Source organism: Neomicrococcus aestuarii (assembly GCF_014201135.1).
Classification (GTDB): Bacteria; Actinomycetota; Actinomycetes; order Actinomycetales; family Micrococcaceae; genus Neomicrococcus; species Neomicrococcus aestuarii.
This window is the reverse complement of the sequence record NZ_JACHDR010000001.1, coordinates 1,153,428-1,211,098: the sequence shown is the minus strand read 5'-3', so window position 1 is coordinate 1,211,098 and position 57,671 is coordinate 1,153,428. Positions and strand designations below refer to the sequence as shown.

Annotated in this window: 42 protein-coding genes, 3 tRNA genes and 3 rRNA genes (2 of these 48 cut by a window edge); 34 read left to right on the top strand and 14 right to left on the bottom strand. The window is 59.0% G+C overall.

Annotation, left to right across the window (positions count from 1 at the left end; all coding sequences use genetic code 11):
* The 3 genes from HD598_RS05360 to HD598_RS05350 all read right to left on the bottom strand — a co-directional run.
* On the bottom strand, positions 1 to 2,209 hold the 5' portion of the coding sequence (locus tag HD598_RS05360) for an ExeM/NucH family extracellular endonuclease (RefSeq protein WP_311538964.1). Its footprint begins 332 nt before the window's first position; only the first 2,209 of its 2,541 coding nucleotides appear in the window; it begins with the start codon at positions 2,207 to 2,209; its stop codon lies beyond the left edge, outside the window.
* Positions 2,210 to 2,449: 240 nt separating this feature from the next.
* Entirely contained in the window at positions 2,450 to 3,259 is an 810-nt protein-coding gene (locus HD598_RS05355) for a VOC family protein (protein WP_183664323.1), read from the bottom strand.
* A gap of 122 nt (positions 3,260 to 3,381) precedes the next feature.
* Positions 3,382 to 3,469 (bottom strand) — tRNA-Ser (locus tag HD598_RS05350).
* A 113-nt stretch (positions 3,470 to 3,582) separates the two neighbouring features.
* Here HD598_RS05350 and HD598_RS05345 point away from each other — a divergent pair.
* From HD598_RS05345 to HD598_RS05320, 6 genes are all read left to right on the top strand, one after another.
* The gene (locus HD598_RS05345) at positions 3,583 to 4,563 is read left to right on the top strand and encodes an NAD(P)H-quinone oxidoreductase (RefSeq protein ID WP_183666620.1); all 981 of its coding nucleotides are present in this window, start codon (positions 3,583 to 3,585) and stop codon (positions 4,561 to 4,563) included.
* A gap of 132 nt (positions 4,564 to 4,695) precedes the next feature.
* A complete protein-coding gene (locus HD598_RS05340) occupies positions 4,696 to 6,939 on the top strand; it encodes a carbon starvation CstA family protein (protein ID WP_311538963.1) in 2,244 nt (747 codons plus the stop codon).
* Positions 6,940 to 7,004: 65 nt separating this feature from the next.
* Positions 7,005 to 7,226: a YbdD/YjiX family protein gene (locus HD598_RS05335; protein WP_183664321.1), complete on the top strand. Its 222-nt coding sequence runs from the start codon at positions 7,005 to 7,007 to the stop codon at positions 7,224 to 7,226.
* Positions 7,227 to 7,367: 141 nt separating this feature from the next.
* A complete protein-coding gene (locus HD598_RS05330) occupies positions 7,368 to 7,865 on the top strand; it encodes a hypothetical protein (protein ID WP_183664319.1) in 498 nt (165 codons plus the stop codon).
* 7 nt (positions 7,866 to 7,872) lie between these two features.
* Complete coding sequence (locus HD598_RS05325) at positions 7,873 to 8,718, top strand: aldo/keto reductase (protein WP_071894153.1); 846 nt, start codon at positions 7,873 to 7,875, stop codon at positions 8,716 to 8,718.
* Between the two features lie 93 nt (positions 8,719 to 8,811).
* Positions 8,812 to 9,066 carry a hypothetical protein gene (locus HD598_RS05320; RefSeq protein WP_071894152.1) on the top strand — a complete coding sequence of 85 codons (255 nt, stop codon included), beginning with the start codon at positions 8,812 to 8,814 and terminating at the stop codon, positions 9,064 to 9,066.
* A 90-nt stretch (positions 9,067 to 9,156) separates the two neighbouring features.
* On the opposite strand, the gene HD598_RS05315 is transcribed toward HD598_RS05320, so the two are convergent.
* Positions 9,157 to 9,232: transfer RNA gene (locus HD598_RS05315), tRNA-Thr, on the bottom strand.
* Positions 9,233 to 9,363: 131 nt separating this feature from the next.
* Between HD598_RS05315 and HD598_RS05310 the strand changes: the two genes are divergently transcribed.
* On the top strand, positions 9,364 to 10,302 hold the full coding sequence (locus HD598_RS05310) for an HNH endonuclease (protein ID WP_311538962.1): 939 nt from the start codon (positions 9,364 to 9,366) through the stop codon (positions 10,300 to 10,302).
* A 31-nt stretch (positions 10,303 to 10,333) separates the two neighbouring features.
* Here the strand turns inward: HD598_RS05310 and HD598_RS05305 are convergent, their stop codons facing one another.
* The 3 genes from HD598_RS05305 to tmk are packed head-to-tail and all read right to left on the bottom strand — an operon-like array spanning position 10,334 to position 13,703.
* On the bottom strand, positions 10,334 to 11,899 hold the full coding sequence (locus HD598_RS05305) for an alpha/beta hydrolase (protein ID WP_183664317.1): 1,566 nt from the start codon (positions 11,897 to 11,899) through the stop codon (positions 10,334 to 10,336).
* Positions 11,896 to 13,065, bottom strand: coding sequence for a DNA polymerase III subunit delta' (locus HD598_RS05300; RefSeq protein WP_183664315.1), 1,170 nt, complete (start codon positions 13,063 to 13,065; stop codon positions 11,896 to 11,898). Before HD598_RS05300 ends, HD598_RS05305 begins: the two co-directional genes overlap by 4 nt.
* Positions 13,062 to 13,703: a dTMP kinase gene (gene tmk, locus HD598_RS05295; RefSeq protein WP_183666614.1), complete on the bottom strand. Its 642-nt coding sequence runs from the start codon at positions 13,701 to 13,703 to the stop codon at positions 13,062 to 13,064. Before tmk ends, HD598_RS05300 begins: the two co-directional genes overlap by 4 nt.
* 177 nt (positions 13,704 to 13,880) lie before the next feature.
* On the opposite strand from tmk, the gene HD598_RS05290 reads away from it, so the two are divergent.
* Entirely contained in the window at positions 13,881 to 15,017 is a 1,137-nt protein-coding gene (locus HD598_RS05290; RefSeq protein ID WP_183664313.1) for a trans-sulfuration enzyme family protein, read from the top strand.
* 41 nt (positions 15,018 to 15,058) lie between these two features.
* Entirely contained in the window at positions 15,059 to 15,358 is a 300-nt protein-coding gene (locus HD598_RS05285) for a DUF2516 family protein (protein WP_071894148.1), read from the top strand.
* Positions 15,359 to 15,371: 13 nt separating this feature from the next.
* On the opposite strand, the gene HD598_RS05280 is transcribed toward HD598_RS05285, so the two are convergent.
* A complete protein-coding gene (locus HD598_RS05280) occupies positions 15,372 to 16,199 on the bottom strand; it encodes a class I SAM-dependent methyltransferase (RefSeq protein WP_183664311.1) in 828 nt (275 codons plus the stop codon).
* 14 nt (positions 16,200 to 16,213) lie between these two features.
* On the opposite strand from HD598_RS05280, the gene HD598_RS05275 reads away from it, so the two are divergent.
* Positions 16,214 to 16,957: a phosphoglyceromutase gene (locus HD598_RS05275; RefSeq protein WP_183664309.1), complete on the top strand. Its 744-nt coding sequence runs from the start codon at positions 16,214 to 16,216 to the stop codon at positions 16,955 to 16,957.
* A 258-nt stretch (positions 16,958 to 17,215) separates the two neighbouring features.
* Here the strand turns inward: HD598_RS05275 and phoU are convergent, their stop codons facing one another.
* On the bottom strand, positions 17,216 to 17,887 hold the full coding sequence (gene phoU, locus HD598_RS05270) for a phosphate signaling complex protein PhoU (protein WP_183664307.1): 672 nt from the start codon (positions 17,885 to 17,887) through the stop codon (positions 17,216 to 17,218).
* A gap of 187 nt (positions 17,888 to 18,074) precedes the next feature.
* On the opposite strand from phoU, the gene HD598_RS05265 reads away from it, so the two are divergent.
* The 3 genes from HD598_RS05265 to HD598_RS05255 are packed head-to-tail and all read left to right on the top strand — an operon-like array spanning position 18,075 to position 20,557.
* Positions 18,075 to 19,265: a sensor histidine kinase gene (locus tag HD598_RS05265; RefSeq protein ID WP_311539051.1), complete on the top strand. Its 1,191-nt coding sequence runs from the start codon at positions 18,075 to 18,077 to the stop codon at positions 19,263 to 19,265.
* Entirely contained in the window at positions 19,262 to 19,942 is a 681-nt protein-coding gene (locus HD598_RS05260; RefSeq protein WP_183664305.1) for a response regulator transcription factor, read from the top strand. Before HD598_RS05265 ends, HD598_RS05260 begins: the two co-directional genes overlap by 4 nt.
* Before the next feature lie 54 nt (positions 19,943 to 19,996).
* Positions 19,997 to 20,557, top strand: coding sequence for a cysteine hydrolase family protein (locus HD598_RS05255; protein ID WP_183664303.1), 561 nt, complete (start codon positions 19,997 to 19,999; stop codon positions 20,555 to 20,557).
* A gap of 88 nt (positions 20,558 to 20,645) precedes the next feature.
* Here the strand turns inward: HD598_RS05255 and HD598_RS05250 are convergent, their stop codons facing one another.
* Positions 20,646 to 21,194, bottom strand: a complete 549-nt coding sequence (locus HD598_RS05250; RefSeq protein ID WP_183664301.1) for a hypothetical protein — start codon at positions 21,192 to 21,194, stop codon at positions 20,646 to 20,648.
* Between the two features lie 234 nt (positions 21,195 to 21,428).
* On the opposite strand from HD598_RS05250, the gene HD598_RS05245 reads away from it, so the two are divergent.
* The 7 genes from HD598_RS05245 (at position 21,429) to HD598_RS05215 (ending at position 29,289) form a co-directional block, all read left to right on the top strand.
* Complete coding sequence (locus HD598_RS05245; protein ID WP_071894141.1) at positions 21,429 to 21,929, top strand: CarD family transcriptional regulator; 501 nt, start codon at positions 21,429 to 21,431, stop codon at positions 21,927 to 21,929.
* Positions 21,930 to 22,074: 145 nt separating this feature from the next.
* Complete coding sequence (ispD, locus tag HD598_RS05240; protein ID WP_311538961.1) at positions 22,075 to 22,821, top strand: 2-C-methyl-D-erythritol 4-phosphate cytidylyltransferase; 747 nt, start codon at positions 22,075 to 22,077, stop codon at positions 22,819 to 22,821.
* Positions 22,818 to 23,330, top strand: a complete 513-nt coding sequence (gene ispF, locus HD598_RS05235) for a 2-C-methyl-D-erythritol 2,4-cyclodiphosphate synthase (RefSeq protein ID WP_071894140.1) — start codon at positions 22,818 to 22,820, stop codon at positions 23,328 to 23,330. Before ispD ends, ispF begins: the two co-directional genes overlap by 4 nt.
* A gap of 44 nt (positions 23,331 to 23,374) precedes the next feature.
* Positions 23,375 to 24,832, top strand: coding sequence for a cysteine--tRNA ligase (cysS, locus tag HD598_RS05230; RefSeq protein WP_183664299.1), 1,458 nt, complete (start codon positions 23,375 to 23,377; stop codon positions 24,830 to 24,832).
* A 92-nt stretch (positions 24,833 to 24,924) separates the two neighbouring features.
* Positions 24,925 to 25,899 (top strand): 23S rRNA (guanosine(2251)-2'-O)-methyltransferase RlmB, encoded by a 975-nt coding sequence (gene rlmB / locus HD598_RS05225; protein ID WP_183664296.1) that lies wholly within the window; start codon positions 24,925 to 24,927, stop codon positions 25,897 to 25,899.
* Positions 25,900 to 25,901: 2 nt separating this feature from the next.
* Positions 25,902 to 28,139 (top strand): glycogen debranching protein GlgX, encoded by a 2,238-nt coding sequence (gene glgX, locus HD598_RS05220; RefSeq protein WP_311538960.1) that lies wholly within the window; start codon positions 25,902 to 25,904, stop codon positions 28,137 to 28,139.
* Between the two features lie 88 nt (positions 28,140 to 28,227).
* On the top strand, positions 28,228 to 29,289 hold the full coding sequence (locus tag HD598_RS05215; protein ID WP_183642155.1) for a 2,3-butanediol dehydrogenase: 1,062 nt from the start codon (positions 28,228 to 28,230) through the stop codon (positions 29,287 to 29,289).
* Positions 29,290 to 29,385: 96 nt separating this feature from the next.
* Here HD598_RS05215 and glgP read toward each other — a convergent pair whose 3' ends face one another.
* Entirely contained in the window at positions 29,386 to 31,995 is a 2,610-nt protein-coding gene (gene glgP, locus HD598_RS05210; protein ID WP_183664294.1) for an alpha-glucan family phosphorylase, read from the bottom strand.
* 136 nt (positions 31,996 to 32,131) lie between these two features.
* On the opposite strand from glgP, the gene HD598_RS05205 reads away from it, so the two are divergent.
* Positions 32,132 to 32,692 carry a DUF6328 family protein gene (locus tag HD598_RS05205; RefSeq protein WP_183664292.1) on the top strand — a complete coding sequence of 187 codons (561 nt, stop codon included), beginning with the start codon at positions 32,132 to 32,134 and terminating at the stop codon, positions 32,690 to 32,692.
* Positions 32,693 to 32,725: 33 nt separating this feature from the next.
* Here HD598_RS05205 and HD598_RS05200 read toward each other — a convergent pair whose 3' ends face one another.
* Positions 32,726 to 33,622 carry an SDR family oxidoreductase gene (locus HD598_RS05200; RefSeq protein ID WP_183664290.1) on the bottom strand — a complete coding sequence of 299 codons (897 nt, stop codon included), beginning with the start codon at positions 33,620 to 33,622 and terminating at the stop codon, positions 32,726 to 32,728.
* A gap of 153 nt (positions 33,623 to 33,775) precedes the next feature.
* On the opposite strand from HD598_RS05200, the gene HD598_RS05195 reads away from it, so the two are divergent.
* The 9 genes from HD598_RS05195 to HD598_RS05155 all read left to right on the top strand — a co-directional run bounded on the left by HD598_RS05195 (position 33,776) and on the right by HD598_RS05155 (position 49,896).
* Positions 33,776 to 35,947 (top strand): alpha-1,4-glucan--maltose-1-phosphate maltosyltransferase, encoded by a 2,172-nt coding sequence (locus HD598_RS05195; protein WP_071894133.1) that lies wholly within the window; start codon positions 33,776 to 33,778, stop codon positions 35,945 to 35,947.
* A complete protein-coding gene (gene treS / locus HD598_RS05190) occupies positions 35,940 to 37,733 on the top strand; it encodes a maltose alpha-D-glucosyltransferase (protein WP_232317953.1) in 1,794 nt (597 codons plus the stop codon). The genes HD598_RS05195 and treS overlap by 8 nt, the downstream gene beginning before the upstream one ends.
* A 4-nt stretch (positions 37,734 to 37,737) precedes the next feature.
* Positions 37,738 to 41,574 (top strand): 1,4-alpha-glucan branching protein GlgB, encoded by a 3,837-nt coding sequence (gene glgB / locus HD598_RS05185; protein WP_183664289.1) that lies wholly within the window; start codon positions 37,738 to 37,740, stop codon positions 41,572 to 41,574.
* Between the two features lie 553 nt (positions 41,575 to 42,127).
* Positions 42,128 to 43,651 (top strand): 16S ribosomal RNA (locus HD598_RS05180).
* Between the two features lie 512 nt (positions 43,652 to 44,163).
* A 23S ribosomal RNA gene (locus HD598_RS05175) occupies positions 44,164 to 47,265 on the top strand.
* A 235-nt stretch (positions 47,266 to 47,500) separates the two neighbouring features.
* A 5S ribosomal RNA gene (gene rrf, locus HD598_RS05170) occupies positions 47,501 to 47,617 on the top strand.
* Together the 16S, 23S and 5S rRNA genes form the textbook arrangement of a ribosomal RNA operon.
* A 115-nt stretch (positions 47,618 to 47,732) precedes the next feature.
* A complete protein-coding gene (locus HD598_RS05165) occupies positions 47,733 to 48,227 on the top strand; it encodes an SRPBCC family protein (protein WP_183664287.1) in 495 nt (164 codons plus the stop codon).
* A gap of 8 nt (positions 48,228 to 48,235) precedes the next feature.
* Positions 48,236 to 49,639 (top strand): FAD-binding oxidoreductase, encoded by a 1,404-nt coding sequence (locus tag HD598_RS05160; protein WP_409366198.1) that lies wholly within the window; start codon positions 48,236 to 48,238, stop codon positions 49,637 to 49,639.
* 180 nt (positions 49,640 to 49,819) lie between these two features.
* Positions 49,820 to 49,896 (top strand) — tRNA-Pro (locus HD598_RS05155).
* Between the two features lie 108 nt (positions 49,897 to 50,004).
* Here the strand turns inward: HD598_RS05155 and HD598_RS05150 are convergent.
* On the bottom strand, positions 50,005 to 50,799 hold the full coding sequence (locus HD598_RS05150) for an IclR family transcriptional regulator (protein WP_183664284.1): 795 nt from the start codon (positions 50,797 to 50,799) through the stop codon (positions 50,005 to 50,007).
* Between the two features lie 222 nt (positions 50,800 to 51,021).
* On the opposite strand from HD598_RS05150, the gene HD598_RS05145 reads away from it, so the two are divergent.
* The 3 genes from HD598_RS05145 to HD598_RS13460 all read left to right on the top strand — a co-directional run bounded on the left by HD598_RS05145 (position 51,022) and on the right by HD598_RS13460 (position 53,699).
* A complete protein-coding gene (locus HD598_RS05145; protein ID WP_232317952.1) occupies positions 51,022 to 51,819 on the top strand; it encodes an isochorismatase family protein in 798 nt (265 codons plus the stop codon).
* Between the two features lie 161 nt (positions 51,820 to 51,980).
* Entirely contained in the window at positions 51,981 to 53,336 is a 1,356-nt protein-coding gene (locus HD598_RS05140; RefSeq protein ID WP_183664282.1) for an MFS transporter, read from the top strand.
* Between the two features lie 60 nt (positions 53,337 to 53,396).
* Positions 53,397 to 53,699 carry a rhodanese-like domain-containing protein gene (locus HD598_RS13460; protein ID WP_260170497.1) on the top strand — a complete coding sequence of 101 codons (303 nt, stop codon included), beginning with the start codon at positions 53,397 to 53,399 and terminating at the stop codon, positions 53,697 to 53,699.
* A gap of 120 nt (positions 53,700 to 53,819) precedes the next feature.
* Here HD598_RS13460 and HD598_RS05130 read toward each other — a convergent pair whose 3' ends face one another.
* Positions 53,820 to 55,337: an MFS transporter gene (locus HD598_RS05130; RefSeq protein WP_183664279.1), complete on the bottom strand. Its 1,518-nt coding sequence runs from the start codon at positions 55,335 to 55,337 to the stop codon at positions 53,820 to 53,822.
* A 235-nt stretch (positions 55,338 to 55,572) separates the two neighbouring features.
* Here HD598_RS05130 and HD598_RS05125 point away from each other — a divergent pair, with 235 nt between their 5' ends.
* Positions 55,573 to 57,671 carry the 5' portion of a hydantoinase B/oxoprolinase family protein gene (locus HD598_RS05125; protein ID WP_183664277.1) on the top strand. Its footprint extends 1,765 nt past the window's final position, so 2,099 of the gene's 3,864 nt are visible here — the first part of the coding sequence; the start codon lies at positions 55,573 to 55,575; its stop codon lies beyond the right edge, outside the window.

The window sequence follows — 57,671 nt, the reverse complement described above, 5'->3', positions numbered from 1 at the left end:
AGTCACCGGTCAAGAACACCTTGTCCGTGTTGCGCTCCAGCTTCAAGGAATCGGCAAACTTCACGAGAGCCTCGGCCTGAGCTACGCGAGCTGCGCTCCAGCCGCCCTGACCGTTGTCAGCGTTCTCGCCCGTGGAAGGAGCGGAACCCTTGGACTTGAAGTGGTTCACCACTGCGAGGAAGCGGGTCTTCGAGTTGCCGCCCACCTTCTGGAAAGCCTGAGCCAATGGCTGACGTGCGTTGCTGAACGCAGGATCATCCAAGATGACGGATTCGTCCACGGTCTTCACCACGGAAGGCTTGAAGATGAAGGCCGTACGGATGACATCCTCGGAAGCTGGAAGTGCTTCTGGGCTGCGGACGTAATCCCACGTGCCAGGGCGGTCAGCGTTCAACGCGGCCACCAAGGTAGCGAGTGCTTCGTCGCGGTCCTTACCGAAGGCTGCAGAGTTCTCGATTTCTTCGAGGGACACTACGTCAGCGTCAAGGCCGTTGATTGCGGCAACAATCTTGTCCTGCTGGCGCTGAAGGTTCTCAGCGTTTGCAGCTCCGCGGGCCAAGCAGCCTCCGCTGACCGTGATGGGGTTACCGGCACGATCGCGGTAGTAGGTGCAACCGGTGAGCTGGTCGCCCGTGGTGGTGAAGTAATTCAGCACGTTGAACGAAGCGATCTTGACGTTGCCGCCCACTTCATCCGGAGCCGCGGTGCGGGTGTTCGTGAATGTTGCAGGCTGGACGCTTGCGGCGTTGGAAGCAGTCAGCTGCGTGAGCGGCTGGAACTTCCAGGTGCTGTTGCGGTAGTCCAAAATGACGTCCGTCGCGAACTGCACAGGAGCGCCTACGCGGATCGGTGCTTCCTCGGTGAGGTATGGCAACGCGATGGACTTGTTGGCGTTGGAGAGGAAGTTGGTGGTGGCACCATCATCCAAAGTGACCGAGCGCTGGTAGTTCTCCACGGCCAAGTCGGCGGCCGCTGCGGAGCCTGGAGCCTCCACGTCGGTGGGCTGCACCAAGGTGGTAGCGCCGTCCACCAGATCCGAGGTTCCAAACGCCAAACCGATTTCCGCGTACTGGTTCAACGAGTAGTTATCGGCAACGGTGTACTCGCCCTGTGGGTCAAACACCATGCCTTCAACGCGTTCGCGCTCGGCGTCCGTGGTGGGCCACGCGATGGTCAGTGGCTTGATGGCCTCAGCTGGTTCGGTCAACTGCTTGACGCCACCGGCGGATACCTTGAGCTGCGTGAGGTTGAAGTACTCGGCTGGCTCGCCGGTGACTTCAACGTAGTCGCCGATCTGAACCTCATCCACCGTGGCGGAGGAGTAGACGAAGATGCCCTCGGAAGCAGCTGGCAACGAGTCGCCGCCAGTGCCAGGGGTCTGCAAGTAGTAGCCATTGAAGCCGCCGGTCGGGTACACGGCCGTGACGATGCCCCGGGTGCGAACGTCGCTAGCCGGCAATGGCGTAGTGGTTCCCGTGCCTTGGATCTCGGCGATGGTCTTCAACGGTGCTTCGGTGTCCCCGCCTGGAGTTTCGCCGCCGGTGGTGCCAGCGTTGGCAGTTCCAGGGGTGATGGTGGGGGAGAGGACGAAGTCGTTGGCGTTGTGGTCAGTGTCAACGAAATTGGTGCGGTTGACGGACTTTACATCCGTGGTGGACGACGGCGACTGGGCGGCCACCGTCTCAAAGGTATTTGAGGTGCCGTACCCCAGTAGGTCAACAACCTGTGCGTTGTTGGTGATGGAACCGGTAGGAAGGCTGATGGCCGACGCGGAACGCGTGAGGACGAGGGTTCCGTTGGTTCCGGACGGGTTGATGCCCGTCGTCGCGCCGACGTTTGGAAGGTCCGCGCCGTTGGTGCCGTTGGTTCCGCCCTTGATGACGAAGTAGCCCTTGGCAGGAACCGTTCCGGTCAGCTGGAAGTTGCCGGGGTTCGAAGTTCCGGTAGCGGAGCGGTACGCGATGCTGTAGTTCCCATCCAAGGTGATGGCCTGGGAGGTGGGGTTGTAAAGCTCGATGAACTTGTTCTTGAAGGCTGCACCGGCGGATCCGCCGGAAAGGTAAGCCTCGTTGATGATCAGATCGGTTCCGGAAACGTTAGCGGAGACGGTGACGGCCGGGGCGAGAGCGCCCGCTGGAGCCGTGAAACCAAGAGCTAACGTTGCCGCTGCGGCCAGCGCGGTGCCGGCCTTCAGAAGAGATGAACGCACGATTCGTGTCCTTCAATTGCGGTGTGGAGAGAGTGCTTTGATACCACCACCGGAGGGTGAACATCAGGTTAAGGACACGCGAACTCGCCGGTAACTCAGGCGCCACCGTTCGTCCGTACGTCGGCAAAACTTTCAGCACATTCCGCTGAAACCTGCACTGACAAGCGCAAAGATAAAGGTCCCACGACGCTTACGCCGCGGGACCTTTCGTAAAAATTCTTTCAGTGGCGCAAACGCCCGCTACTCAGCGACCGAGGGATCGGCGTCGTATGTGGCGCCCTCGATGTGCTGCTGCAAACGGAAGCGAGCGCCCGTGGAATCAGCAACCGCAGCTACGCGACCGAAGTTCGTGTCTGCCGCCGGCTCAAGCACTTCGCCACCCAACTCGAGAAGCTTCGCGATGGTTTCATCCACGCTTTCCACGTTGATGTAGATCTGCCAGAAACCAGGCACCTCCTCGGGAAGGAAACCGCTACCGTCCATGAGGCCCGCTGCAGCTTCGGGGCCATCGCCCAGAGTGGCGTAGCGGAACTCATCAGAGTCCGCCATCATATGAACATCCCAACCGAAGGCCTTTTCGTAGAATGCCTTCGAAGCTGCAAAGTCCTTCGTCAGGGCTTCAAGCCAAGCGATCGCTCCGGGCTCGGCAAGCACCTCGAAGCCGGGGTGAGATTCTGGCTGCCACGAACCCACGAACTCGCCGCCGGGGGACAAGAAGCCGCCCATCCAGCCGTACGGGGCCACGTGCATGGGCTCGAGCGCCACGGTGCCGCCTGCCTCGGTCACGCTTGCTGCTGTCGCTTGGGAATCTTCGGTGTGGAGGTACACGCTCCACGTGTTGGCGAATCCGCCCATCTCGGCAACGTAGGGGTAGAGCGCGGCGACGCGCTTACCGTTGAGGAACGCGGTGGTGTAGTTGCCGTACTCGTCGGCGTCGCCTTCAAAGGTCCAGCCGAAGAGTTCGCCGTAGAACTTCTTGCTTGTCTCAATGTCTGACGTAGACAGGTCTGCCCAGATAGGGTTGCCTGGTTTGATGTTGCTAACTTCCATGATGAAGATTCTCTCGCTTGGAGGGAGATGCAGCGGTCATGCTCATTCTGCACGAACCGCCTAGTCAGAAGCAACGAAAAGAGGGAAGCAACGTCAGTGACGCTACTTCCCTCGATATTTCGCGGATGGTAAGGGATTTGAACCCTTGGTACGGGGTTACCGCACACTAGTTTTCAAGACTAGCTCCTTCGGCCGCTCGGACAACCATCCAGCCCAATTACTGTAGTGAATCACAGACGGGATGTCGATTTGAAACCCTACGCAAGCAGGCGTCGTCGTCATCCATCACAGCAACGGAAGGCACCCGCATGATCCCCGGCACCATGAAAGCCATCGAATTTACCGCAGGCGGCGGACCTGAAGTGATCAGCGTCGTTGAGCGGCCCGTCCCGCAGCCCGGTCCTGGTGAGGTCCTCGTGAAGGTGGCCGCGGCGGGTCTGAACCGCGCGGATTCACAACAGCGCAAGGGCTTTTACCCGCCACCGCCGGGAGCCTCCGACATTCCGGGTCTAGAAATTTCCGGCACTATCGTGGCGCGCGGCGAGGGTGCTACCCAGTACGACGACGCAGCTGAAGTCTGTGCCCTCCTTACTGGAGGTGGGTATGCAGAATTCGCGGTGGTGCCGGAGGGGCAACTGTTCCCGGTGCCGCGCGGCGTGAGCCTGGTGGAGGCTGCGGCATTGCCTGAGGTTGCCGCCACGGTGTGGTCGAATCTGGGGATGACCGCTGGCGTTCAGGCGGGGGAGTGGGTACTCATTCATGGTGCCTCCGGCGGCATCGGAACCATGGCCGTCCAAGTCTGCGCGCTGCTGGGTGCCAAGCCGATCGTCACCGGAAGCTCCGCGGAGAAGCTGAATTACGCCCTCGGGCTGGGTGCGGTAGCGGCGATCAACTACCGCACGGAGAACTTCGCAGAACGCGTTCAGGAGATTACAGAGGGGCACGGCGCGGACGTGATCCTCGACGTGGTGGGTGCCAAATATTTGCAGGACAACGTAGCGTCCCTCGCGGTGGACGGCCGCATGGTGGTCATTGGGCTGCTGGGCGGAAGGGTTGCCGAGCTGGATTTGGGCCAAGTGTTGAGTCGGCGTCTTTCCATTCTGGGAACCACGTTGCGGGCACGGCCGCTCGAGGCGAAAGCGCGGATCGTAGCTGCGACTTTGGAGCACGTGTGGCCACTCATCGAGTCAGGTCAGGTGACGATTCCGGTGGATAATACCTTTGCCTTGGCGGATGCTCGGGCAGCACACGAGTACTTCGACGCCGGCGACTTCCTCGGGAAAGTGTTGCTAACTGTCGAGTAACTAGGGTGCGTTCGTGATCGACGTCTTGCTTCTGCTGGCGTACTCTCTTTGGTGTAGTTGCGGAATTGTCAAGGGGATAAGACGCCGCAACAAGTACCAAATTTCATCACACACCGTTGTTTGAGGAGAGTCGTGAGTACACCAACATCGCAGGCTCAATTGCCACCAGCTGGCGTTGATCCTGAAGTCCTCGAGGCTGAGGACAAAAAGTGGACTCCCATGAAAATTGCTATCTGGGTTGCTATTGCACTCATCGGTGGCATCGCGTGGGGCGTTCTAGCCATTTCTCGCGGCGAAACGATCAATGCCATTTGGTTCGTTTTCGCTGCTGTTGCAACCTACTTGATTGCCTACCGCTTCTACTCGAAGTACATCGAGAAGAAGATCACCCAGCCGGATGACTTCCGTGCAACGCCGGCAGAGTACAAGTCCAACGGCAAAGACTTCATGCCCACGGACCGTCGCGTGCTTTTCGGACACCACTTCGCAGCTATCGCCGGCGCCGGCCCACTTGTTGGACCTGTGCTTGCCGCACAGCTTGGCTACTTGCCAGGTACGCTCTGGATCATCATCGGCGTGATCCTCGCCGGTGCCGTGCAGGACTACTTGGTCATGTTCTTCTCGATGCGCCGCGGCGGTCGTTCGCTGGGCCAGATGGCTCGCGAAGAGCTGGGTCTCATCGGTGGCACCGCAGCCCTACTGGCGACCTTGACCATCATGATCATCATCGTGGCCATCTTGGCCCTCGTGGTGGTTAACGCACTGGGTGAATCTGCGTGGGGCGTGTACTCCGTGGCTCTCACCATTCCTATCGCCCTCTTCATGGGCATCTACTTGCGATACATCCGCCCGGGCAAGGTCATGGAAATCTCCGTGATCGGCTTCGTGCTGTTGATGTTCGCGATCATCTCCGGCCGCTGGGTTGCCGAATCCGAATGGGGTTCCGCACTCTTCCACCTGGACCGCCCGGTCATTGCTTGGGCCATCATCATCTACGGCTTCGTGGCCGCAGTGTTGCCCGTGTGGCTCTTGTTGGCACCTCGCGACTACCTCTCCACGTTCATGAAGATCGGCGTGATCGCTCTGCTGGCGATCGCCATCATTGTGGTGCGTCCCGAGATCTCCGTCCCAGCGTTCTCTGAGTACGCTTCCCGCACAGACGGACCGGTTGTTGCCGGCCCGCTCTTCCCGTTCTTGTTCGTGACGATTGCCTGTGGTGCCCTCTCCGGGTTCCACGCGCTCATCTCCTCCGGCACCACCCCGAAGCTCGTTGAAAAGGAACGCCAGACGCGTTTCTTGGGCTACGGCGGCATGCTCATGGAATCCTTCGTTGCCATCATGGCCCTTGTTGCTGCTATCTCGATTGACCGCGGCATCTACTTCGCTATGAACTCCTCGGCGGCCGCCACCGGCGGAACCGTGGAAGGCGCCGTAGCGTTCGTGAACTCGCTGGGATTGGTCGGCGTGAACCTCACGCCGGACGTCCTGACCGAGCTCGCCCGCAACGTGGGCGAAGAGTCCGTGGTGTCCCGTACTGGTGGCGCTCCAACGCTTGCCGTGGGTATTGCGCACATCATGAACCAGTGGTTCGGCGGCACCGCCATGATGGGCTTCTGGTACCACTTCGCCATCATGTTCGAGGCGCTGTTCATCCTCACCGCTGTGGACGCTGGAACTCGTGTTGCCCGCTTCATGCTCCAGGATGCCCTCGGCAACTTCATCCCGAAGTTCAAGGACACCTCATGGCGACTGGGTGCATGGATTTGTACCGCATTGATGGTAGCTGGTTGGGGTTACATCCTGATCCTCGGCGTCACCGATCCGCTCGGCGGCATCAACACGTTCTTCCCGCTCTTCGGTATCGCTAACCAGTTGTTGGCGGCGCTCGCGCTCGCAGTTGTCATGACCATCGTGGCTCGCCGCGGCAACTTCAAGCACCTCTGGGTGGTTATTGTTCCGCTGGTCTTCGCGACCGTTGTCACCACCGTGGCCTCGCTCTACAAGATCTTCTCGCCGGTTCCGGCTATTGGTTACTGGGCGCAAAATGCTGCCTTCCGCAAGGCGCTCGATGAGGGCAAGGAAAGCTTCGGCACCGCCAAGACCGTAGAAGCCATGGAAGCCGTGGTCCGCAACACCACGGTCCAGGGCACGCTCTCGATCATCTTCTTGGTGCTGACGCTCACCGTGATTGTCACGGCCATCATCGCTACCATCCGCAGCTTCCCGAACGGTCGCGGCGATGAAACCGAAGATCCCGTAGTGGAGTCCCGCATCTACGCACCAGCTGGTGTGATTTCCAGCCCTGCGGAGAAGGAACTCGAGAAGCAGTGGGCCAATCTTCCCGCCGAACTGCAGCCAACTCGGGCAAAGCACTAACGAGCGATCACGTAATTGCTGTGAATCCCGCACACCACGGGAGATCAGATTCTAGGAGGTTCATCATGACGGTTAGCGAGCTCTTCCGCGGAAGCGCCACGCAGCTTGTTTCGGGTGCCAAAGCGCTCTCCGATTACTTCGAGGGCGTCTTGGGCGGGGACAAGTACAAGAGGTATTTGGAGCACCATTCCAAGCACCACCCGGACGAGCCTCCCGTGAGCGAACGCCAGTGGTGGCGGGATTACAACAAGTGGCAGGACGATAACCCGCAAGGCCGATGCTGCTAAATCCCGCAGAATTGCCTGTGCGTCAGCCATAATCAAATATCACTCGCATTAACTCGGGCCTCACTTCGGATACTACGAAGTGAGGCCCGATGTGTTTTCTCAGTTTCAGACCGCACCGTTGCTCGTGGAATGCTTGAGGGCATGGCACGTGGAATTTTCGGCACATGGCGAGCGAATCGGCGGGAAGCGAAAGAGCTCGGCAACGGAGTATGGCGCCGCGCCCACGATCGGTACGTGCGAGCGTTAGACCGCTTCCACCAGATCCTGGAGCAGGAAGCATTTACCGAAGAGAACGCCGAATTCCACAACGCCATGGTGTCCCTAGCCAACGAATGCGTTGATGTTTTGCCGAGCGTGCGCGCCATTTGCGTCCGCGCTCAAGAGCTGTGGCCCAGCGAGGAGAACAATATCCCCGGTCCCGGCGTGGAAATTCACCGCGAACTTTCGCATACTGCGAACGACCTCGCCCAAGCCGCCCAGGCACTTGCGATGGCTTTCCTGCAAAAATCGAGCGGCGTCGTCGTACTAGATCCGCAGGAATCCGCGGAAAGTGGGCCAGCCGCGAGCGTGCGCAGGCGCGTCGCTGCCGTCACGGACGGTGTGGAGCGCGCGGAAGCGAAGCTCGCCGCGGTGGCATGATGAACGAATGAGTGAAATTACATCCCCCAAACTCACCTTCTCCGACGGCAACACCATTCCCCAGTTGGGCTTTGGCGTGTGGCAGGTCCAAGATGACGTCGCCGAGCGCGTCGTTACCGAGGCTTTCGAAGCTGGCTACCGCCACATCGACACCGCACGCATCTACGGAAACGAAGCAGGCGTAGGCCGTGCCATCAAGGCATCCGGTCTTTCCCCTGAAGAACTTTTCATCACCACCAAGATCTGGAACGCAGACCACGGCTATGACAACGCCCTCCGTGCGTTCGACGCCTCCATGGAGCGTCTGGGTCTCGATACCCTTGACCTGCTCTTGATTCACTGGCTGGTTCCGGCCAAGGGCAAGCACGTGGAAACGTGGAAGGCGCTCGTGGAACTGCAGAAGCAGGGCCGCGTGAAGTCCATCGGCGTCTCCAACTTCTCGATCCCAGCGCTCGATGAAATCGTCGCCGAGACCGGAGTTTCTCCGGTCATCCACCAGCTTGAGACGCACCCGCACTTCCAGCAGCGCGAGATCGCAGCGTACGAAGCCAAGCACAATATCCTGCACGAGTCCTACTCGCCGCTCGGCTCCGGAAAGGGCCTTTTGGACGAGCCAGTCTTCGCCGAAATCGGTGCCCGCGTGGGCGCTACCCCGGCGCAGGTTGTCATCGCGTGGCACCTTGCGAAGGGCTTCGTGGTCATTCCAAAGTCCGTCACTTCAGCCCGCATCCGCGAGAACTTCGAAGCCGTGAACGTGACGCTGTCCGCTGAGGACATCGCGCTGATCGATGCCCTGGATAAGGACACCGCCGGACGCGTGGGCGCTGACCCGCTGACGGCTAACTTCGAGTAAACCTCGTAGCTGATCGATACCCCTCCCGGGCGCTAACTAGCGCTGACTGGGAGGGGTATCGTTTTTCTATGACTGAGTACGCCGGAACCTTTCTTGACCAGGCCGCTGGCTTCCGTGGGTTTGAGCGAAACTGAGGCGCGACAATCCGGCCGTTCCGTTCTGGTGACGTCGGTGCCGGTGGCTTCTATCGCGGTCATGCCGCGTCCGAAGATTGTGGGGGACCCTCGCGGACTCATCAAGTTCTTGGTGGATGCGGAGTCGCACCAGATTCTGGGTGCCACGCTCTACTGCGTGGATTCTCAGGAGCTCATCAACGCGGTGTTTGCCCAGCTCAAGCCGTTGTCTTAAAGTCTTCCGCACTTCGTCGAAGACGTAACAAAGTAGTTGGCTGATTAAAGGTCGAAACCCCGGGATCCGTTCGCTATCCCGGGGTTTCTATGGAGCCCCAAGCCAGAATCGAACTGGCGACCTTTTCATTACGAGTGAAACGCTCTACCGACTGAGCTATTGGGGCTGAGCGGCCGTGGCCGCGAGAAATAACTTTACTTGACCCTGGGCAGTTCGGTCAAAACGGGATAAGCTGCCGGCAGTTGGACGTTTTGCGTGTTTGAAGTGGCAGCATGTGAGTTTTTGAAAAGGTGAACGGTGGCGAACTCCGGGGACAGAGAAAGCAAGCTTCGTCTCGAAGCCATCGAATGGTTATCCATGGTCACGGACAACGGCCGGCTTCCCCTGACACGCGAGGAAATCGCCGAGTTCAGATTCGAGGGCGAGAAGTTTCGGCTCATCGATCAGTCACGCGGGATCTGGCGACCCAAAGGTTTTGAAGGTGCACTGACCATCGTGACCACCTTCCGCGAACCGGGAAAAGAGCGTCCCTATGAGGACGAGATTGGTCAAGACGGTCTGCCTCGGTACATGTGGGAAGGGGACGATCCGTTCCTCTTCACAAATGTGGCTCTGCGGACATCCATGCAACGTCAGATGCCGATGATCTGGTTTGTGGGAATTGGTCGCGCGCCAGCAAGGTACCAAGTAGTTGCCCCAGTGTTTTTAGTGGACGAAGAGGCACACTTACAGAGATTCGTGGTGGCACCGATGGACGCCTCGGCCATCATCCCGGACGTCGTGGGCCAGGAAAGCCCCATCCAAGAAACCATGCGGCGCTACTTACGTACCGAGACAACCATACGATTGCACCAGCCCGTCTTCCGGGCGTCCGTGCTGCGTGCCTACGAGACCCGGTGCGCGGTCTGCAACCTGGGGCACTACCAGCTTCTTGATGCGGCACACATCATGCCGGATCGGCATGATGTTGGAATCGCCTCTGTGGTCAACGGGATGGCGCTGTGCAAGATTCACCACGCCGCTTTCGATTCAAACATTCTCGGCGTCACACCGGACTTCGTAGTGAAGATCCGGCCGGATCTCTTGGAAGAGATCGACGGGCCGATGCTGCAGCACGGACTAAAAGAGCTGCACAACAATAAGCTCATGAAGCTACCGGAAAATAAGAAAGAGCAACCGCGTAAAGATCTGTTGGAGCTGGCCTACGAACGGTTTACTTCCGCAGGCGCAGCGTAAATCGACATCGACGTTAGAACGCGTTAGCGCTTTAGCAGGTCAGCCCGTCCTGCGGCACGGTGCCCTCTACGAAGTACGTGTCGACGGCGTCCGTGATGCACGGGTTGGAGCGGCCGTAGGCGGTGTGGCCTTCGCCCTCGTAGGTGACCAGGACGGAGGTCTTTAGCTGCTCGTTGAGCGACTTCGACCATTCGTACGGGGTGGCTGGGTCGCCGGTGGTGCCGATGATGACAATCGGGGCGGCGTTATCCGCTGAGGCAGGGGCCGGGGTGTTCGTTGCTTCTACAGGCCAGTTGTTACACATGAACCCGCCGAAGGCCAAGAATCGACCCAGCACGGGGGAGGCTTCCACGAGCTCGTCGTACTCGGCGCTCATTTGCGCACGGGTTGCCCCGCGCGGGTAATCCAAGCAGTTCACGGCGTTGAACGCGTCCTCTTGGTTGCCGTTGTACGTACCGTTGTCCTCGCGGCCGGCCGAAGCATCGGCGAGCGCCAAGATGTTGTCACCGTTGTCATCGTTGATGATGTCCGTGAGCGCCAGCGAAAGTAGCGGCCACAAGGAATCCTCATAGAACGGCGTGATGAAGCCGTTGACGAACTGCGTCACGGACACTTCACGGTCCATGTTCGTCGGAATTGGCTGCTCAATCACGGAATCGATCACCGAGATCAGCTGTTCGCGGGCATCGTCCACGGAACCTTCGAACGGGCAACTAGCCGCATCAGACAAGCAGTCCTCAAGGTACGCGGTGATGGCGTTCTCGAAGCCCTTGGCCTGGCCGATAGTAATTTCGCTTTCGTTCAGCGAAGGATCCATGGCGCCGTCCAGCACCAGCTTGCCGGTGTTCTCTTGGAACAAGCCGGCGTAGGTGGCGCCCAGCTTGGTGCCGTAGGAATAGCCTAAATAGTTCAGCTTGGAATCACCGAGGGCATCGCGCAAAATATCCAGATCACGCGCGGAGCTTGCCGTATCCACGAAACCCAAAATCTTGCTGGACTTCTCCGCACACTTGGCCGTGTATTCCTTGACGGAGTCCTCCACGAAGTCCATGTAGGCGGTGGTGTTCTCCGGCTCGGTGTTATCCGTGGCAGCTTCATCCCGTTCCGCATCCGTCAGACATTCCACGGCTTCGGAACGCGAAATTCCGCGCGGGTCAAAACCCACCACGTTGAAATTCTTCTTCAACGTCTCGCTAAACATGGCACTACCGGAGGCCACCAGATCCACGCCGGAAGCGCCTGGACCACCCGGGTTGATGATGATCGAGCCTTGCGCCGTATCAGTGGCCTTCAAGCGGTTGACGGCGATGGAAATGCGCTCGCCAGCAGGGTTCTTGTAATCGAGCGGCACTTCAACGTTCGCGCACTCCAGATTCCCGCACTTCTCCCATTCGGGCTGCTGGCCGTAGTAATCCTCAAGCCCAGCGGGGGCCGCAGGCAATGACGACGCCGCAGCTTGCGTCGTCGTAGTAGCCGTGGCGGACGCGCCGCTTCCGCTAGCGGACGAGGAGCCGTTCGAAGAACCGGGCACGCACGCGGTCAGCGCGAGCGTCACGCTTCCGATCAGGGCGGCCAGTTTCACGCGGGTCTTGGTCACGAGCGGACTCCTTGCGAGGTCGAATAGGTGGAGTGCTGAGAAATCAGGGAGACCATCATGGCCTCGACCGCCATGAGCGGGTTCACGTTGGACGTGATGTGGTGGCGAGCCAAGGAGATCGCGTCAATGTGCGCGAGGGTGTCCGTGGCGCTCGAACGGTTCGCAACATCCTGCAACTGATCCCGCAAGTGCTCGTTGATGAGCTCTTCGTTGGTGTCGAGCTGCAACGTGAGAATGTCCCGGTACACGGTGGCAACATCTAACAGCGAGCGGTCCAAAGAGTCGTGGATGCCACGGCGAGCGCGACGCTTGCGAGTCTCTTCGATGTTCTTGAACTGCGAGCGCAGCTGCGGCGGAATGGTGGCGTCCGCTTCGATGCCGAACGCGGTGCGGAGTCCGCGTTCTTCCTCGGCTGCGCGATCATCTGCGGAGGACGTCGCCTCAGCGGTGGCAAGGTCTACGAGGGTGCCGGCTGCACGGACGGCGTCGGACGCCGACTTCAAAGCAAACGGAATTCTGACGGTGGTTTCACGACGCTTCCGTGTTTCTTCGGAGCGTGCGAGGCGGCGGGCAATACCGATGTGGCCTTGGCTGACGCGGGCTGCGAAGTCGGCTTGTTCGGGGGAGAGCCCGTCGCGGCGGATCAACAGTTCGGTGACGGATTCACGGCTGGGCACGCGTAGGTTCACGTTGCGGCAACGCGAACGAATGGTCACGAGCACGTCGGCGGGACTGGGAGCGCACAGGATCCATACCGAATGCGGTGGTGGCTCCTCGATGGCCTTGAGCAGCACGTTGGTGGTGCGCTCGGTCATGCGATCGGCGTCTTCCATGATGATGACGCGCCAAGCGCCCGAGGCCGGGCGGTCTTGAGCTTTGGTGATGAGCTCGCGGACGTCTTCGATCATGTAGGTGACGTTCTCGGTGACCACGGTGGTGACGTCCGGGTTGGAATCGGCCAACACGGTCCGGCAGGCGTGGCATTCTCCACATCCGGTGCCGCGCTCGCAGAGAAGCGCCGCGGCGAACGCTCGGGCGGCGTTGGAACGTCCCGATCCGGGCGGACCGGTCATGAGCCACGCGTGAGTGGGGGAGCCGCTCTCTGCGGCCCGCCGAAGTTGTTCTACCGCGTGCTCTTGGCCGGGTAGGTCATCCCAGACGCTCACGGCGTGCTGACCTTGGACGCATGCGTGGAGAGGAACTCTTTCACTCGCGCGAAAACCTTCTTCTCAAGTGTCACGGAGTCATCGAGGGCGTTGAGGACCAGATACCGCTCTGGGGCGGCCGCGGCCAGATCCAGGAAAGCGTTGCGGATACTCGCGTGGAAGTCATCCGGTTCGGACTCCAGCCGGTCCTCGGTGGCGTTATCGCGAAGGCGACGCGCGCGACCGGCCACCGGATCAATGTCCAGCACCACGGTCAGGTCTGGAACCAGACCGGAAGTGGCCCATGTGTTCAACGCCAAGACCTTGTCCGTGCCCAACCCGCGACCCACGCCTTGATAGGCCACGGACGAGTCGATGTAGCGGTCACAAATAATGTCCGTGCCTTCAGCCAAGGTGGGGCGCAGAACCTGTTCGACGTGAGCGGCGCGTGAAGCCGCGAACATGAGCGCCTCGGTGCGCGCATCCACCGTGCCATTACCGTGATCCAAGATCAGACCACGAAGCTTTTCGCCCACCACAGTGCCGCCGGGCTCGCGGGTTCGCAGTACGTGGCGGTCCATGGCCTCCAAGCTGGCAGCCAGTAGGGCGGCCTGCGTGGACTTGCCGGCGCCGTCTCCACCTTCAAAGACAATGAACATGCCGCGGCGCGCAGAGGCCGCAGTGGTGGAGGAGTTGTCGCGGGCATCCGTCAGAGATGCATCCGCGCTGGAAGAAGCAGGATCGCCAGTGTGCACCCTTACAGACTATCGGTCAATACCCGGGCCGCCCGGCTTGTCCACAACCGGACCACAAAAAACTTGAAGTATTCTGGCGGCATGCAGAACCCTGAGTTGTCGCCGGAGTCCCTCGTTGTCTCGTTGGGACGCCCGCCTCACGAACTCGATGCGCCGGTAAACCCGTCCATCACCATGACGTCCACCTATGTGGGCGCGCTGACTCCCGGCGCGGACGAGCGCGTGTATGCGCGTTTCTCCAACCCCACGTGGGATCCGTTCGAGGAGGCGCTGGGGACGCTCGAAAAAGCCAGCTCTGCGGCGCTTTTGTATGCGTCGGGCATGGCGGCGATCGCGGCGGCGTTCAACTTAGTTCCGCTCGGCGGCACCATTGTGCTCCCGCAGACGGCGTACAACGGCACGCTCTCGTTGGCGCAGCAGAAGGAGAAGGCTGGCCACTTCTCGGTGCGGATCGGGCCCATCGCGGATACCGACGCTACCGTTGCCATGCTCGATGGCGCCGACGTGCTGTGGATCGAGAGCCCCACGAACCCCATGCTCGAAGTCGCTGACATTGCCGCCCTTGCGAGCGCCGCAAAAGAGCGCGGCATCCTGACCATCGTGGATAACACGTTCGCCACCCCGCTCGTTCAACAGCCCCTCACCCAGGGCGCTGACGTGGTGGTTCACTCGGTGACGAAGTTCCTGTCCGGTCACTCGGACGTCATCCTTGGCGCCATCGTTTGCGCCGACCCCGAGATCCGCAAGCGCCTGCACGGCGAACGCACGCTTCAGGGCGCCATTCCCGGTCCGTTTGAGGCGTGGCTTGCCCTACGTGGTTTGCGCACGCTGTCCGTTCGCGTGGAGAAGGCGATGGCCACTGCGGGCGAGCTCGCACGACGTCTCGAGGGACACCCCAACCTCGACTCGGTCCGCTACCCGGGCCTGCCCTCCGACCCCGGATTCGAGCGCGCCAGAGCCACGATGAGCGGTTTCGGTGCGGTCCTCGGAATCTATGTCAAGGGCGGGGCTGAGGCTGCGGAACGGTTCCTGCAGGCCTTGCAGTTATGGACCCCGGCTACCAGTTTGGGTGGGGTGGAGTCCCTTGCAGAACGACGACGCCGCCACGCTTCCGAGCCCGATTCCGTTGCGGACAATATGGTGCGGTTGAGCGTCGGAATTGAGAACGTCGACGATTTGTGGCTGGACCTGGATCAGGCGCTTCGCGCGTCTAGCTAGGTCTTCGCACACATTCGGCGGGAACTGCCTAGACTGGTGCTGTGGCTCTAGCTCTCCTTTTCGAATACTACTTGTTGCTCGCTCTCGCGATCGTAGCCCTCGGCCTAGCCTTGTGGTCGCTCGTGGACTGCCTCATGCGCCCAGCAGCTCGCTTCGCTCAAGAAGGCAAGCGCACCAAGGGTTTCTGGACCGGTCTCACGGTTGCCGCCACGTTCGCCACTCTTCTGGGGCTGTTCTCGCCTGGCGGGATCTTCCAGCTTGTGGGCGCCTGCATCGCTTGTGTCTACCTCGCTGACGTCCGTCCCGCAGTGAGCGGCCGCGGCGGGTACTACAACTACTAGTCCGCCAGCACTACTAATCCGCTCGTACGGCGTCCCAAGCGACCGTCAGTTCTCCAAGGCGCCACCGCGTCACCCCACCGATGATCGGCCATCCCTGATTTTTCAAGGATTCGCACATGCGAATCCACCGTTGCCGCGCCCCAAAAGCGCCGACTGGAGCGGCAACCAGCCACGCGTCGTCGCAGGCCTTGAGGAACTCATGAATGCGCTCCCCGGGAACATTGCGGTGGATAAGAGCTTTCGGGAGTCGTTCGGCGGCGTCGGACGGTAGCTCAAAGGAACCAAAGCGCATCGCAATCGTCAACGACTCCGGGCCACCCTCACGCAACGCAACCCAGGTCGCCACCCGACCAATCTCGTTACACGTGCCCTCAATGACTAACCCGCCCGGAGCCAACCGGGCTGTCATCCGCGTCCAGATCGCGGCGACGTCGTCCTCTTGATACTGCCGCAGCACGTTGAACGCGCGCACCACCAGCGGGCGCTGCGCAGTGGCTAGCTCAAAGCCGCCCACCGCGAAATCGAGGCCCTCGCGCGCTGACTGCTGCGCCAACAGCACACGATCCTTTTCGATCTCCAAGCCGGTCACGTGGGCGGTGGGATTGATAGCGCGAATAGCTTCAAACATCTCGAGCGTTGTGACAGGGGAAGCGCCAAAACCCAGATCCACTGCGAGGGGTGAAGGGGTGCCGCGCAAGAGTGCGCTGTGGGTGCCAGTGAGCCAACGATCCACCCTCCGCATGCGGTGCGGGTGCGTGGTGCCGCGCGTGACATTTCCTACGGGCGCGCCGACATGTGTGTCCTTACTGAGTCTTTCTGCTTTGCGCACCACGGCGACCATTTTAGGATGAGGACATGACTCATACGTTGATCTTGCTCCGTCACGGCCAGTCCGAGTGGAATGAAAAGAACCTTTTCACCGGTTGGTATGACGTGACGCTGACCGAAAAAGGCCGAAACGAAGCAACGCGCGGCGGTGCGCTCTTGCGCGAAGCCGACCTGCTTCCTGACGTTCTTCACACCTCGCTCTTGAAGCGAGCCATCATCACCGCGAACCTGGCCCTCGAAGAAGCGGACCGTTCGTGGATCCCGGTGAACCGTTCATGGCGCCTCAACGAACGCCACTACGGCGCGCTGCAGGGCAAGGACAAGACTCAGATCCGCGACGAGTTCGGTGAAGAGCAGTTCATGGTCTGGCGCCGTTCGTACGACACCCCACCACCAGCGCTCGCCGACGACTCCGAGTTCTCCCAGATCGGCGATCCTCGCTACGCAGACCTGGGCGGCGACGCCCCACGCACCGAGTGCCTTAAGGACGTGCTCGAGCGCATGCTTCCATACTGGGAAGAGAACATCAAGGCTGACCTCGCCGCAGGCAAGACGGTATTGGTGACCGCGCACGGCAACTCGCTGCGCGCGCTCGTGAAGCACCTCGACGGCATCTCTGATGACGATATCGCCGGCCTGAACATTCCTACCGGCATCCCGCTGGTCTACGAATTGGATGAGGACTTCCGTCCCACTGGCCCAGGCAAGTACTTGGACCCGGATGCAGCAGCGGAAGCAATTACCGCTGTCGCCAACCAGGGCAAGCACTAACACTTGGACTCTTGCATCTGAGGATGCGAAGAGTACCTAAAAACTGCGGACGCTCGCGAGGTAAATCCACGAAGCACCGGCGTAAGCCGGTCGGTTGTTGGGGGACTTCGCGGGCGTCTGCTCTCTTTTGCCCTCAGGTGTTGAGACGGAGCTTTGCGTCGAGAACGAACTTAAAAGGTTGGCCCCAGACTCCTCAAGGAGCCCAGGGCCAACAAATATCTAGAGTGCTACGCAACCATGTGGACGGTTCGGGACTAATTAGTCCTGGTCGAGAGCCGCGCTGAGCTCTGGATCCCATTCGCCGGTCACCAAGTAGTTCACCTTGCGAGCTACGGAGACGCCGTGGTCAGCGTAACGCTCGAAGTAACGGCTGGTCAGGGTTGCATCGGCGGTCACCGGTGCGGACTCGGCCCATTCGGCTTCGGCGACGGCGCGGAAAACAGAAGCGTGGAGCTTGTCAACGCTGGTGTTCAACGCGATGATTTCGCTAGCAATGGTGAGGTCGCGGGTCTCGAGCAACTGCGTCACCTTGTGAGCAATCTCGATGTCCAAGCGAGCCATTTCCTTGAACGTGTCTACAAGACGGGCTGGAGCAACCTGGTTGGGGTAACGCAAACGGGTGAGCTGCGCGATGTGACGAGCAAGGTCACCCATGCGCTCCAAAGAAGCGGACATACGCAGGGAACCGACGATCATACGCAAGTCCGAGGCGACGGGGCCCTGGAGCGCGAGGACGTCGATAGCTCGCTCATCGAGGGAGTTCTGGAGGTAGTCAATACGCTGGTCAGCGGCGATAACCTCTTGGGCAATATCCGTATCTGCAGTTTCAAAGGAGGCGTAGGCGCGCTCCATTGCTTCAGCAACCAGCTTGGACATTTGGATCAGTTCGTCACCAATGGACTTCAGCTCAGCCTGAAATACTTCGCGCACGATTCTTCCTTTCATTGGAAGAGGCAGCAAAAGACTCACAGTCCGCTGCCTCGCTACTTCGCAACACTGACATTACTAGATGAACCCCAAGGGAAGACTTGGTGAACGCCCCGTTAACGAGTGGTCGCAGAGGTTAATTCTTGCGGTTCAGGAAGTGAAAAGCCGGTACGCTACTGGGGTGGACGACATCATATTAATGCTTATCGCGGGCATTATTGGGCTTGCCATTGGTGTTGCCGGAATGAGCGCGTATCGAGAATCTCAGAATCGGCGCTCGCTATTGGCGGAGAAGGTTGAGGCGGAATTGCCTCCCGGATCCATCGAAGTTCTCTCCATTGTGGGTCGCGCCTTTGTGGTGGTAGATGAGATTGACGGCGTCGTCCGCGCAAACCCCTCAGCCTACGCGTATGGACTGGTGCGTGGACACACTCTGGTTCACCCAGAGCTCGTAGAACTTGCCCACCGAGTTCGCGCCCACGGTGTCATTGAAGAAAAGCAATTTGAACTGTCCCGGGGACCCCTGGGGCAGGGCACCATTGTGGTGCACGTGCGCGTGGCCGCACTCGGTGATGAATTCATCTTGTTGCTTGCTGATGACCGCACCGAAATCACGCGTACTGAAGCAATCCGCACGGACTTTGTGGCGAACGTTTCCCATGAGCTCAAGACGCCCGTCGGCGCCATCATGCTGCTAGGTGAAGCGATGGACGACGCAGCCGGAGATGAAGTCGCCATTCGCCGCTTCGCAGGACGCCTTCAGAAAGAGTCCGCCCGGCTCAAGGCGCTGGTTCAAGACATTATTGAACTCTCCCGCCTCCAAGGAACCAACGTGGTGGTTCAGGGCAAGCCAGTGGACATCAACGATGTAGTCGCCGAGGCCGTGGACCGCACCAAGCTCACCGCGGACAACAAAAACATTACGTTGAGCATGGGCTTGGCCAAGGAGCCGGCCATGGTGTTCGGCGACCAAGAACTTCTCACCACGGCCTTCAAGAATCTGATCGACAACGCCATCCGTTACTCCCCAGAGGACACCGCGGTAGGCGTAGGTGTGCGCGTGAAAGATTCTCTGGTGCAGGTCTCGGTCACGGACCGCGGGCCCGGAATCCCTGTGGAGGAACAAGAACGCATCTTTGAACGCTTCTATAGGGTGGATGAAGCGCGCGATCGCCAAACAGGCGGAACCGGCTTGGGCTTGTCCATCGTCAAGCACGTGGTGTCCAACCACGGTGGGGAAGTTACGGTATGGTCCCAAATCAATAGCGGATCAACGTTTACGGTGCGTCTTCCTGAGTTGGAGGATGCAGGAGTGCCTCAAGGTAAAGGGGCCGAAATCAAAGGCACGCTCAGTGCCCCAGACGAAGGAGGCAGGCCATGACCCGCATCTTGGTAGTTGAAGATGAAGAGTCGTTGAGCGACCCGCTCTCTTACTTGTTGGAAAAAGAAGGCTTCGAAGTCCAGGTCGTGGACAACGGAAACGACGCCATCGTCGAGTACGACCGCGTCGGTGCAGACCTAGTTCTTCTTGACCTGATGTTGCCAGGTCAGCCGGGCACGGAAGTGTGCCGCCAGTTGCGTCAGCGCTCCAACGTTCCCGTCATCATGCTGACGGCTAAAGACTCTGAGATTGATAAGGTCGTGGGCCTCGAGCTGGGTGCCGATGACTACGTGACCAAACCGTACAGCGCCCGCGAGCTCGTTGCTCGCGTTCGCGCCGTGCTGCGACGCCAGGGCGAACCGGAAGAACTCATCTCCAATACGGTCCAGGGCGGCCCGGTCCGCATGGACGTGGAGCGCCACACCGTGAGCGCGTACGGGGAGACCATTTCCCTTCCGCTCAAAGAATTCGAACTGCTCGAAATGCTCTTGCGCAACACCGGCCGCGTCCTCACGCGTGGACAACTCATTGACCGCGTCTGGGGCTCCGATTACGTGGGGGACACCAAGACCTTGGACGTGCACATTAAGCGTCTGCGCTCCAAGATCGAAGCGGATCCCTCCAACCCTAAGCACCTCGTGACAGTGCGCGGACTGGGCTATAAGTTTGACGTGTAAGTGTGGGAGCTAGTCGTTCAGGCTTGGCTCCTACCCACCGTCGAAAGGGGACGCATGTCCACCCTTGAAAACCGCGAGAACACCGCACTGTTGGTGATCGACGTCCAGAAGGGCGTCATGGCTTCTTCCGTCCATTCGGATGAGGTGGTGGGACGCATCCAGCAGCTTGTGGAGTGGTCCCGCGAGCAGAGTAACCCAGTGATCTGGGTGCAGCATTCCAGCGAAGAATTGCCTTTGGAGTCGACCGTTTGGGAGATTGTGGATGAGCTATCCCCGCAAGCGGGAGAGGCCATTGTTCACAAGACCCACGGCGATTCTTTCGAAGCGACAAATCTGGAAGACGTCCTAACGAAAGCAGGAATCTCCCACCTAGTTGTTGCTGGCGCTCAAAGCGACGCGTGCATTCGTTCCACTATCCACGGCGCCTTCACCCGCGGCTATGACGTGAGCCTGGTGAGCGACGCCCACACCACAGAGGACCTCTCCGAATGGGGTGCCCCCGAACCTGACAAGGTCATAAGCCACACCAACTTGTACTGGAGCTTTCAAACCGCTCCTGGTCGCACCGCTGATGTCGTAACCACAGAGAAACTCATTGCAGGAGCGCAAGAATAATTTTTTTGCTTACCCAAATAAAAACGACGCCGCAGCTCAGAATCTTTGCCGGGCTGCGGCGTCGTACTAAAAAAGTGCGGGGGAGCGCTTAATGAGTCTCTTCCGACTCAGTAGCGGATTCCTCAGAGTGCTCTTCGAGGTGCTCAACGGTTGCCTCATCGAAGCCGCCGGGGATGTACTCGCGGTATTCATCAAGCACGCCGTTCACCACAGGAATGGCAACGTTGGAGGACTCGCCCTCAGCCTCGAGGGTGGCGTCAACCTGCTCGCCCGGAATGGTGCCCGTGCTAGCAACGGTCGTAGCGTTTTCCTCATCCTCAAGCTTGAGTGAGGTCTTCGGCTCCACCTCGAACGTGGTGTTGCCGGAGTCCAAGGACACGGTCAAGGTCTGAGCCTGATCGGTGTCGTTGATGATGGAACCCAAGAAACGAGCCTCAGAATCAGCATCGTTGGTCACGAGCAAGAAGTTGCGAAGCTTCAAATCGCCAACGTTCACCACGATTCCATCGGAAGCAGCGTAGGTCAGCTCAGTGGCCTGCTGGTTGATGGCACCGCAACCTGCAGTTCCAACGGCGATCAGCGCGGTGGCGCTCAGTGCAACGGCGCGGCGGCCAAACTTACTCGATCCGATCTTCACGTCGAAGTCTCCTCATTGATTTCAGGGTGCGGTCCTCGCCTTAGCCTAATACTTAGACGCCCCAAAACAGATATTGAAGTGGGATTTTGACGCTTCGAGCGAGCCACGTCACACGGGTAGAAAATCGCGCGTAGAGCGGAATTATGGTGCTGTCAAGCTCTTTTGGCGAGTCAACGCGCCGGTGGTCGCGTCACATTTGTGGTAAGATTGACTCTGGGAAAGGGGAAAAACCACATGGTATTTGAGGTTGGCGAGACCGTAGTTTACCCGCACCACGGTGCAGCAATGATCGAGGAGATCAAGATGCGCACCATCCGGGGCGAGGAGAAGATGTACCTCAAACTGAAGGTGGCTCAGGGTGATTTGACCATTGAGGTCCCCGCCGAGAACGTTGACTTGGTCGGCGTTCGCGATGTTGTGAGTCAGAAGGGCCTTGAGCACGTTTTTGACGTACTCCGCGCCGAGCACACTGAAGAGCCGGCCAACTGGTCGCGCCGCTACAAGGCAAATGTTGAGAAGCTTGCTTCCGGCGATGTCATCAAGGTCGCCGAAGTTGTTCGCGACCTATGGCGCCGCGACATTGACCGCGGACTTTCCGCAGGCGAAAAGCGCATGCTCTCCAAGGCACGCCAGATCTTGATCTCCGAATTGGCGCTTGCCAAGAAGGTTGAAGAAGATCAGGCAGAAGCCATGCTTGACGAGGTACTTGCCTCTGATCGCGTAGCGAACGTCTAAATAGATTTCTAGCTGCAAGCGGCGGCCCATTCGACTCCACGTCGAAGGGCCGCCGCTTTGCTACATCCACGTCTTTAAGCTTCCCTCGCTGAGAACGGCTCCGATGGTGCCCAGCGCTCACGCGCGGCACTCATAGGATGGATCCGTGACTGATCAGCCAATTCCTCCGGCCCCGGAAACACCTGCGCGCATCGCCGTCATTATGGTGGCAGCCGGCCAGGGCACCCGCTTGGGCTACGGCATCCCCAAAGCCGAGGTACCTATCGGCGAGCACACCATGCTCGAAACTGCGCTGCGTTCTGCCGATGCCTTCTTGCGCCGCGAGGACGTGCGGCTGATCGCTGTGCTCCCGCCGCAACGGCCGGACTTCCGCCGCCTCATCGAGAATTTCGCGCGCGAGCATCACTACCGCTTATCTGTGACCGAGGGCGGGGCCACCCGCACCGAATCGGTCCTCAACGGCGTGCGGCTTGCGGAAGGTGCGCAGAATGTCCTGGTGCACGACGCCGCACGTCCGCTTGCGTCGTCGTCCCTCTTCGAGCGGGTGCTTGCGTCCCTCGATGACGGGGAGGACGCCGTGATCCCTGGGCTGCCGGTCGTGGACACCACGAAGCGGGTCAGCATCGCGGGGATCGTGGAGGAAACCGTGGACCGCTCCGTGTTGCGAGCTATTCAAACGCCCCAAGGATTCGCGCGAGAGGCTCTGGTCGCGGCTTATGCCGTGTTGGAGGGGTGGAGTACGCAGCAGCGCGAAGCCGCGACGGATGAGGCGATGCTCTTTGAGCTCCTCGGCAAACCCGTGCGCGTCATTGACGGCGAACAACAAGCTCTCAAAGTCACCACCGCTCACGACCTCACGATGGTTCGATTCTTGGAAAGAGGAAACAAGTGATTATTCCGTTGGTAGGAATCGGTGTGGACGTGCATGCCTTCGAGGACGCGCTGGAGCTCCCCGAAGGGCAAGGAACGCCACGGAACTTGTGGCTTGCCGGACTGGAGTGGCCGGGCGAGCGCGCCTTGAGTGGGCACTCGGATGGAGACGCCGTAGCGCACGCAGCGTGTGACGCACTGTTTTCAGCCGCAGGCGTGGGGGATTTGGGGACTCACTTCGGGACCTCGCGCCCGGAATTCAAGGGTGCCTCCGGCGTTCGGCTACTGCAGGAAGCTGCGCGCATTGTGCGGGACGCCGGATTCGAGATCGGCAATGTTGCCGTCCAATTCGTGGGAAACCGGCCCAAGTTTGGACCCCGCCGCGAAGAAGCAAACCGCGCACTCAGCGATGCGGCCGGCGCCACCGTCACGGTCACAGCCACAACATCGGACGGACTGGGCTATGAGGGAAACGCTCAAGGAATCACCGCGTACGCTACGGCGCTGGTCTACCGAACACCCGCAAGCTGACCGTTTAGCCGGGAAGAACCAGCGGTAAGCCATAAACTGGAGCGGTGACGATCAGATTCTATGACACCCAAACCGCCAGCATCCGCGACTTCCAGCCGCTCACCGAAGGTGAAGTCAAGCTGTACTACTGCGGCGCCACGGTGCAGGGCATGCCGCACGTCGGCCACGTCCGCTCCGCGATTGTCTTTGACATCCTGGTGCGCTGGCTCGAGTACCGCGGCAACAAGGTCACGGTAGTTCGCAACGTGACGGACATCGATGACAAGATCCTCGAGAAGTCCGCGCTGAGCTTCGAAAGCCACGTGGAGGACCCGTACCTGGATGACGAAGAATGGTTCGGCCTCGCGTACCGCTTCGAGCAAGAATTCCAGAAGGCGTATGACACCTTGGGTGTCCGCCGCCCCACGTACGAGCCGCGCGCTACCGGCCACATCGGCGAAATGCACCGAATGATCCAAGACCTCATCGACAAGGGTCATGCCTACGCCGCCACCGATGGCAGCAGCGACGTCTACTTCGACGTACGTAGCTGGCCCAAGTATGGGCAGCTGACCCGCCAAAACATCGACGACATGCAGGGCGCCGCGGATGCAGACCCTCGCGGCAAAAAGGACGCCCGCGACTTCGCGCTCTGGAAGGGCCACAAGGACGGCGAACCACTCACGGCAAGCTGGGAGTCCCCATGGGGCCGCGGTCGCCCGGGCTGGCACATCGAATGCTCCGCAATGGCTACCAAGTACCTCGGCACCCAGTTCGATATTCACGGCGGCGGCCTCGACCTGCGCTTCCCACACCATGAGAACGAACTTGCTCAAGCCACCGCGGCCGGTCACGGTTTCGCGAACTTCTGGCTGCACAACGGCATGGTCACCTTCGAGGGCGAGAAGATGTCCAAGTCCATCGGCAACACCATCTCCCCAGAAGAGATGATCGAGAAGTCCACGCCTCGAGTGGCCCGCTACTTCTTGGGCCAAGCGCAGTACCGCTCCATGCTGGATTACCGCCCCACCTCACTCGAAGAAGCGGCCGCCGCCATTGAGCGCATCGACACCTTCGTCAACAACGCGCTTTTCGCGGTGCACCACGTCAAGCCAGGCGCAGATTTTGATCTGGACCTGCACCACTTTGCGGTTCCCGAAGCGTTCGGTCAGGCCATGGACGATGACCTGAACGTGCCGCAAGCGCTCGCAGTCCTTCACGAGACGGTCCGCAAGGGCAACTCGGCGCTGGCCAGCGGAGATCACGAAACCGCAGACATCGCCCTTCAGCAGACCATGGCGATGACCCAGACCCTCGGCCTGGATGACGCTCAGGACGCAACGGCCGGTAGCCCCGAAGCGGACGCGCTGGACAAGCTCATCCAAGTGCAGCTGGAACGGCGCGCGAAGGCTCGCGAATCCAAGGATTGGGCCCGCGCGGATGAGATTCGTGACCAGCTTGCTGCGGCCGGAATCGTCATAGAGGATTCCGCCAGTGGCGCGCGCTGGAGTATCAGCGGTTAGGCCACTGTAGAATTGAGGCCGCTGTCTGTCATGTCGGCGGCCTTTTTCTGTAACGTGACACTCAAGAAGTCCTCGAAAGCAAGGAATACCTCATGTCCGCAACCCGGCGTCCCGGAGCCGTTCGCAAGAACAAAAAGGGCCCAACCATCGGTACGGGTGGGCACGGTCGTAAGGCTCTCGAAGGTAAAGGTCCCACGCCTAAGGCAGAAGACCGCGAGTATCACAAGGCTCACCGCGAGAAGATGTTGCGTGACCGCGCCGCTCAGAAGCACACCACCAACCGTTCTAGCCGCCTGCGCAGCTCTGAAGAGCTCGTCACCGGCCGCAACTCGGTAGTTGAAGCACTTCGCGCGGACATCCCCGCGAAGGCTCTTTACATGGCCACGCGCGTCCAGATGGATGATCGCGTGCGCGAAGCGCTGAAGATCGCCGCAGAACGCGGTATCCCCGTGCTGGAGACCGGCAAGCCAGAGCTTGATCGCATGACGGATGACGCCGTGCACCAGGGCCTCGCGCTTCAGGTCCCGCCCTACAACTACCCTGACGCACACGATCTCGTGGCAGAGACCATGGTCAAGTGGCAGAAGGGCTACATGCGCAAGGCACCGCTGTTTGTGGCGCTGGACGGCATCACCGATCCACGTAACTTGGGTGCCATCATTCGTTCGGTTGCCGCTTTCGGTGGCACCGCAGTGTTGACCCCAGAGCGTCGATCCGCTGGCATGACCGCGTCGGCGTGGAAGACCGCGGCCGGTGCTGCAGCCCGAGTTCCTGTGGCTCGCGCAACAAACTTGAACAACCTGCTCAAGGACGCCAAAGAAGAGGGCATCTTCGTGATTGGCCTCGATGGTGGCGGTTCCGTTTCCCTTCCGGACCTCACGCTCGCCAACGAACCGTTGTGCGTCGTGGTGGGTGCAGAAGGCAAGGGCTTGTCCCGACTTGTCGCCGAGAACTGCGATCAGATTGTCTCCATCCCTATTCACGCCTCCACGGAATCGCTCAACGCGTCGATGGCCGTGGGCATCTCACTGTATGAGGTCGCGCGGAAGCGTGGCTTCCAGGGCTAAGCATGATCAGGTTTCGTCAGGAAGCGGCGCTCAGTATTGCGGAGGCGCAGGGGCAGTACTCACGCCCCTACCCACTGGGGATTAGCCCCGTTAACCCGAGCCGCGGCGTCGTACAAAAATTCCATGATCACGGCGTGATGGACGCCGTGAATGTCAGCGTGTTCGCGCCCGGCTTGCAGGCTCTGGACATTGTGTACACGGATCCGGCGGGCCAGTGGCGTCGCTTCCCGCTGCTGGAAAACACGGATGGTGTGTTCCACGGAATCGTTCCTGAACTGCGCTTTGGCGCCCGTTACGCCTTCTGGGAGGGTGGCGCGGAGCTTCCGTCGAGCGGCCAGCTCCTGTTGGATCCTTACGGCCGCGCCATTGTGCGTGTTGAATCCTTGGATGAGGATTACGACGACGCAGCTTACGTCAACGAGTACGTTTCTACCGATTTTGATTGGTCTGGGGACATCGCACCTCGCGTGCCGTGGCGTACAACCGTCATTTACGAGGCTCACGTCAAGGGCATGACACAGTTGCACCCTGACGTGCCCGAACACTTGCGCGGCACCTACGCCGGGCTCGCGTCCGATGCCATGATTTCGCACTTGAAGTCCTTGGGCGTCACCACAGTGCAGCTGCTGCCGATCCACTTCCACACGGATGAGCAGCACCTCCAGGAGCTGGGCCTGCCCAACTATTGGGGCTACAACACTCTGGGCTTCTTCGCGCCGCACACCGAGTACGCCTCCGCCAGCGCGCAAGCTGCGGGACAGCACGCGGTGCAGGCCGAGCTCAAGGGCATGATCAAGCTCCTTCACGCGGCCGGTATTGAAGTAGTCATGGACGTTGTGTTCAACCACACCGCCGAGGGTGGCAAGGACCAGCCGCCACTGTGCTGGCGTGGGCTGGGCGATTCGCACTACTACCGTCACGATCACGACGGCCGCTATCTAGACACCACCGGCTGCGGTAACACCTTGAACTTCGCCGATCCTGCTGTGATTCGCATGGCGCTGGACTCGCTGCGGTACTGGGTGGAGGAATACCACGTCGATGGTTTCCGCTTTGACCTGGCCGTGTCCTTGGCTCGCGATGAGAACCACCACTTCTCGCCGCGACACCCATTCTTGGTGGCCGCGCTTGCGGACAGCGTGCTCGCAAACACCAAACTTATTGCCGAACCGTGGGACGTCTCCATGGGCGGATGGCAGACCGGTCACTTCCCACGCGGATTCGCGGACTGGAATGACCGCTACCGGGACACCGTGCGTGACTTCTGGGTGGCTGACCGTGGACATCTGAACGCTGGTGGACACGGTGAATCCGTGGCTCGCTTGGCTGGATGCTTGGCTGGCTCACGTGACTTGTTTGCAGGCTCCGGGCGCGGAACGCTCGCGAGCATCAACTTTGTCACGGCACACGACGGCTTCACGCTGCGCGACTTGGTCTCCTTTGACCGCAAGCACAATGAAGCCAACGGCGAGCAGAACCGCGACGGTCACAACCACAACCGCAGCTACAACCACGGAGTGGAAGGCCATACCGGCGACACCGTGATCCGTGCGGAGCGCTTGAAGACGCAGTCCAACGTCATGGCCACGCTCTTGATGAGCCTCGGCGTCCCGATGATCACCGCGGGTGACGAAATGGGCAAGACGCAGTTCGGCAACAACAACGCTTACTGTCAGGACAACGAGCTGAACTGGCTGGACTGGTCCTGGGATGATGACCAGCAGGCGATGTTCGATGTCACGCGACGCATGATTCGGCTGCGCAACGACTTCCTTGGCAACCAGCCGTACAACTACCCCACTCAAGAAGAACAGAGCTACTTGCTCTGGTTCAACGAGCGCGGCGAGCCGATGCCGGAACACGAGTGGTCTGATAACCAAACTCGTGTGGTGCAGTTGCTCATGGGTTCCACCGACGGCAAACTCGACGGCCTGGTCATCATGAATGGCCGCTTGGATGCCACCACGGTTACGTTGCCGCGATTGGAAGAGTTTGCTGACTTCCGTCCTTCGCGCCGCGAAATCACCACGTATGAGTTGCGCTTTGCCACGTCCAAGATCAACTATCCCGAAGATCCAGACGGCGTTCACGGTTCGCGCATGCACCGCGAAGTGGAACGCGAGATACTGCGTGCGACGCAGGGCGACGACGCGGTGTTTGTGCCTCGCAAGGGCGAGAAGTACATGACGGGCGACAAGATTCGTGTTGAAGGAAATAGCATCCTGATCTTCCGAGGATAGGGTTAAAGAGTCAAACAACGATTGGTTTGTTGGCCGTCCGCGGCCGTGCCGCGGACGATTCATATAGACGCAGTTCTAAGGAGAATTCATGAGGGCAGCACGTTATTACGATCAGAAAGACATCCGCATCGAGGACATTCCAGAAATGGAATTGTTGCCGGGAACGGTTGAAATCGAAGTTGCTTGGTGCGGCATTTGCGGCACTGACTTGCACGAATACCTTGAAGGACCAATCTTCGTTCCGCCAGCAGGACATCCGCATCCTATTTCCGGCGAATCCGCTCCCGTGACGTTGGGGCACGAATTCTCCGGCACGGTGACCGCTCTGGGTGAAGGCGTCACGGACCTGAAGGTCGGCGAGAACGTTGTGGTGGAGCCCTACATCATTAACGACGACGTAGACACTTCCAAGGGACAGTCGTACCACTTGTCCAAGGACATGAACTTTATTGGCCTTGGCGGCCGTGGTGGCGGACTCTCCGAGAAGATTGTGGTGAAGCGCCGCTGGGTCCACCCTATTGGCGACATCCCACTTGATCAGGCGGCTCTGATTGAGCCGTTGTCCGTGGGCCACCACGCCTTCGTTCGTTCCGAGGCTAAAGCTGGACAGGTCGCCATTGTGGGCGGTGCCGGCCCCATCGGCTTGCTCACGGCTGCTGTGCTCAAGGCCGAGGGACTCACGGTGTACATCTCCGAATTGTCTGAGGCACGAAAGGCCAAGGCCCGTGAAACCGGCGTCGCGGACGACGTCTTCGATCCACGCGAAGTCAACGTGGCGGAAAAGGTTCGCGAACTCACCGGCGGCAAGGGCGCTGATGTGGGCTTCGAATGCTCATCCGTTCCCGTTGTCTTGGATATGTTGCTGGACGCTGTGAAGCCGGGCGGTGTGGTGGTCAACGTGTCTATCTGGGGTCACAAGCCAGCCGTTGACATGCCGAAGATTGTCCTGAAGGAAATCGACCTTCGCGGCACTATTGGTTATGCAGGGGATCATCCAGACACCATTGCCCTGGTTCAGAGCGGAAAGCTTGACCTTGCTCCGTTCATCACGGGCCGCATCGGTTTGGACGAACTCGTTTCCGGTGGCTTCGAGCAGCTCATTAACAACAACGAGCATCACGTGAAGATCATCGTGAACCCAAAGGCATAACTGCTTTTTTCGCGATCGAGCATCTCATGCGGTCCATACGAAGGTGCCGCTTCCCACGGGAAGCGGCACCTTCGTGTTTTAGGGCAGTTATGGAGCTTAGCGAGCGTTCTCTACGAGTCCGAGCTCGGCGGATGAGGCCAAGAGTCGGTGTGCAGGAACAATGCGCACGCCGTAGCCGAAGGAACCGGAGTGGTTGAGCGTCATGTCCATCGAGTACAGGAATCGTCCCTCACCCAACGGCTGCGAAAGCTCAAGGGTGTGGGTGGTGGTGTCCTCGAGGTCATCGTTGACGGAGACCGTTCCGGAAAGCACCTGAACCTCCACCTCTTCCGGGGCGAGGTCCGCCAGGCGCACGTACGCGTTGATGCGGAACGTATCGCCCAGGCTCGGTTCTTCATCGATGCCCACGGACTCAACGTGCTCCACATGGACGTTGCGGAAGCTTCCGCGCACGCGATCAATGTAGTGCGAGAGCTCGCGAGCGGCAGCGAATTCGTCAGCAGATGCCTTGCGGCCAGCCTCAGTTGCTGGAATGTAGAGCTGGTTCACGTAATCCTGCACCATGCGGGTTGCGGAAACCTTTGGTCCCAGATCGCTCAGCGTGTGCTTGATCATGTGAATCCACGTGTGCGGCAACTCCGTACCAGCCGTGCCGTGCTCGGACGGTCCGGCTGCCCCGGCGTTCTCCGTGGTCTCGGTTCCGTAGAAGCGTGGCGCCACCGTGTTCTCAATGAGGGTGTAAAGCGCGGAGGCCTCGAAGTCATCGCGGGCTTCGGAGGAGGTGCCGTTCGGTGCGGTAGGGATGGCCCAGCCGTTTTCGCCGTCGTACATCTCATCCCACCAGCCATCGAGGACGGATAGGTTGAGGGCGCCGTTGATGGCGGCCTTCATGCCGGACGTTCCACAGGCTTCCAACGGACGCAGCGGGTTGTTCAACCACACGTCGCAACCGGGGAAGAGCGTGCGCGCCATCTTCATGTCATAGTTCGGCAAGAACACAATGCGGTGACGCACTTCGGGATCGTCCGTGAAGCGAACCAGGTCCTGGATCATCTTCTTTCCGGCTTCATCAGCCGGGTGGGACTTTCCAGCCACCACAATCTGGACTGGGTGCTCCGGGTGCAGCAGGATGCGCTTCAAACGGTCAGGATCGCGCAACATGAGCGTCAAACGCTTGTAGGTTGGCACGCGACGAGCAAAACCGATGGTCAGGACGTCCGGATCAAAGACGTTCTTGGTCCACTCGAGTTCAGCGTCGGACGCGCCGCGCTTGATCCACGATGCGCGCAAACGTGCCCGCACATCCTCGATGAGCTGGACGCGCAGTTCACGGCGCAAGCCCCAAAGCTCAGCGTCATCCACGTCGGCAGCACGGGACCAGTCGCCATCGGAGACAGCTGAACGGCCAAAGTGAGTTGCCGCGAATTCGGCAATCTTGGGATCTACCCAGGTAGGAACATGAACGCCGTTGGTGACCGAAGCGATCGGTACCTCATCAACGTCGAATCCGCTCCACAGTCCGGAGAACATAGAACGAGACACCTTGCCGTGCAGCTTCGCAACACCGTTGGCACGCTGTCCAAGGCGCAAGCCCATGACGGCCATGTTGAAGGTCGCGGGATCGCCGCCTTCGTAGTTCTCAGCGCCGAGCGCAAGGATGCTTTCCAGCGGCACGTTGGGAGCCAGTCCAGCGCGGAAGAAGTGACCCACTTGGAGCGCCTGGAAACGGTCAATACCGGCAGGAACTGGCGTGTGAGTCGTGAACACGGTGGACGCGCGAACCGCGGTCAACGCCTCGCCCCAGGAGAGTCCATAATCCATGAGCTCGCGGATGCGCTCGATGCCCAAGAAGCCAGCGTGGCCCTCGTTCGTGTGGAAGACCTCGGGTGCTGGTGCACCGGTCAAACGGGAGAAGGTTCGCAGTGCCTTCACGCCGCCCATGCCCAAAAGCAATTCTTGCTGGAGACGGTGATCTCCACCGCCGCCATACAGGCGGTCAGTGATTTGGCGAGCTGCGTCGTCGTTATTCGGGATATTCGAATCCAACAGCAACAACGGCACACGGCCCACGTCGGCGCGCCAAATGTAAGCGTTCAAGTGACGCCCGTCTGGCAACGGCAAGGAAACTACAGAAGGCGAGCCATCAGCTTCGCGCAAAAGAGAAAGCGGCAAGCCGTCCGGATCCAGCACGGGGTAGGACTCTTGCTGCCAAGCATCGCGAGACAGTGCCTGCTTGAAGTATCCAGCCTGGTACAGCAAGCCGACGGCCACAATCGGGACGCCAAGGTCGCTCGCGGACTTCAGGTGGTCACCGGCAAGGATGCCGAGGCCGCCGGAGTACTGGGGGAGCGCCGCGGTAATGCCGTACTCAGGGGAGAAATAAGCGATGGACTTCGGGGCGGTGTCGCCCAAGGACTGGCACCAGCGGGGCTCGGTCAGGTAGCGGTCCAGATCGGCGGTTAGCTGCGTGACGCGCTCCACGATGGATGCATCAGCGGCGAGCGCGTCAAGCTTCGCGCGGTCGAACTGGCCCAGCAGTGCCACGGGATCTCCACCGACGGCCTGGTAGGCGTCCGGGTCTAGATCGTGGAACAACTGCGCGGTTGGCTCATGCCAGGACCAGCGCAAGTTCGAGGCCAGATGGCCAAGGCCACTGATCGCTGCCGGGAGGACGGTGCGTACGGTAAAACGTCGAATAGCCTTCACGAGTCACAACGCTAGTACACAAACCCCAAGACTCGCAGTGTGACTCCGAACACACATTGAAAGTGTCTCCATCTACCTCGCGCACGCACCTACACTGAAGTGATTGTCAGGTCAGGGCTAGAAATGCGGGAGCGTTATGGATACTTCGGATCACGAGCGAAGCGAGGACCAAGGCCGCTCCCCATTGCATGACTCTTCGCTTGATGCCACGTCGGGTCGGCATGAGACGCCGTCGGAGAAGAGTGACCGCCAGTGGACGGATATTCTCCAAGAGCTGCGAGTCATGCAGACCGGAGTGCAACTGATCGCAGGCTTCTTGTTGACGTTGCCCTTCCAAGCCCGTTTCGGGGAGTTGGACCCACTGGGCGTGAACCTCTATTTGGGCACCATGATGCTCGCCGGGCTGACCATTGTGTTCATGTTGATTCCCGTCGCGCTGCACCGCGAGTTCTTCGGTCGGCACTTGAAGTATCAGCTGGTGGACTCCGGGCACCTCATTTTGCGCCTGGTGCTGTGGCTCGTGGGCCTGTTGATGGCCAGCGCGATTTGTTTGGTGTTCTACGTGGTGTCGGGTCCGCAGGCGGCGCTGGTCATTGCCGCGGTCACATTGGGTGGTCTTCTGGTTGCGCTGCTGTTGTACCCGTGGTGGCGCCTCAAGCGCGCGGAGAATTCCGAACGCGCGCTTGAGGATCGCTAGCCCGCGGCACTTACAAGGCGGGCGCCACGTGAGTTACGGGGTGGGCCTTCCACCGTTGATGTTGATGGTGGCGCCAGTGGTGTAACTCGATTCGGCCGAGGCCAAGTACACGTAGGCAGGCGCCAGCTCGGTGGGCTGACCCGCTCTGCCAAGCGGGGTGTCTTGGCCGAACGTCGGCAGCTTGTCCTTCGGCTGACCGTCGCTGACTTGGAGCGGAGTCCAAAAAGGTCCGGGCGCTACGGCGTTCACGCGGATGCCGCGCGGCGCCAACTGTTGCGCGAGGCCCTTGGTGAAATTGTTGATGGCGGCCTTGGTGCTGGCGTAATCAATCAGGTTCGGCGAAGGGCTGTAGGCCTGCACCGACGTGGTGTTGATGATGCTGGAGCCCGCCGGAAGAAGCGGGAGCGCGGCCTTAGTAATCCAAAACATGGCGGAGACGTTCACTCTGAAGGTCTCTTCCCACTGTTCATCCGTGAGGTCCTCCAAGCGCTCCACGGAAATTTGCTTTCCGGCGTTGTTGACGAGGATGTCGAGGCCTCCGAGCGCCTCAGCCGCGTCCGTCACAAGCTTCTTGGCGACGTGAGAATCGGAAATATCTCCAGGAAGTACGACGACGCGTTGCCCGGTTTCGGTGATGACCTTGGCGATTTCTTGGGCGTCCGGTTCTTCGCTCGGGAGATAGTTCAGGGCCACATCCGCGCCTTCGCGAGCAAAGGCGATGGCGACGGCGGCTCCGATTCCTGAGTCGCCTCCCGTGATGAGGGCTTTGCGGCCGGTGAGGCGGCCCAGTCCGCGGTAGGATTCTTCGCCGCGATCCGTGGTGGGCTTGAGGTCTCGATCAAGTCCAGGTTCTGGCTGGTCCTGCGGGGGCGGTGAAATGACGGGGTAACGGGTGACCGGGTTTTGGAACGTGTATTGATCCTGTGACATGAGCTCAACTTCTTTCCGTCAATGTTTGTGCGGGCTTTCTTCGAGCTACAGTCCACTCTCACACAGAAAAATTACGGCGTAAACCATCTAAATTTTGTGCTGATCTAGCGCGGAGCTTGGATATGTTCGCGGATTATCGCTAGTTTCTTAACTGTGAGCTATGGAAAAGCCGATTACGGCCGAATCCCCGTGACCGAAGTTCAACCAGCTATTGACGGTGGAAAGGTTCCTGCGAAAGCTTTCGTGGGTGAGGAAATCACCGTTTCCGCTGTGGCATTCCGAGAGGGCCATGACCAGCTCGGTGTCTCCGCGGTGCTCTATGACCCGCACGGACGAGAACGGCAACGCGTGCGCTTGCGGCCCGGCACCCCCGGCCTGGACCAGTGGCACGGCAGTGTCCGCCCAGACGGCGAAGGCGTGTGGGAATTCGAAATCGAAGCGTGGGATAGCCCCTATGACACGTGGGTTCACGACGCTGGCGTCAAGATCGCAGCCGGTGTGGACGTGGACCTCATGCTCCAAGAAGGCATCAAACTTCTTTCCACCGCCGCGGATGACGCAGCTTCCTACGCAGCTGAGCCAGCTCTGAACAAGGGTGCTGCAGCACTTGAGGCGCTGAGCAAGTTCGTTGGAAACAAGCAAAGCACTCCCGAATCCGCGGCGCTCTTGCCTCGCCACGAAGCCACGCTGCGTGAAGCTGTACAGGGCCTGTCAGACACCACGCGCGAACCGCTGGACCGGTACGCCGCCGGCGTCGCCCCCGAAATCAAATCACTGATGGACGAACGCCCGCTGCGCCGCTTGGTGACCTACAGCGGAAAGTTCCCCCTCAACGTGGAACGCGTCGCCGCCGGTCACGCTGCCTGGTACGAGTTCTTCCCACGTTCCGAAGGCGCCGTCTTCAACCAAGAGACCGGCACCTTCACCTCCGGTAACTTCCGCACTGCGGCCAAGAGCCTTGATCGCGTAGCGGATATGGGCTTCAACGTGATCTACATGCCGCCCATCCACCCGATTGGCCGCGCCCACCGCAAGGGACCGAACAACACCCTGAACGCTGGCGAGTTCGATCCAGGATCACCGTGGGCAATCGGTTCCCCAGACGGCGGCCATGACGCGATCCACCCTGAACTCGGAACGGTCGAAGATTTCGAAGCGTTCGTGGCTCGTGCCCACGAACTCGGCCTCGAAGTTGCGTTGGACCTCGCGCTCCAGGCCAGCCCGGATCACCCGTGGGTGACCGAGCACCCGGAATGGTTCACGACGCGCGTTGACGGCACCATCGCCTACGCCGAGAACCCTCCCAAGAAGTATCAGGACATCTTCCCGATCAACTTTGATAATGATCCCAAGGGCATCTACAAAGAGGTCCTGCGGATCGTAAAGCTGTGGATTGACCGAGGCGTCAAGATTTTCCGCGTGGATAATCCACACACCAAGCCCCTGCAGTTCTGGGAATGGCTCATCCGTAAGGTCAACAAGGACCACCCAGAAGTACTCTTCCTAGCCGAGGCGTTTACGCGTCCGGCCATGATGGGCGCCTTGGGCAAGGCTGGATTCCAGCAGTCCTACACCTACTTCACGTGGCGCAACACCAAGGAGGAGCTGTACGAATACCTCCAGCACGTCTCCCAAGAGTCCCCGGCGTACTTCCGCCCTAACTTCTGGGTGAACACGCCTGACATTCTCACCGAGTACTTGCAGTACGGCGGACAGGCCGCGTTCAAGATTCGCGCGATCCTCGCCGCCACTGCCACCCCACTATGGGGCATGTACGCGGGCTACGAGCTCTGCGAACACGTCGCTCGCCCGGGCGCCGAAGAGTACATTGACAACGAGAAGTACGAATTCAAGAACCGTGATTTCGCGGCAGCCGAAGCAGAGGGACGCTCCATCATCCCGCTGATCCGCCGCCTCAACGAGATCCGCGCGGCACACCCCGCGCTCGGCGATTTGCGCACGTTGCGCTTGCACGACACCTCGGATGACGCCACCGTGGCGTTCTCCAAAACTCGCCACGCCCAACCGCACGGTGTCCTTACGGACGCAAGCGGCGTCGTCGTACCTGCAGAAAAATCAAGCGACATCGATACCGTCATTGTCCTTGTCAACACCGATTCTCACTATGCCCGCGAAGGCCAAGTTCACTTGGATCTTTCCGCGCTAGACCTGCGTCCCGAGGATCTTACGGACAACGGCACCTTCTTGGTGGATGATCTGCTTTCTGGCGAAACGTGGGAATGGAGCGCGGAAAACTACTACCGCCTCGATCCACACGTTCGTCCCGCCCATATTCTTTCTGTCCGTCGAGGTATCCGTGGCTAATCCATTTCAACTGCACGCACCGGGCATTTCCCATGACCCCGATTGGCACCGCAAAGCCGTATTCTACGAAGTCCTCGTCCGCGCCTTCGCCGATTCCAACGGCGACGGTGTGGGCGATCTTTCCGGGCTGATTGACAAGCTCGACTACCTGCAGTGGCTCGGCATCGACTGCCTGTGGGTGCCACCGTTCTACAAGTCACCGTTGAAAGACGGCGGCTACGATATCTCGGACTACGAGGACGTGCTGGACGAATTCGGTACGCTCGGCGACTTCCGCCGCCTGGTCTCTGAAGCGCACGCGCGCGGGTTGCGCGTCATCATCGACCTCCCCATGAACCACACCAGTGATCAGCACCCGTGGTTCCAAGAATCGCGCAAGGACCCCGACGGCCCGTACGGCGATTTCTACGTGTGGAGCGATACGGATGAGAAGTACCAGGATGCCCGCATCATCTTCATTGACACGGAAGAGTCCAACTGGTCCTTTGACCCCGTGCGCCGCCAGTTCTTCTGGCACCGCTTCTTCAGCCACCAGCCAGACCTGAACTTTGAGAACCCGGCCGTGCATGAGGCCATGTTCAACGTGGTGCGATTCTGGCTGGACCTCGGCGTGGACGGCTTCCGCGCTGACGCCATCCCGTACCTCTTCGAAGAAGACGGGACCAACTGCGAAAACTTGCCAGGAACCCACGATTTCTTGCGGGACCTGCGCTCCATGGTGGACCGCGAGTACCCGGGCCGCATCATCATCGCCGAAGCCAACCAGCCACCGGCTGAAGTGGTGGAGTACTTCGGTACGGAAGAAGCGCCCGAATGCCACATGTGCTTCCACTTCCCGATCATGCCGAAGATTTACTACGCGCTGCGTGATCAGCAGGCCGGACCCATCATTGAGGCCATGGAACACACCCCGGAGATTCCTGCCGGAACCCAGTGGGGAACGTTCTTGCGTAACCACGACGAGCTGACCCTCGAAATGGTCACGCCCGCCGAGCGCGAAGCGATGCTGGGCTGGTACGCGCCAGATTCACGCATGCGCGCCAACGTGGGTATTCGCCGCCGTTTGGCGCCGTTGCTGGATAACTCCCGTTCTGAGCTCGAGCTCATCCACGCCCTCTTGCTCGCCCTGCCCGGCAGCCCGTTCCTGTACTACGGGGACGAGATCGGCATGGGCGACAACATTTGGTTGGAAGACCGCGACGCGTCCCGTACGCCGATGCAGTGGAACCCGGACCGCAACGCCGGTTTCTCGAGCGCGGATCCCGGCAAGCTGTACTTGCCGGTGATTCAGTCGCTCGTCTACAACTTCGCCACCGTGAACGTCGAGCAGCAGCTCGCGCACTCGTCATCGATGCTGCACTGGCTGCGTCAAATGCTCGGCGTGCGCCGACAGCACCCGGTGTTCGGCACCGGTACCTACCGCAACGTGGAGACGTCCTCGCCGCAAGTGCTCGCGTTCTTGCGCGAATCCACCGATGTGCAGCTGGAAGAGGACTTGCACGTGGAATCCGGCGCAGCCGAACAGATTCTGTGCGTGTACAACTTGTCCCAGCACCCTGTGAGCGCGGAACTGCGTTTGCCGGATTACGCGGAGCGCGGCTTGCGCGATGTCTTCGGCGGACATGTCTTCCCGCCGGTGTCTGCCGATGGTCACGCCACCATTTCGCTTGGATCCCAGGGCTTCTACTGGCTGCGCGTGCGCTCGCCGAAGTCTGATGTTTCTTCGCCGGCGACAACCTCGCTACCGGTCATTACTCCCTTTCACGGACGCCAGGAGGCAAGCTAACGCTATGAGCATCGACGAAAGCAACATCATCCCCAACTCCGAGAACCCGGCGTTGTTGACGCTGCTTTCGGAGTGGCTTGAGCAGCAGCGTTGGTTCCCGGCGCGCGGGCGAGAATTCTCGCTGCGCGTGGCCGGAACCGTGGCGTTGGACGAGCCTCGCGGCGTAGCGAGCTTGGAGTCTGTGCTGTTGGCGGTAGATTCTCCGGCTGCTGATACGGCCGTGGTGCACGTGCCGCTGTCCTTCCGTCTGAAGCCGCTGGTGGCTGCCGACGAGGATGACCAGGCTGATATTGAGGCTGCGCTCTTGGGCTTGCTGACTGAGGCTGGTCAGCCCACGGTGTTCGTCTACGACGGCACTCACGATCCGGCGTTTGTCGCCGCGTGGCTGGAAATGGTGCGCCGTGGGAATCGGACGGGTGGCGCTGAGGGCCGGCCCACGCCGGAGTTCGCTGCGCGTTCCGCCTTTGCGATGCCGCTGGTGGCGGGCGTTTTGGGTGGGGAGCAGTCCAATACTTCGGTAGTGGTGCAGTCCGCTGAAGGCGATGTCATCATCAAGTTCTTCCGCGTACCCGTTCCTGGCGTGAACCCGGACGTGGAGTTGGGTTCCTTGCTGACGCAGGCTGGGTCCCGCGACGTCCCGCTGACGCACGGTGAAGTGGTGGGCACGTGGGATTTGGGCGCGATTGCTGAGGACGCGCAGCCCGAATCCGGCGCGTTGTCCGTGATTCGCGAGTTCATTCCGGGCAGCAAGGACGCGTGGCGTATTGCCTCCATTGCCGCGATTCAGGACCGTGATTTCACGCGGGAGGCTCGCGAAATTGGCCGCACGACGGCCCGGCTGCACGAATCCTTGCGCTCCGTTGCGGGGACAAGGGCCGTTGAGGACGACGACGCAGCTCGCTTCACGCAGTCACTTCGCCGACGCATTGAGCGCGGTTGGCGCGCGGTGGGTTCATCTGTAGGTGATTACGACGCCGGAATCGACGCTGTGCTCGCCGAAATTGATGACGTGCGGGAATTGCCCGCATTGCAGCGTATTCACGGCGATTACCACTTGGGCCAGGTGCTCCGTTCGAAAGCGCGCGGCTGGACCGTTCTGGACTTTGAAGGCGAACCGTTGCGTTCTGCCGATGAGCGCTCGCAGCATGATGTTGCGCTGCGCGATGTGGTGGGAATGTTGCGTTCCTTCGACTACGCCGCGGGAGTCGCCGATCATCACGCGGATGGCGAGGGATCCTCTGAATCATGCACCGATCACTCTGCGTGGGCTCGCGCTGCGCGTGAGGCGTTCTTGCAGGGCTATGCCGAGGAAACCGGTCAAAAGGTAGACACAAACTCTGCGTTGTTCAAGGGATTGTGGCTGGATAAGGCCTTGTATGAGGTGGCCTACGAGCAGCAGAACCGTCCTTCGTGGATCCCCGTTCCGGCCGGTGCCGTGCGCGAGATCCTCGATCAGGCGCCCACCAGTGTCCCAACAACGTCCGCCATTTCACCAGAAACCAACGAGGAATCAACCATCTCCGCTACTGACGATGCCAACTCATTGACCACCTCCGGCGTGAACGCCGCAACCCCGGAAGTATCGGGTGTGGAGTCACCTAGTTTCATTGCGACTGGTGATGAAGCGGCTACTCCAGTTCGGATGGCGCGTGACGCGAAGCCGCTTCCGGTGGCTCAGGACATCCTGCAAGCCGTTGGCAACGGTGAATACTTCGCGCCACACTCCGTGCTGGGCGCGCATTTACATGACAACGATTTCGTGACCATTCGCGTCCGTCGCCCGTTTGCCAAGAGCGTGGAAATCATCACCAAGAACGGTTCGCTGCCCATGCATCATGAGCATGCTGGTGTGTGGACTGCCGTGATGAAAGCCGAGATTCCGGGCCACGCGCCGGATTATCGGGTGGAAACCCGCTGGACTGACGAAGATCCCGTTGTTGAGGATGACCCGTACCGTCACTTGCCAACTTTGGGCGAACTGGACATGCACCTGGTGGGCGAAGGCCGCCACGAACGTTTGTGGGAAGTCCTCGGCGCGCACGTGCAGCGCTACTCGTCCCTGTTGGGTGAAACCACGGGCGTGAGCTTCGCCGTCTGGGCACCAAACGCTGAAAACGTCCGAGTCAAAGGCACGTTCAACAACTGGGATGGCTCCATCCACGCGATGCGTTCCATGGGGCACACCGGTATTTGGGAAATTTTCGTCCCGGGTGCCGCTGCCGGAGATATCTACAAGTTTGAGATCCGTGGCAAGGACGGACAGTGGCGAGACAAGGCGGATCCGCTGGCCCGCGCCACCGAAATTCCACCGCTTACCGGATCCGTGGTCGAAGAAAGCAACTACGGCTTCAACGACGACGAGTGGATGGCGCAGCGCGTTGCGAATGACCCGCACAACGGACCCATGAGCGTGTACGAAGTGCACTTGGGCTCATGGCGACCAGGGTTGAACTACCGCGAACTCGCGCGTCAACTCGCAGAATATGTGGGTTGGCAGGGCTTCACCCACGTGGAGTTCTTGCCTGTTGCCGAGCACCCTTTTGGTGGCTCATGGGGTTACCAAGTCACCGGCTACTACGCGCCTACCTCGCGCTTCGGCTCCCCGGATGATTTCCGCTACCTCGTGGATACGCTCCACCAGGCCGGAATCGGCGTGATTGTTGACTGGGTCCCCGCGCACTTCCCGAAGGATGAGTGGGCGCTGGCCAAGTTTGATGGTCAGCCGCTTTACGAGCACCCGGATCCTCGCCGTGGCGAACACCCTGACTGGGGCACCCTTATCTTCGACTTCGGCCGCAACGAAGTCCGCAATTTCTTGGTAGCCAATGCGCTGTACTGGTTCCAGGAATTCCACATCGATGGACTGCGCGTGGATGCTGTGGCGTCGATGCTGTACTTGGACTACTCCCGCGAACACGGGCAGTGGGAACCCAACGCTTTCGGTGGCCGCGAAAACCTGGAAGCGATCCGCTTCTTGCAAGAAGTGAACGCCACGGTCTACAAGGTGGCGCCTGGCGCTGTCATGATCGCCGAAGAATCCACCGCGTTCGATGGCGTCACTCGCCCCACCAGCAACGGCGGCTTGGGCTTTGGCATCAAGTGGAACATGGGCTGGATGCATGACTCGCTCGAGTACATGCAAGAGGATCCCGTGAACCGCGCGTGGCACCACGACAAGATGACGTTTGGCCTCGTGTACGCGTGGACGGAGAACTTCATCCTGCCGATTTCGCATGACGAAGTGGTGCACGGCAAGGGTTCCTTGCTTCGCAAGATGCCGGGGGACCGGTGGAAGCAGCTCGCTAACGTGCGTGCTTATATTGCCTTCCAGTGGACTCACCCGGGTAAGCAGCTGATCTTTATGGGCACCGAATACGCCCAGGATGCCGAGTGGAATGAAGCAGCTGGCCTTGACTGGTGGCTCACCGAAAAGCCTGAGCACTCCGGCGTGCAGCACATGGTGAAGGAACTGAACCGCGTGTATACCGAGAACTCGGCGCTGTGGGAGTTGGATAACGATCCTTCTGGTTTCCAGTGGATCGATTCCAACGACAGCGAGGGCAGTACGTTGTCCTACCTTCGCCGCAACCGAGCAGGCGAAGAAGTGGTTGTCGCCGTGAACTTTGCCGGGTCACCTCGAGAGGGGTTCGAACTAGGTTTGCCGGCTGCGGGGGAGTGGGAAGAGATTTTCAATTCCGACGACGCCGCGTGGGGTGGATCTGGTGTCGTGAATTCCGGGGCTATTTCCGCAAGCAACGAAGCCAAATTCGCGATGCCGGCACGTGCAATCGTGACGTTGCCGCCGCTCGGTGCAGCGATTTACCGGCGCAAAACCGCTTAAAGACGCGGATCTGAAAGTAAAAGTCTGAAAATCGACCCGCAAAGGTGACGGAGCTCTCGAAAAAGAGTTTCGTCGCCTTTGCTCGTTAACCGGCTGTTCACCCGTGTGGGGTGTAGGGAAGTTCGGCGGAATTCCGGGGTTTTTGAGCTGCCGAAAAGACGAAGCAACCGCCGATTTGCAAAGTGTCAGCAACCCTAGTAAAGTTTTATCTCGCGCCGCTCGCCGGAAAGAAAGTCTGAAAGACGAAACTCCGGGGAAAAGCGCAAAGCACGGAACCAAGTGTTCACCTTCGGTTTGACTGAAGTTCAAGAACACGGTAAAGTGAACAAGCCGCCGCAGCGGAGATCGAGAAATGGTTCTCGAAAGAAACGCGGTAGGTGTCTGTTGTTTGAGATCTCAATAGTGTGTCATGTTTGTTGATACCGAAGTTTTTCGGTAATAACTGCTGATGATGAATCCGTTTTGGGTTTGTTGTTGGTTTTTTATTGCTGGGTTTGAATTTGGTGCCATCGATCACGCGTTTTCCCGTGTGGTGTGGTGGTGTCTGTATTTTTTTACGGAGAGTTTGATCCTGGCTCAGGATGAACGCTGGCGGCGTGCTTAACACATGCAAGTCGAACGATGATGCCTAGCTTGCTAGGTGGATTAGTGGCGAACGGGTGAGTAACACGTGAGTAACCTGCCCCTGACTCTGGGATAAGCCTGAGAAATTGGGTCTAATACTGGATATGAGCATCTATCGCATGGTGGGTGTTGGAAAGATTTTTTGGTTAGGGATGGACTCGCGGCCTATCAGCTTGTTGGTGAGGTAGTGGCTCACCAAGGCGACGACGGGTAGCCGGCCTGAGAGGGTGACCGGCCACACTGGGACTGAGACACGGCCCAGACTCCTACGGGAGGCAGCAGTGGGGAATATTGCACAATGGGCGAAAGCCTGATGCAGCGACGCCGCGTGAGGGATGACGGCCTTCGGGTTGTAAACCTCTTTCAGTAGGGAAGAAGCGAAAGTGACGGTACCTGCAGAAGAAGCGCCGGCTAACTACGTGCCAGCAGCCGCGGTAATACGTAGGGCGCAAGCGTTATCCGGAATTATTGGGCGTAAAGAGCTCGTAGGCGGTTTGTCGCGTCTGCCGTGAAAGTCCGGGGCTTAACTCCGGATCTGCGGTGGGTACGGGCAGGCTAGAGTGCAGTAGGGGAGACTGGAATTCCTGGTGTAGCGGTGAAATGCGCAGATATCAGGAGGAACACCGATGGCGAAGGCAGGTCTCTGGGCTGTAACTGACGCTGAGGAGCGAAAGCATGGGTAGCGAACAGGATTAGATACCCTGGTAGTCCATGCCGTAAACGTTGGGCACTAGGTGTGGGGGACATTCCACGTTTTCCGCGCCGTAGCTAACGCATTAAGTGCCCCGCCTGGGGAGTACGGCCGCAAGGCTAAAACTCAAAGGAATTGACGGGGGCCCGCACAAGCGGCGGAGCATGCGGATTAATTCGATGCAACGCGAAGAACCTTACCAAGGCTTGACATGGACTAGATCGCCGCAGAGATGTGGTTTCCCTTCGGGGCTGGTTCACAGGTGGTGCATGGTTGTCGTCAGCTCGTGTCGTGAGATGTTGGGTTAAGTCCCGCAACGAGCGCAACCCTCGTTCTATGTTGCCAGCACGTTATGGTGGGGACTCATAGGAGACTGCCGGGGTCAACTCGGAGGAAGGTGGGGACGACGTCAAATCATCATGCCCCTTATGTCTTGGGCTTCACGCATGCTACAATGGCCGGTACAAAGGGTTGCGATACTGTGAGGTGGAGCTAATCCCAAAAAGCCGGTCTCAGTTCGGATTGGGGTCTGCAACTCGACCCCATGAAGTTGGAGTCGCTAGTAATCGCAGATCAGCAACGCTGCGGTGAATACGTTCCCGGGCCTTGTACACACCGCCCGTCAAGTCACGAAAGTTGGTAACACCCGAAGCCGGTGGCCTAACCCCTTGTGGGAGGGAGCTGTCGAAGGTGGGACTGGCGATTGGGACTAAGTCGTAACAAGGTAGCCGTACCGGAAGGTGCGGCTGGATCACCTCCTTTCTAAGGAGCAACTAACACCACCAACATGCTCTAATGGGTGTGTTTGTGTGGTGGTAGAGAATATCCCGATTTCCTGTACTTGTGTTACAGGGTCGTGGTGCTCATGGGTGGAATATCAGCAAATAATTTCCTGGCGTAGTGGATGATCGCCACCAGTTAGTACGACCGGTAAAACTTTAGGGTTTTCTGGTCTGGAACGCGGGTGGGGGTGGTTCGAGTCGGGGGGTGTATGACACATTATTGGGGCCTGAAACAACAGGCCGGCACTACGTGAGTGGTGTTGGAGTGTTGTTTTTGGTGTCTGCACGCTGCTAACAGCGATTCTCGGGGTTTCCCGGGTCGTGGTGTGGGGTGTGTGGGTTGTTGTTTGGGAACTGTATAGTGGACGCGAGCATCTAACAATCACACTTTTATGTGTGGTTGTTGTTTTCTGCAATAAATCGAGTAAACCATTTTTTGATTGTTTCTTGTGTTTGTTTTGTGTTTGTTCTTTGCTTATGAGCTTTTTGTGTTTGTAAGTTTTTAAGGGCGCATGGTGGATGCCTTGGCATTGGGAGCCGATGAAGGACGTGGGAATCTGCGATAAGCCTGGTGGAGTTGATAACCGAGCGTTGATACCAGGATGTCCGAATGGGGAAACCCCGCACGTGTTATGACGTGTGACCAATACTTGAATACATAGGGTATTGGGGGAAACGCGGGGAAGTGAAACATCTCAGTACCCGCAGGAAGAGAAAACAAAAGTGATTCCGTTAGTAGTGGCGAGCGAACGCGGAAGAGGCTAAACCTGTGGTGTGTGATACCTGACGGGGGTTGCATCATGGGGGTTGTGGGGTTACCACGTACGATCACCGTTTTGGGTCGTGAAATGTGTGTGTGTTGAGGCGAATAGGTTGGGAAACCTGACCGTAGACGGTGAGAGTCCGGTAGCTGGTCTATGCATGCATGTTTTTGTGGTGATACCCGAGTATCACGGGGCTCGAGGAATCCCGTGTGAATCTGCCAGGACCACCTGGTAAGCCTAAATACTACCCAATGACCGATAGCGGATTAGTACCGTGAGGGAATGGTGAAAAGTACCCCGGGAGGGGAGTGAAATAGTACCTGAAACCATGTGCTTACAAACCGTCAGAGCATCCTTGTAGGTGTGATGGCGTGCCTTTTGAAGAATGAGCCTGCGAGTTAGTGCTGTGTCGCGAGGTTAACCCGTGAGGGGAAGCCGTAGCGAAAGCGAGTCTGAATAGGGCGTTTGAGTGGCACGGTCTAGACCCGAAGCGGAGTGATCTACCCATGGCCAGGTTGAAGCGCGTGTAAGAGCGCGTGGAGGACCGAACCCACTTCAGTTGAAAATGGAGGGGATGAGCTGTGGGTAGGGGTGAAAGGCCAATCAAACTCCGTGATAGCTGGTTCTCCCCGAAATGCATTTAGGTGCAGCGTTACGTGTTTCTTACTGGAGGTAGAGCTACTGGATGGCTAATGGGCCCCACCGGGTTACTGACGTCAGCCAAACTCCGAATGCCAGTAAGTGAGAGCGTAGCAGTGAGACTGTGGGGGATAAGCTTCATAGTCGAGAGGGAAACAGCCCAGAATGCCGACTAAGGCCCCTAAGCGTGTGCTAAGTGGGAAAGGATGTGGAGTTGCTTAGACAACCAGGAGGTTGGCTTAGAAGCAGCCACCCTTGAAAGAGTGCGTAATAGCTCACTGGTCAAGTGATTCCGCGCCGACAATGTAGCGGGGCTCAAGCACACCGCCGAAGTCGCATCATTCAATTATTGATTGGATGGGTAGGGGAGCGTCGTGTACGGGGTGAAGCTGCCGGGTAACCGTGTGGTGGACTGTACACGAGTGAGAATGCAGGCATGAGTAGCGAATGACGGGTGAGAAACCCGTCCGCCGAATGATCAAGGGTTCCAGGGTCAAGCTAATCTGCCCTGGGTTAGTCGGGACCTAAGGCGAGGCCGACAGGCGTAGTCGATGGACAACGGGTTGATATTCCCGTACCGGCGAAAAACCGTCCCATACCAATATCGTTTTCTGCTAACCACCCCAAAGATACTGTTGTTCTCCTTCGGGAGGATGGTTGTGTTGGCGGCGTGGGACCCGGGAATGTGAGGTCAGCGTATTAACAGGTGTGACGCAGGAAGGTAGCCGGGCCAGGCAATGGAAATGACCTGGTCCAAGGGTGTAGGCCGAGTCATAGGCAAATCCGTGACTCATATAGGTTGAGACCTGATAGGCGCCCACATTGGTGGGTGATCCGGTGATCCTCTGCTGCCAAGAAAAGCATCGACGCGAGGTTTTAGCCGCCCGTACCCCAAACCGACACAGGTGATCTGGTAGAGAATACCAAGGCGATCGAGAGAATCATGGTTAAGGAACTCGGCAAAATGCCCCCGTAACTTCGGGAGAAGGGGGGCCCTAACCGTGAAACCCACTTGCTGGGTGGAGGCGGATCAGGGCCGCAGAGACCAGGGGGAAGCGACTGTTTACTAAAAACACAGGTCCGTGCGAAGTCGCAAGACGATGTATACGGACTGACTCCTGCCCGGTGCTGGAAGGTTAAGAGGACCTGTTAGCGTAAGCGAAGCGGAGAATTTAAGCCCCAGTAAACGGCGGTGGTAACTATAACCATCCTAAGGTAGCGAAATTCCTTGTCGGGTAAGTTCCGACCTGCACGAATGGAGTAACGACTTCCCCGCTGTCTCAACCATGAACTCGGCGAAATTGCAGTACGAGTAAAGATGCTCGTTACGCGCAGCAGGACGGAAAGACCCCGAGACCTTCACTATAGTTTGGTATTGGTGTTCGGTGCGGTTTGTGTAGGATAGGTGGGAGACTGTGAAGCGGGCACGCTAGTGCTCGTGGAGTCATCGTTGAAATACCACTCTGACCGTACCGGATTCCTAACTTCGGCCCATAATCTGGGTCAGGGACAGTGCCTGATGGGTAGTTTAACTGGGGCGGTTGCCTCCTAAAGAGTAACGGAGGCGCCCAAAGGTTCCCTCAGCCTGGTTGGCAATCAGGTGTCGAGTGTAAGTGCACAAGGGAGCTTGACTGTGAGAGAGACATCTCGAGCAGGGACGAAAGTCGGGACTAGTGATCCGGCGGCACGTTGTGGAACGGCCGTCGCTCAACGGATAAAAGGTACCTCGGGGATAACAGGCTGATCTTGCCCAAGAGTCCATATCGACGGCATGGTTTGGCACCTCGATGTCGGCTCGTCGCATCCTGGGGCTGGAGTAGGTCCCAAGGGTTGGGCTGTTCGCCCATTAAAGCGGTACGCGAGCTGGGTTTAGAACGTCGTGAGACAGTTCGGTCCCTATCCGCTGCGCGCGTAGGAAATTTGAGAAGAGCTGTCCTTAGTACGAGAGGACCGGGACGGACGAACCTCTGGTGTGTCAGTTGTACTGCCAAGTGCACCGCTGATTAGCTACGTTCGGACAGGATAACCGCTGAAAGCATCTAAGCGGGAAGCCTCCTTCAAGATAAGATTTCCATACACCTAGAGTGTTGAAGGCCCCCAGCTAGACCACTGGGTTGATAGGCAGGATGTGGAAGCGAGAACTAAAGACTCGTGAAGCTGACCTGTACTAATAGGCCAACAACTTACAACACACCCCAACACACACCGTGTGAAAAATGGGGGAGAACATTCCAGCAGAAAAGCTGCCGCGTCCACCATACAGCACCGAAACAACAAACCACCCCCACCCCCAAAACACACAACGTGTGAACGGGATCCGTGCAAACGGAACCGTGCGAACGGGATCCAGGGGGTAGACACCACACCATATGTGAATACTTGAACCCAACACCACAACTTGTGGAACGTTGCTGGTTCGCCAAAGTTACGGCGGCCATAGCGTGGGGGAAACGCCCGGACCCATCCCGAACCCGGAAGCTAAGACCCACAGCGCCAATGGTACTGCACCCGGGAGGGTGTGGGAGAGTAGGACACCGCCGGACAACCCTTACAGGAAGACCCCCACAACGACGTGAGGGTCTTCCACACTTTAACAACCACGTAGCCCCGCTCCCCCACGAGCAGGGCTACAACTCTTTAAAAGACTAGAATCGACTGATGGACTCACTCTTTTCTCATGCCGTGCCGCCTGAAGAGCCGGCATCGCCGACTAGTGCAGCAGGAGACTCTGCTGAACTCTCGCATGCCGTGAAAGTTCCGGTCGAACCAGACCAGGCGTTCGAGGGATTCATTGATTACCTCCATCTGTGGTGGCCGTCCGAGTACACAGTCTTCGGCAGCGGCACGCACGTTGCTATTGAGGATGGTGAGCTGGGCGAAGAAAGTGTTGAGGGGCATTGGCTTCCCTGGGCAAAAGTTCAGAAGGTTGTCCACGGTGGGTTGTTAGAGATGGAAAGTCTGGATCCGTCCCGGGCTCGTGTGAGCGTCCGCTTTACAGCTGAGGGTCCTTCGGCCACCACCGTATCGGTGGATCAAGACGCTCCACTAGTAATTTTGGAGCAAGATCAGCACCCTATTGTCGTTAGTTGGCTAGACGTGCTGGGGTACTACGCTCGATTTATGGGTGCCGATACACGCAGCCAGGATTCATAGGAGTGAATATCTTGCCAGTCGTATCTCATGTCGTTGATGATTTTGAGTCAATTGTTGCTGAACTCACGGAGACTTTAGCTGATACCGGTGCTGCCTCAGTGTTGAGGGATTCCGAAGCGCTGACCAAGTATCAGCGGGATATGGGTGCTCTTGAGGATCCGCATCTTCCCTTAGCTGTGGTTTTGGCGGAGTCGGTGTCTGACGTGCAGAACACTCTACGGTGGGCGTCAACGCATCGAATCAGTGTGGTTCCTCGCGGCGCGGGTACAGGCGTTTCCGGTGCGGCGCACGCGATCGAACGCTGCATTGTCTTGTCCCTCGAACTCATGAATCGGATTATTGAGGTTCGTCCCGATGACGAGATAGCCGTAGTGGAGCCCGGTGTAGTCAACGCTGACCTGAATGCCGCTGTTGCGCAGTACGGTCTTATGTATGCGCCTGATCCGGCGAGCTATCAGCAGTCCACTATCGGTGGCAATGTGTCTACTAACGCTGGTGGTCTGCGTTGCGCGAAGTACGGTGTGACCCGTGATTCGGTACTGGGTCTTACTGTGGTGATGGCTGACGGTTCTATCATCGAAACGGGCAAGCAAACCTTCAAAGGTGTTGCCGGCTATGATCTAACTTCCCTAGTCATCGGCTCAGAGGGAACCTTAGGAATAGTCGTAAGTGCAACTGTTCGACTTCGCTACTTGAGCAAGAATCAGCGGGCGATCGCGGCGATTTTTCCAGACATCGAGACCGCCGCTCAGGGCGTGCTTGAAATCGGCCGTGCAAGGATTCAGCCGGCCATCTTGGAGTTGCTGGACGATGGCGTCATGGCGGTCATCGATTCGATCCACGGTACGCAACTGCAAGGAACCGGCGGTGCCCTGCTGTTGGCCTTGACCGACGGTTTTGGTGCGCTTCTCGAGGAGCAAGCAATCCGCGATCAGCTGTCAAAACTCGGTGCGACCCTCTTTGAACCGGATGATCCGCAAGCTATGAAGCTGCTCGAAATGCGTCGGGTGAGCCGAGGAGACGAACAAGACGATGTCTACCGTGTGGGGGAGGACGTGGCAGTTCCGCGTAGCAAGCTGGTGGATTACGTTCACGAGCTTCGACTCATTGCCGAGCGACACAACGTATGGGTACGCACGGTAGCTCATGCCGGCGACGGCAATCTGCACCCAACTTTCTGGATCGATCCAGCAGAAGGCGAAGCGGGACTGACGCGGTTGGAGCGCGCTCTCGATGATTCAATCCGGTCAGCGCTCGCTATCGGAGGAACCATCACTGGAGAGCATGGAGTTGGTCAGTACAAACTTCGTTGGCTCGGTTGGGAACAGAGCGAACAGGTTCGAGAACTTCAATACAAGATCAAGGAAGTTTTTGATCCGCAGGGAATCTTGAATCCTGGAAAGGCTATCTGATCTGATTCTCCGCGAGGTGAGGTTTCTCTAGATAACGTTGTGTGGTTGGCGTCCCGGTAGGTGGCTTTCTTTGGAGGTTTTTCATACCGGCATGCCGCCCGTATGATCAGCGTGACCGGTGCCACTGGATTCGAATTTCCAGTCGTTCAGGAGTAAGGTAAGTAAGCGCTGAAATGCTTTCGGGGTGTGGCGCAGCTTGGTAGCGCGCGTCGTTCGGGACGACGAGGCCGCAGGTTCAAATCCTGTCACCCCGACCAAAAAAGGGCGTGGGACTTGGGAAGAAATTCTCAAGTCCCACGCCCTTTTGTTTTGTTCATGGTTCGCGGGGTGTTGCCACCTTCTTATGGTGGATGGTGACTTAAAGACTAGTTTTCCGAACTCTTGCCGAGCCTGGCGGTGATGCCCTTAGCGGCCTCGACGGCACTGCGAATGAGCAGTTCACGCTTCTTCTGATACTCGACGCGATTCCGTGGTGCGGACACCACGATGCTGCCCAAAATCTTGCCCTGTGTGTCAAAGATCGGCGCGGCCACGCCGAATTCTTCAGGGGTGGTGTTGCCATCGTTGACGGCATATCCGCTGGCAAGGATCGCTTCAAGCTCCTCGACGAGCGCGCTGGTGTCCTTGGTGCCCTCGGGGGAGATGATCTTACCTTCGCTCACGAGGTCATTGACGAGTGGTCGCGGAAGATTCGCCAAGATGCTACGAACGCTAGAGGAATTCCACAGTCGGTACTGGGTGCCGATGCTTGCTGTGTGTTTGACCTGATGTGGACTGGCGATCTGGTCAACCACGATGGCGCTTTCACCGTTCCACAGGGCCAAGGCGGCGGTCTCTTCCGTGTCCTCGTTGAGCTTCTCCAGATAGGAGCGTGCTGCGAGGCGAGGATCCAAATTGGCCAACAACGGCGCGGCCAGGCTGAGCACCCCGAGCCCCAACTGGTACTTGCCGCTGCTCTCCTCGCGAATGAGGTAGCCGGCTTTCGCGAGTCCCTGAAGAACTCGCGAAATGGTGGATTTGTGGAGGCCCACCTGATTGGAAATCTCAGTCACGCTGAGCGTTGGTTGCGCTTGTGAGAAGCACTCCAAAATGGCAAGCCCGTTGAGCAAAGCGGCCGGTGCGCCCTGTGTTGCCGTTAACTCTTGCTCTTTAGGAACCACGGATCCTCCTCGTTTGACACTGTCTTCAGAATCCTATTACCGATCGGTGCCCCGGAGTCCACACCGGGTCTTTCGAAATACCGCGTCAAAAAACTTTTGGAAAACCTCTTGCGCGTTTCTATCTCTGCAACTAGATTGATACCAGAGCAACAGCAAAGATGGCTCGGGTCACACTCACCAGCAGGTGGCCGAAGATCATTTGGGAAAGAAACGGAGAGAATCGTGTCTAACGAGATTTACAAGTCGGACGAGGAATACAAGGAGACCGAGGCGCAGCTCGAGGCTCTTCTGGAGAAGGCATTCGGCCAGGGCACGGCAGAAATGAAGGCTCGCGGTTTCAAGCGTCGCGTCGGTTTCGGTACCCGCCCAGCAGTGATCCACATCGATATGGCTAACGCTTGGACTCGCCCGGACCACGCATTCACTTGCCGCAACATGGACACCATCATCCCGGCCTGCCAGGACCTCAACGCAGCAGCACGCGCTAAGGGTGTTCCGGTCATCTTCATCACCACCGCATATGACGTCTTAGACGTGTCCCTCCCATCTGACATGGGTCTGTGGTCGCAGAAGATTCCTCTCGAAACTTTGGACGCCTCTACGGGCGCAGCTGACATTGACTCCCGCATTGCTCCAGAGCCAGGCGAGCTCGTTATCACCAAGAAGCGCGCCTCAGCATTCCCAGGCACCTTCTTGAACCAGTTCTTGACGGCCAACCGCATTGACACCCTGATCGTCACTGGTGTGACGGCCTCCGCATGTGTCCGCAACACCGTTGAGGACGCAATGGCAGAAGGCTTCCGCCCCATCGTGGTCAAGGAAGCGGTGGGAGACCGCGTCGCCGGCACGGTTGCGTGGAACTTGTTCGACATCGACAACAAGTTCGGTGACGTGGAGAATCTCTCCACCGTTGTTGAATACCTCAACAACCTCCCACGCTTCGAGGACACGGTTCCTACCCCAGCACTGAGCATCGTGAAGCAGGAAGCACCAGCTCCTGAGTTCGCACCAGCGCACTAATTCCACAATTTTCGCTAGACCATTGACCCCCTGACGGTGAGCTAGCGAGAAATATTCAGTACCGCCAAAGAGGGCAACCGCCTCGTCTCTTCGCAGACGTCGCAGGTTGCCCTCTTTTGCATCATCGCCCACCATCTCGCCCCTCACAGGAAGAACAGGTCATGGACACCCAACTCACACATGACGCGGACACTTCTCCGGCAAGTCTTCAGAAGGTCCCGCAAGCCCAACTCAACAAAGTGGTGCGCGCATCCTTCGCGGGCACCGTGGTGGAGTGGTTCGACTTCGCCATTTACGGATACATGGCAACCCACCTCGCGGCAGCTTTCTTCAGTTCCGAGGATCCCATCATTGGGCTCCTAGAAACATTCGCTGTCTTCGCAGTCGCCTTCGCGCTCCGTCCTCTCGGCGGCATCTTCTTCGGCCGTCTCGGCGACCGGATCGGCCGCAAGTCCACTCTGGTCCTCACCGTTTTGCTGATGTCCGGCTCCACTGCGGCAATTGGTTTGATCCCTACGCACGAACAGATCGGCGTCTGGGCTGCCGTCCTCCTGGTGTTGGCGCGCTGCCTTCAAGGTTTCTCCGCCGGTGGTGAGTATGCCGGCGCCACCATCTACGTGGTGGAACACAGCCCCGATCACCAGCGAGCCCGCAACTCATCGGCCATGTCCTCGGCAACCTTCGCCTCCTTCGCGCTAGCCGCCGGCATTGGCGCGATTCTGAGCCGCATTCTTCCTCCAGAAGCCATGGGCGAATGGGGATGGCGCATCCTCTTCCTGCTCAGCGTTCCTTTGGGCCTCGTTGCGTTCTATATCCGTTCGAAGCTTCAGGAATCGCCAGAATTTGAGGCTCTCAAAGAAAACCGTGAGGAACGCGAAGCTCCACCGCTCAAGGAAGTCTTCCGCACTCAGGGCCCCTCGATGCTCAAACTGGGCGGCTTCGTGATGCTCACGGCGCTTTCCTTCTACATTTACTCCACGTACATGTCCACGTTCCTGACGGTCGTGGTGGGGTTGAGCAAGGATCTTGCGCTCTTCTCGAGCCTGATTTCCTTGACGCTCGCAGCGATTGGCGCACCTTTCCTAGGCCGCCTCGCGGACCGAATCGGGCGTCGTCGTACTATGCAACTTTCCGCAGGCCTTCTGGCCCTGCTCACCATCCCGTCCTACCTCATCGCGGAGCAGTCAACGCTACTCTCGGCAACCATCAGCCAAATCCTCATCGGCCTGGGCGCTGCGACGGCTAACGTGGTGACCTCGGTTCTGATGTCTGAAATGTTCTCCACGGACGTCCGCTACACGGCCTCCGGCATTTGCTACAACATCACCTACGCGATTTTCGGCGGAACCGCGCCGTTCATCGCCACCTGGTTGGTGGCGTCCACCGGGAACGGTCTCTCGCCGGCGATCTACGTTTCTATCATCGCCGTGCTCGCGTTCCTCGTGGCCACGTTCGCGATGCCAGAAACGGCAGGCAAGCCGCTGCGCCGTTACTCGAGCGAGCCGCTCGCGGCATAACTTCACCCTCCCTCGGGATCCCTTCAAGGGCTGGCTGCTTCGGCGGTCGGCCCTTGAGTCATGCCCGGATACGGTTGCGCTGGGGGCAATTTTTCTGCGTACGACGACGCAGCGTGGGTGCCGCAATTGCCTGCGGTTTCGCTCGCCCGGATTTGGTTAGACGAGGGATCAGGGGCATATCCCTGGGGTCCAGGCTGTAATGGCTCAACCCGAGCAGCGCTCACCCTGCGCGAAACGGGTTATACGAACGTCAAGGAGCTCATTGGCGGCTTCGAGTATTGGGCGCGTGAAGGAATGGCCATCAGCACGGCAAATGGGCGGACTCGCCGTCCCGTCGATGACCTGACCGCTCCGCTCTCCTAGGAAAACCTCCCTGGTACCGGAAAGCTGACATAAAAAAGTCGGTGTGAAGTTGAGAAAACCAACTTCACACCGACTTTTCGTGACGCGGCTGCGTCGTCGTATTTAAGGCGTCGGTACTACCTAGTCAACGGGAGCCGTATCCGGGCGCTTATTCGGGGCCGCCAGAATCATGAGGCCGCCCAAGAGGATCGGGAGGCAACCAACCCACAGTGCCGTGGTGTTCCACGTGTTTCCGCCGGCCAGACTGGCCGTCACGAAGAGGCCGCCGATGATGGCGCCCACCTGACCCAGAGCGTTGATGATGCTACCGGCGGTGGCGCGAGTAGAGGACGGGAAGCTCTCGCCGTTGAAGAACAACAGTGCGGAGAATGGGCCAATCAAGAAGAACAAGCCCAAGCTGTAGAACGTGACCACGGTGCCGAAGGAGCCGGATGGCATCCACAACATGATCGCAAACGAGATGGCCGAAAGAACCCAGCCGATCGCGATGGTGTTGCGGCGTCCAATACGGTCGCCCAACCAGCCATGGAAGAGGTAGCCCAAGAAGCTAGTGCCGTTGGAGATCACCAAAATGAGCAACGTGTTGTTGAACGGAATGTTGCGTCCGGACTCGGCCGAGAGGAGGGAAGTTCCCAGGATCGAGAACACCAGAACGCCGATCCAGTTGAGTAAGAAAGCTGCGCCGATCGTCAACAGCGGGCGAAGGGACTTGCCGCTAAAAGCCTCGAGCAGGGGAGCTGACTCAGCGTGGTGATCAGAGATGTTGTGCTTGTCTGCGAGCTCGGCCGCTGCAGCATGTTCGCCGCGCTGGTGCAGCTTGATCACTTCAACGCGGGCGCTGAACTGAGGGCTTTCACGCAGCCAGCGTGCGGCAAAGGCAACGATGAGCGCTGGGATAGCGGCAACGATGAAGCACAGTTCCCAACTGCCGATCGGCATGAGGAGTGCGGTGGAGGTTGCAGCCAAGACGGCGCCTACTGGCCAGCCGGACTGGACCAGAGAGTAGATGAAGCCGCGGCGTCGCATCGGCGCACCGTTGGTGCCAGCTGACGCGTACACCTCATTGAGGTAGACGGCGTTGATGGCCTGTTCGGCGTAACCGAGGCCCGCGAGGGAGCGGATGAGCACGAGCGCTACGAGGCCGAGGCCTCCGAGGAGACCTACCAAAACGCCTGCCGTTGCGGTGAGCAAGGAGGCTACAGCAGCGCCGGCGACGGCAATAATGATGCCCTTGCGGCGACCGAAACGGTCAACAACCGGGCCGATTCCGAAGGCGACCAATGCCGTGCCCACTGTGATCCAGGTGTTAAGTCCGGTTGATTGGGACTCGGACAATCCGAGGTCCGCGGCAATGATCGGAAGGACGTTGCCGAAGAGGACGAAGTCGTAAACGGCGACGGTCCAGGCGAAGAAACAGATCCAGCTAGCGATTTTGACATCACGCGGCGTGAATGGCTTCAGCGAAGCCGGGGTGGCGTCTGTTGAAGTAAGTGACATGGACGTGTCCTTATGGTCAGGAGGCGGGGAGTCGAGCCGCTGATATCTGAAGGGAATGAGTGAAATGTCCCGTGCAGAGGCGGTTCGTGGCCTGTTTTGAGGGGAAATGAGTTGTACTCCTAGAAACGGAGTTACTTCCATAGAAACAGCGTGACATGTCACACACGTTTCGTCTAGATAAAAATTGGAATTCGCCCAAATTCGGTTCTCGAAGAATTCTTGACAGAAAACCGCGGAATCTAGGGCGCGAAACAAGCTTGAAACAATCTATTTACACGAAAACTCTTGATTAGTAGTTGCTACTAGTGAAATCTAGTTGTTATCAAGGCAACCATGTGTCGCAGCTCACGCTCGGCAGTTGAAAGGAAAAGGCAACATGAAACGAATCGGAGTAGACGTCGGTGGCACATTCACGGACTTGTATTACTCGGACGATGCCACGGGCACCGTCATCGTCGAGAAAGTGCCTTCCACCCCGGAAGATTCCTCGATTGGCGTTCTCAACGGCCTCCGTGCCTTGTGTGAGAAAGCATCGATCCAGCTATCCGACGTGGACATGCTTGTTCACGGAACAACGGTAGCGACAAATATCGCGCTGACCCACACGGGCGCCAAGGTTGGCATGATTACTACGGAGGGTTTCCGCGACATCCTCCACATCGCTCGCCACAAGAAGCCTTTCAATTTCTCGCTACAGCAGGATCTTCCGTGGCAAACGCAGCCTCTCGTGAAGCGGCGCCACCGTTTGACTGTTAAGGAACGTATTACGGCCCCTAAGGGCGAAGTCCTGATCGAACTCAATGAAGATGAAGTTCGGGATCGCGTTCGACAGCTCAAGGCTGACGGCGTGGAAGCCATCGCCGTGTGCTTGCTCCACAGCTACTTGAACCCCACCCATGAGCAGCGCATCGGCGAGATCGTCAAGGAAGAGTTCCCTGAGGCGTACCTGTCTCTCTCCAGTGATGTGGTTCCGCTGTACCGCGAATTCGAGCGCTTCTCCACCACTGCGCTGAACGCATTCGTGGGTCCGAAGGTGTCCATCTACCTGCACCGTCTACACGATGCCGTGGAGTCGATGGGCTTCAAGAACGAAATCCTCTTGATGCAGTCCTCCGGCGGCATGATCGGCATCCGCGAAGCAGCCAAGAAGCCAGTTTCTCTCATGATGTCCGGCCCCGTGGGCGGCATGATCGGTGCTATCTGGGCGGGCAAGCAGTCAGGCTTCGACAATGTGGTGGGCCTCGACATCGGCGGTACGTCGGCTGACATCGGCGTTTCCCTCGGCGGCGAGCTGCGCATGCGCCACTTGCTGGATACCAAGATTGGCGATTACCAGGCCATGGTTCCCATGGTTGACATCGACACCATTGGCGCAGGCGGTGGCTCGATCGCGTACGTGGACGCCGGCGGCGTCTTCCGTGTGGGGCCGCAGTCTGCGGGCGCAGTTCCCGGCCCTGCTTGTTACCAGCGCGGCGGCGTGGAGCCCACCTCCACGGATGCTCAGGTGATCTTGGGTCGCATGCGCACGGACCGCGGTTTGGCCGGCAGCTCTCTTGAGCTGAATCCAGAAAAGTCTCGCGTTGCCATGGAGAAGGTCTCTTCCAAGCTCAACATGAGCATTGAAGAAGCAGCTCTCGGCGCTCTGCAGATTCAGAAGTTCGGCATGAGCCAGGCCATCGAGCAGAACTCGGTGCGCCGTGGATACGACCCTCGTGACTTCACCTTGGTTGCCGGCGGCGGCGCCGGCGCTCTGTTTGTGTGTGAAATTGCCGAAGAGCTCGAGATCCCTCACGTTCTGGTGCCCGCTCACCCGGGTATCTTGGCCGCGACGGGCTTGCTCGCGACGGATCAGAAGTACGAGTTCGTGGCGACGGCCCGATTCCAGCTGGCTACCGCAGACAAGTGGCAGCTCAACGCTTCCTACGCAGCGCTTCAAGCCGATGCAAACCGTCAGTTCGAAGCAGACCACATCTCCGAGGACCGCCGTGTGATTCGTCGCTTGGCAGATGCTCGCTATGAGGGCCAGGGCTACGAAATCCGATTCTCTGTTCCTGACGGAGAGATCACGGACGAATGGTTGGCAGAGACGGAGCGCTTGTTCCACGAAGCTCACGAGGCCGAATACGGTCACCGCTTCAAGGAAAGCGGCGTTGAGCTCGTCAATATCCGCGTCGAGGCCATCGGTAAGGTCGATGAGCTCACCGCTCCCAAGGTTCCAGCCAGCGGCAAGACCCTCGAAGACGCCCTCATCACCCGCCGTCCCGTGTACTTCACGAGCCACGGCAAACCAGAGGCGTTTGATACCGCGTTCTACAACCGCGAAGAGATGAGTGCCGGCCAGACTTTCGAAGGCCCTGCCATCATTGAGCAGTACGACTCCACTGTGGTGGTTCCGCCGTTCTTCAAGGGCCGCATTGACCACACGGGCAACATGATCATCGATTGCCCCGCAAAGACTGAAGAAGACGCTGAGAA

Excerpts from the sequence above, each read along its gene's own strand:
- HD598_RS05355 (WP_183664323.1), bottom strand. The coding sequence starts at position 3,259 with ATGGAAGTTAGCAACATCAAACCAGGCAACCCTATCTGGGCAGACCTG.
- HD598_RS05345 (WP_183666620.1), top strand. The coding sequence starts at position 3,583 with ATGAAAGCCATCGAATTTACCGCAGGCGGCGGACCTGAAGTGATCAGC.
- HD598_RS05335 (WP_183664321.1), top strand. The coding sequence starts at position 7,005 with ATGACGGTTAGCGAGCTCTTCCGCGGAAGCGCCACGCAGCTTGTTTCG.
- HD598_RS05330 (WP_183664319.1), top strand. The coding sequence starts at position 7,368 with ATGGCACGTGGAATTTTCGGCACATGGCGAGCGAATCGGCGGGAAGCG.
- HD598_RS05325 (WP_071894153.1), top strand. The coding sequence starts at position 7,873 with ATGAGTGAAATTACATCCCCCAAACTCACCTTCTCCGACGGCAACACC.
- tmk (WP_183666614.1), bottom strand. The coding sequence starts at position 13,703 with ATGTTCATTGTCTTTGAAGGTGGAGACGGCGCCGGCAAGTCCACGCAG.
- HD598_RS05290 (WP_183664313.1), top strand. The coding sequence starts at position 13,881 with ATGCAGAACCCTGAGTTGTCGCCGGAGTCCCTCGTTGTCTCGTTGGGA.
- HD598_RS05280 (WP_183664311.1), bottom strand. The coding sequence starts at position 16,199 with ATGGTCGCCGTGGTGCGCAAAGCAGAAAGACTCAGTAAGGACACACAT.
- HD598_RS05275 (WP_183664309.1), top strand. The coding sequence starts at position 16,214 with ATGACTCATACGTTGATCTTGCTCCGTCACGGCCAGTCCGAGTGGAAT.
- HD598_RS05260 (WP_183664305.1), top strand. The coding sequence starts at position 19,262 with ATGACCCGCATCTTGGTAGTTGAAGATGAAGAGTCGTTGAGCGACCCG.
- HD598_RS05255 (WP_183664303.1), top strand. The coding sequence starts at position 19,997 with ATGTCCACCCTTGAAAACCGCGAGAACACCGCACTGTTGGTGATCGAC.
- HD598_RS05245 (WP_071894141.1), top strand. The coding sequence starts at position 21,429 with ATGGTATTTGAGGTTGGCGAGACCGTAGTTTACCCGCACCACGGTGCA.
- rlmB (WP_183664296.1), top strand. The coding sequence starts at position 24,925 with ATGTCCGCAACCCGGCGTCCCGGAGCCGTTCGCAAGAACAAAAAGGGC.
- glgX (WP_311538960.1), top strand. The coding sequence starts at position 25,902 with ATGATCAGGTTTCGTCAGGAAGCGGCGCTCAGTATTGCGGAGGCGCAG.
- HD598_RS05215 (WP_183642155.1), top strand. The coding sequence starts at position 28,228 with ATGAGGGCAGCACGTTATTACGATCAGAAAGACATCCGCATCGAGGAC.
- HD598_RS05205 (WP_183664292.1), top strand. The coding sequence starts at position 32,132 with ATGGATACTTCGGATCACGAGCGAAGCGAGGACCAAGGCCGCTCCCCA.
- HD598_RS05200 (WP_183664290.1), bottom strand. The coding sequence starts at position 33,622 with ATGTCACAGGATCAATACACGTTCCAAAACCCGGTCACCCGTTACCCC.
- glgB (WP_183664289.1), top strand. The coding sequence starts at position 37,738 with ATGAGCATCGACGAAAGCAACATCATCCCCAACTCCGAGAACCCGGCG.
- HD598_RS05165 (WP_183664287.1), top strand. The coding sequence starts at position 47,733 with ATGGACTCACTCTTTTCTCATGCCGTGCCGCCTGAAGAGCCGGCATCG.
- HD598_RS05140 (WP_183664282.1), top strand. The coding sequence starts at position 51,981 with ATGGACACCCAACTCACACATGACGCGGACACTTCTCCGGCAAGTCTT.
- HD598_RS13460 (WP_260170497.1), top strand. The coding sequence starts at position 53,397 with ATGCCCGGATACGGTTGCGCTGGGGGCAATTTTTCTGCGTACGACGAC.
- HD598_RS05130 (WP_183664279.1), bottom strand. The coding sequence starts at position 55,337 with ATGGAAGTAACTCCGTTTCTAGGAGTACAACTCATTTCCCCTCAAAAC.